The organism is Streptomyces buecherae, assembly GCF_014295035.1.
Taxonomy (GTDB): domain Bacteria; phylum Actinomycetota; class Actinomycetes; order Streptomycetales; family Streptomycetaceae; genus Streptomyces; species Streptomyces youssoufiensis.
Genome location: NZ_CP060404.1, coordinates 8,271,230 through 8,327,866 on the forward strand (window position 1 = coordinate 8,271,230; position 56,637 = coordinate 8,327,866).

The following is a 56,637-nucleotide window of genomic DNA, read 5'->3' on the forward strand; positions in this document are numbered from 1 at the left end:
TGCGGCTCACGGCCATCAACCTCGACTGCCCCGACCCGCTGGCGCTCGCCGCGTTCTACCAGCGGGCCACCGGGCTCACCCCGCACCCCGCGTCCAACGCGGACTTCGCCGGGCTCACGCGCGAGGACGGGCTGGTCATCGGATTCCAGCGCGTAGCCGACTACCGGCCCCCGCGCTGGCCGGACCCCGCCGCGCCGCAGCAGTTCCACCTCGACTTCGCGGTCGACGACCTCGACCGGGCCCGGAGCCGCCTGGTGGAGCTGGGCGCGCGCGAGCCGGCGCACCAGCCGGGCGGCGAGCGGTGGCGGGTGCTGGTCGACCCGGCCGGCCACCCCTTCTGCCTGGCCAGGAAGTGAGCCACCGGCGACCACCGCCGTCGGCCGGTCAGGAGGCGCCGAGCAGCGTGCCGGCGCCGGCCAGCGTCGCCGCGACGCGCTCCAGCGCCGCGTCGTCGCGCGGCACGGCCTCGTACGACGGACCGTCGGCCGTCGCCCAGCGCCGGGCCACGGCCACCGGGTCCTCGCCGAGCAGCAGCCCGGCGGCCTGCGCCGCCGCGCCCAGGGCCACCAGGTCCTGGGCGCGCGGCACGCGCACCGGGCGACCGCTCAGCCGCTGGATGGTGGTGCGCCACGCGGTGCCCCGCGCGCCGCCGCCGATCAACAGCAGCGGCGCCCGCGGGTCGGCGTCCGGGCCGAGCACCGTCTCCAACGCGGTGAGCAACGCGTACACCGCGCCGTCGTACGCCGCCTGGAGCACCTGGCCCGGGGAGGTGTCGTGGCGCAGGCCGTGCAGCATGCCGGTGGCCGCGGGCAGGTGCGGGGTGCGCTCCCCGTCGAGGAAGGGCAGCACGGTCACCGTGCCGCCGGGCTCCACGGCCTCGCGGTCGCGGCCGAGCAGGGCCGCGAACCGGTCCACGGCCAGGGTGCAGTTGAGCGTGCAGGCCAGCGGCAGCCAGGCGTCGCGCGCGTCGGCGAAGCCCGCGACCGTGCCGGTGGGGTCGGTGGGTCGCCGGTCGGAGACGGCGTAGACGGTGCCGGAGGTGCCGAGGCTGAGTACGGGCTGCCCGGCGCGCAACCCGAGGCCGAGCGCCGCCGCCATGTTGTCGCCCGTGCCGGTGGCCACCAGCGCGCCGGCGGGCAGCGGCAGCCCGGGCACCTGGCGCACCGTGCCCGCCGCCTCGCCGGGCCGCAACACCCTGGGCAGCATCTCCGGGGTCAGCCCCACGTGGTCGAGCACCCGCCGGTCGTACTCCTGGCGTTCGGTGCCCCACCAGCCGGTGCCCGACGCGTCCCCGCGGTCGGTGACGGCCTGGCCGGTGAGCCGCTCGGTGAGGTAGTCGTGCGGCAGTCGGACCGCCGCCGTCGCCCGGGCCGCCGCGGGTTCACGCTCGCGCAGCCAGGCCCACTTGGTCACCGTGAAGGCCGGCGGCGGCACGCTGCCCAGCCGCCCCGCCCACGCCCGCGGGCCGCCCAACTCGCTGATGAGTCGGTCGCGTTGGTCGGCCGAGCGCACGTCGTTCCACAGCAGCGCCGGGCGGATGGGCTCGCCGGCGGCGTCCAGGGTGACCAGGCCGTGCTGTTGCGCGCCGACGGAGACGGCGGCGGCCTGGCGGGCGTAGCCGCCGCACTGTTCAAGCGCCTCGCACAGCGCCGTCCACCACTGCCGGGGGTCGCTCTCCCTGGCCGGGCCCGGGCTGACGGTGTGCGCGGCCCGGCCGCGGGCGAGCACCGCGCCCGTCGCGGCGTCGACGGCGAGCACCTTGGTGGACTGGGTCGAACTGTCCACCCCGATGACGAGCGGTCCCTCGGGTACGGCGGCCACGGTCATGCGCTCTCCTCCAGCCTGGCGGTGCCTCGGCGTCCGCTACGGACGGTCGTGCATGGTATCCGCCGGGAGTGGGCGCGCGGCGGGTCAACGGTCCGGCGTGTGGCGACCGTTGGCCCGTGGCCCGCCGGGCGCGCTACCCCTCGGGGACCGCCTGGATGTCCAGCTCGACGCGAATGGTCGCCCCGACCACCGCGATGCCCCGCGAGAGCATGGTGCGCCAGTCGAGGGTGAAGTCCTCGCGGTGCAACTCGGCCGTCGCGCTGCACGCGGCCCGGGTCTCCCCGGCGATGCCGGTGCCAAGGCCCAGGTAGCGGGTGTCGAGCGCGACGCTGCGGCTGACGCCGTGCAGGTTCAGGGCGCCCTGGACGGACCAGCGGGACCCGCCTCGGTGCACGAAGCGCTCGCTGGCGAAGTACATGGAGGGGTAGGCGGCGACGTCGAGGAAATCCGCCGAGCGCAGGTGGTCGTCGCGCTGGCGCACGTTGGTGTCGATGCTCGCGGTGTCGATGGCGACCTCCAGGCGGGAGTCCTCCATGCGCTCCCCGACCATCAGGGTTCCCTCGAACTGGTTGAACCGGCCGTGTACCGCGGCGAGCCCGATGTGCCGCGCGACGAAGCGCACCGCGCTGTGGTCGGGGTCGATGCGCCACGCACCGGGCGTCGGCAGCGACGGCTGCGGGGCGAGGTCCATGGCCACCGAGTCGACGGTGGTGCGCACGCCGTCGATGGCCAGGCAGTCGCGGCGCACGGGCTGGTAGCCGTCGGAGGTGATGGAGAGGCCGTACGCGCCGGGCCGCACGGTCGTCGCGAAGCGGCCGTTGGGGTCGGTCTGGCCGCGTACGACCTCACGGCCCTCGGCGTCGCGAACGGAAACCTCGGCCCGGGGGAGCGGGAGTCGCACCGGGTCGAGCACCACGCATTCCAGCGACCCGGAGCCTGGTGGCAGGGGCATGGCCTCCCTCCCCGTAACGCGGTGACGACGGCGTAGCAGGGCAAATGCCATTCCCATGGCCTCTCTGGAGCAGTAGGTGGTTGAAGGTGCGACCACCGCATTGTGTCATCAGAAAGGACAAGGTCCCGCAAGACCCCCGTCGCCATCGCAAACGGGACGGGGCCATCGGCCGGCGGCTCGCCCCGTGGCGGGCCGCCCCCCAGGGGTGTCGCCAACGCCATCGCGGCGCGTCCCGGGTCGGCCGCCTACCGCCCGGGACGCGCCGCCGCGTACCGCTCCGGCTCGCGCGCCCCACGGGCCGCGTCCCCGGTTGGCAGGGTCCGACGCGGGGCGTACGAACGTGGCCGGTCCCGCCCGTACGCCGCGCGCCGCCGGTCGGTGGGTCAGTCGCCGCGGAGCGCGCCGGCCAGTGCCGTCGCGGGGTCGGTGGCCGCGGGCCCGGCCGGATACCACTGGCCGCCCTCCTCGCGGTACGGCCACCAGCGTCCGTCACGGCCGTAGCGGAGCTGGGCCCGGCCGTCGTGCGCCGTCCACCGGTTGCCCTCGGCGCGCAACCGGGGCCGGCCCGCCTCGTCCTCCCAGGCCCGGGCGAGCTGTGCGCCGGCGCGCGCCAGCGCCTCGGCGTCCGGCGTCCACCGCTCGTCGAGTACGGCCAGCGCGTCGCGCCCACCGTACTCCCAGGCCCGCACGGCGCGGTCGAGGTCGGCGCCGTCCCGGCCGCAGCCCGCCGCGAGCCGGGCCATGACGCGCGACCCCGGGGCGGACGCGGCCAGCCGCACCGCGTCCTGCCACTCGGTCAGTTCCACGGGCGCGGGCGCGTCGGCGTGACCCGGCGCGCACGCCTGCGTCAGCAGGTGCCGCGCGCGGACCGCGGCGTCGGCCGCCAGGAACTCCAGCGCCTCGGCGTCGGGGACGGGCACCCCGCCCGCCGGCGGGTCGGCCGGCGCCTCCTCGCCGCGCAACCGGGGCGGGCGGCCCGGCTCCGCCACCGGTGGCGGCGGCGCGGGCAGCGGGGCGACGGCCAGCGCCTCAGCGAACACCTCGCGCGCCGGGACCGTGCGCGGCGCCGGCGCGCTGCTCGCGCGCTGCGGAGCGTGTGCGGCGGCGCGCACGGCCGAGCGCGCCTGGAGGTCGTCGAGCAACTCCCGCTCGCCCCGCCCCCGCAGCAGCAGCAACACGAACGGGTCCTGGTCCAGCAACCGGGCGAGCTGGTAGCACAGCGCGGCCGTGTGCGGGCAGTGGTCCCACGCCTCGCAGCCGCACTCGGGCTCCAGGTCGCCGATGCCGGGGAGCAGTTCCACGCCCGCCGCTGCGGCGTCCTCCACCAGGTGCGGCGGCATGTCGCGGTCGAGGAGCGCGGCGATGTGCCCCGCCCGGTCGGCGACCATGTCGAGGAACCGGTCCCACTCGCCCGGCGTCAGCTCCCGCAGCAACACGTCCGAGCGGTACGGCGTGCGGTCCCTGCCCCGCACCACGGCGGTGATCCGACCGGGCCGGACGCTCACCGCGCCGACGGCGCCCTCCCTGGCCTGCTTGCGCCCCTTCTTGAGCTGCTGGTTGTCCAGCGCCGTGTCCTCCAGGGCCTTCAGCCACGCCAGGCCCCACCACGTCTGCGCGAAGCCCCGCCCGTGCGCGGGCGGCAGCGCCGCGAAGGTGCGCTCCACCGCCCCGCTCCCCGCCGACCGCTTCGGGCGCGTCCCGGCCTCGTCCCCGTAGGGGTCGTCCGTCGCCCCCTCGTACGCGTCCTCGCCAGCCCCGTCGTACAGCTCGTCCTCCTCGTGTCCGTCGTGTGCACCGTGGATCGCGCTCAGGTCGTCGGGGAACATCACATGGCCCCCCTCGTGCCCGCCGGGCGCAGCGCCACCAGCTCCGTCAACTCCGCGTCGGACAACTCGGTCAGCGCCGACTCGCCGGACCCGAGCACGGCGTCCGCCAACTCGCGCTTGCGCTCCAACATGGCCGCGATCCGGTCCTCCACCGTGCCCTCGGCGATGATGCGGTGCACCTGCACCGGCTGTGTCTGGCCGATGCGGTACGCGCGGTCGGTGGCCTGGGCCTCGACCGCCGGGTTCCACCACCGGTCGTAGTGCACGACGTGTTCGGCCCGGGTGAGGTTCAGGCCGGTGCCGGCGGCCTTGAGGGAGAGCAGGAAGACCGGTACCCGCCCGTCCTGGAAGCGGCGCACCATCTCCTCGCGGCGGGCCACCGGCGTGCCGCCGTGCAGGAGTTGGGTGGGCACACCCCGCGCGGCCAGGTGCCGTTCGAGGAGGCGAGCCATCACCACGTACTGCGTGAAGACCAGCACGCTGGCGCCCTCGGCCAGCACGGTGTCCAACAACTCGTCGAGCAGCTCCAGCTTGCCCGAGCGGCCCTCGATGACCGGGTCGTCCTCCCGCAGGAACTGCGCCGGGTGGTTGCACACCTGCTTGAGCGAGGTCAGCAGCTTGAGCACCAGGCCGCGGCGCGCGAGGGCGTCCGCGCCCGCGATCTCGGCCAACGTCTCGCGCACCACCGCCTCATAAAGCCCGGTCTGTTCCCTGGTCAGCGCCACGGCCCGGTCGGTCTCCGTCTTCGGCGGCAGCTCCGGCGCGATCCCGGGATCGGACTTGCGGCGGCGCAGCAGGAACGGGCGGATGAGCCTGCCGAGGCGCTCGGCCGCCGCCGGGTCCCCGCCCTCCACCGCCTGTCCGTAGCGGGTGCGAAAGCGCGCCAGCGGCCCGAGGAGGCCGGGCGTGGTCCAGTCGAGGATCGCCCACAGTTCGGAGAGGTTGTTCTCCACCGGGGTGCCGGACAGCGCCACCCGCGCCTTCGCGCCGATGGTCCGCAGTTCCCGCGCGGTCGCCGCGTACGGGTTCTTGACGTGCTGCGCCTCGTCGGCGACGACCATGCCCCAGCCCACCTCGGCGAGCCGCGCGGCGTCGCGTCGCATGGTGCCGTAGGTGGTGAGGACGAAGGCGCCGTCCGGTACCGCGTCCAGGTCGCGCGCGGAACCGTGGAAGCGGCGGACCGTGGTGCCGGGCGCGAAGGTGTTGATCTCCCGTTCCCAGTTGCCGAGCAGCGACGTCGGGCAGACCACGAGCGTGGGTCCGGCCGCCTCGGGCGCCGTCTGGCGGTGCAGGTGCAGGGCGATCAGCGTGATGGTCTTGCCGAGGCCCATGTCGTCGGCGAGGCAGCCGCCGAGCCCGAGCGAGGTCATCTGGTGCAACCAGGCCAACCCGCGCAACTGGTAGTCGCGGAGCGTGGCGGCGAGCGCGGCCGGCTGTGGCACCGGCTCGGCCAGCCCGTCGGCCGTCTCACCCTTCTCCCCGTGCGCGCTTGCCCCGAGCAGCCGGTCGCGCAGCGCCGCGAGCCAGCCCGTCGCCTCGACCTCCACCTCGGCGCCGGCGACCTCGGTCCGCCCGGTCAGCGCGGCGCCGAGCGCGGCGACCGGGGTGACCGTACGGTCCTTGCGCTCGCGGGCGCGGCGGACCACGGCCGGGTCGATGAGCACCCACTGGTCGCGCAGCCGCACCACCGGCCGGTTGGCCTCGGCGAGCCGGTCGAGTTCGGCGCGGGTCAGCTCCACGTCGCCGATCGCGAACCGCCAACTGAAGTCCAGCAGGGCGGACGCGGAGAGGAAGGTCGGCAGTCCGGAAGCGTCCCGCGCGTACGCGTCGTCGGGCGGGCCGACCACGGCGCGGGCGGTCAGCTCGCGGGCCAGCTCCCGTGGCCAGTGCACGCGCACGCCCTCCGCCTCCAGCGCGGCCGTCGCCGGGCCGAGCAGCTCGCTCACCTCCTCGTCGGCCAAGTCGAGCGCGTCCGGCACGGCCGCGGAGAGCAGCGGCGCCAGCGGCGCCCAGGCCCGGGCCGCCCGGCGCAGCGTGAGCAGCGCGTCCATCCGCGCCCGTGGCCCCAGTTCGGCGGCCAGCCGCGCGTCGCCGCCCCACACCTCGGCGGCGTCGGCCACCAGCGTGGGATCGGTGGCGCTGTGCAACTGGAGCACGGCGCGAAACCGCGCCCGAGCGCCGCTGTCGTCGGCAGCAGTGTCGGCGTCGCCGGCGGTCTCGGGCGCCAGTCCGTCCGAGACCGCGCGCGCCGTGAGCCCCAGGACCTCGACACGCAGCGAGAGCCGTACCCCCGCGTCGTGCCCGGCGGCGATGCTGGCGGCCCACGCGCGCTGCTCGGGCAGGCGCACGGGCTCGGGCGCGGCGAAGGCGGGGCTGCCCGCGGCGAGCGCGGCGGCGGGGGAGCGCGGCAGCCCGTCGGCGACCGCGTCGAGGAAGGAGCGCAACAGGTGCTCGGGCTCGGCCAGCAGCAGATCGCCCGGGTCCGCGTCGGCGTCGCCGGCGGTCTCGGGGGAGGGCCGCGGCGCCGCGTGGGCGGCCGGGGGCATGGCCGCGGCCAGTTCGCGCACGCGCAGCAGGTCCGCCTCGTCCAGCGGGCCGACCCGCCAGGCGTCGTGATCGGCGGCGCTGAGCCCGGGCAACAGCCGCCCGCGCGCGGCCAACTGGAGGGCCAACACCGCGGCGGCGCCCCAGAAGGCGGCCGCGGTGTCGGTCCGCGCGGCCCTGGCCCGGGTGAGCGCCGGCAGCGCGTCGCGTACGGGGAGCACCGTGGCGCGCACCGACAGGGCCGCCACCCCGGAGCCCTCCGCGACGAGGACGGTCAGCTCGTGGTCGGAGTCGGAGTCGGAGTCGGGCTCGGAGTCGGGGCCCAGGGGAGCGCGGGAGGGGTCGTCCGGCTGCCAGAAGGCGATCTGGCCGGTACGCGCCGGGTCGCCGGGAAGGAAGACGGCCGAGCAGCGGCCGAGCTGGGCGAGTTGCGGGAGCGGCAGGGAGCGGGCTGGGGCAGGTGGGGTCACAGGCTGCTGCATTCCTCAAATTTGACTAGTGAACGCCGATGGCGGCCGAGGATAGCGGACGCCGCACGCCCGCGGGCCGTCGCGCGCAGTGAGGAATCCCACGTCGCCCCGGCTCTCGTCCCGTGCCCCGCGAATGCGGCGCCGATTCCGCCCCGGCCTGCCGGGCGCACACCCCCTGGCGTGCGCCGATACCGACCTGCTGCCCCGTGGCGGGGTGCGAGGGGTGGTGCTAGCACCCCCTTGTGCTACGGGGCGTGGCCCCCGCACGGGCCGGGGGCGTCCGCCATGGCTATGTGCGGTTCGTAGCGCATACCTTCCTCAAGGTCAGACCCCGTACGGCATGCGGTCGCACGGGGATCGTCACAGTGCACCGGAGACGCCCATGCAACAGGCCACCGCCGAAGCCCCCCTCGCATCGCTCGGCGGTTCCCGCCCGCCCACCGCGGGCAGCGACTTCGCACCCCTGCTGCGCGAGGTGCGGGCGGCCGGCCTGCTGGAGCGGCGCACCGGCTGGTACGTGGTGGGAATAGGTCTCAACCTGCTGGCCCTGGCGGCCGTCGTGGCGGCGGTCGCGCTGGTGGGCGACTCGTGGTGGGTGGTGGCGCTCGCCGTGCCCGCGGCCGTCTTCTGGGCCCGCAGCGCCTTCGTCGGACACGACGCCGGACACGCCCAGATCACCACCGACCGCCGCGTCAGCGCGGTGATCGGCCTCGTCCACGGCAACCTGTTCCTCGGCATGAGCCGGGCCTGGTGGAACGACAAGCACAACCGGCACCACGCCAACCCCAACCACATCGACAAGGACCCCGACGTCGCCGTCGGCGCCCTCGTGTGGACCCGGCACCAGGCCGCGCTCCGACAGGGCTTCACCCGCTGGCTCACCCGCCACCAGGCACGGCTGTTCTTCCCGATGCTGCTGCTGGAAGGGCTCAACCTCAAGGTCTCCGGCCTGCGCGACCTACGCCGCCAGGCGCCGCGCGAGCGCGTCGTGGAGGCGTCACTGCTGGCCGCCCACTACCTCTGCTACGTCGGGTTCCTGCTGGCCGTGCTCTCCCCGGGCAAGGCAGCCGTCTTCGCCCTCGTGCACCACGCGCTCTTCGGCCTCTACCTGGGCATGGCCTTCGCCCCCGGCCACAAGGGCATGGACATGCCCGACCCGCAACACGACCGCTGGGGGCACCTCAAGCGCCAGGTCGTCACCTCGCGCAACATACGCGGCGGCCGGGCCACCGACTGGCTGCTCGGCGGCCTGAACTACCAGATCGAGCACCACCTCTTCCCCAGCATGGCCCGCCCCCACCTGCCGCTCGCCCAGCCCCTGGTCAGGGCGCACTGCGCACGGCTCGGCCTGCCGTACACCGAGACCGGCCTCGTCGCCTCCTACGCCTGGGCCCTACGCCACATGCACGACGTCGGCGCCCCGCTCCGCTGACCCGTGGAACGAGCCGCGCACCGAAACCGTTGACAGGATGGAGAGAGCGGCACACGCGCAGGAGGAGGCGGAGACGATGTCGAACCGTGCGAAGGTCGCCGTTGGCGGAGTGGTGACGGGAGTGGTGCTGCTGTGGCTGCTCCCGAACTGGTTGGCGTTCCTGGTCATGATCGGTGTTCCGGTCGGCGCCTACCTCCTGCTCGACTCCTCACAGCGGACCCGGCTGCGCCGCGCCTCGCGCAAGCAACTGGGCCGCTGACCAGCGTCGCAGCCCCCGAACCCAGCCAAGACGGCATGGTTTCACGGGGCAACGAATGTCAGAATGCCGGAGCGAGTCACGGCACGAGGAGAGGGGCGCCCCGGCATGGGTGCGACGGTCACAGCGGTGTGCAGTGACGACCGGCATGCGTTCAGCAAGCCGGTACGGGAGGAGATCACCCTGCTCGCCGGGCTGGGCGTGGAAGGCGACGCCCACCTCGGCGTCACGGTCCAGCACCGCTCCCGCGTCGCCCGGAATCCCACCCAGCCCAACCTGCGCCAGGTCCACCTGCTCCAGTCGGAACTGTTCTCCGATCTGGCGGCGGCCGGCTTCACCGTGCGCCCGGGCGACCTCGGCGAGAACGTCACCACGAGCGGCGTCGACCTCCTCGGCCTGCCGGTCGGCACCCTGCTGCGCCTCGGCGCGACGGCCGTCGTCGAGGTGACGGGGCTGCGCAACCCGTGCCGGCAGATCGACGGCTTCTCCGACGGACTGCTGGAGCGGGTCGTAGGCCGGGACGCGGACGGACGGGTCGTCCGCAAGGCCGGCGTCATGAGCATTGTCCGCGAGGGCGGAGCGGTCCGCCCGGGCGACGCCATCCGCGTGGAACTCCCGGTCGGCCCGCACCGCCCCCTGGAACGCGTGTAGCGCCCTGACCCGGGCGGCCCGCTCGGGCCGCCCCACACCCGGCCGGACGCCACGGCCCGGCGCCCACGGCGAGAGCGTGGCATGTTCCGGGGGACGGACGACAGCGCCCACGCTGGCCGCCTCCGACGCGCGGCACGCCAACGCCCGCCGGAGCGCCGCGCCCGCGCACCAGGGGCTGGCCGCGACGTGTGGCGCCCTACGCCGAACGCATGGCCAAGGCGTCCAACGCGGCCAACAGGCGGGGCAGCTCCGGGCCGCGCCCCACCGGAAGGACCTCGCCCGGTTCCTCGTCCAACAGGACGAACGCGATGTCGTCGGTCCTGGCCACCAGGCTCCACCCCGGCCCGTCGGCGCGCAGGGTGCGCGCCTCGCCCGACGCGTACGCCGAGCGCACTCGCCCCGGCGGCGGGGGAGTGCGGAGGTAGCCATGAGCCTCGCGCAACACCCGCCGCACTCCGGCGTGCCCCGGCGCGGTAACTCCGCTCTCCGCGCGCTCGGTGTGCGAAGCCGGGGTGGCGGACGCGGCATCGGCGTCATCCGGGGCCGCGTCCGCCACCCCGGCCGCGTCGGTGGTCGCGCCAGCATCAGCGCCGGGCTGGACGAACGTGACGTCGTCGCCGACCTGCTCCCGCCACTCCGCCCACCGCAGCGCGATCTCATCCGCGCCCAACCGCCGTTGCGCCGGCCCCCACCGCTCGCAGTCCGGTGGGCGAAGCGGCGAGCGGACCAGCCCGTCGGGGCCCGGCTCGGGCGCGGGGTCGTGCGGCTCCGGTACTCCCGGCGCCGCCACCGCGACCGCGAGCGGCCAGCCGGGCAGCGCGGTCACGACACCGCGCTCACCCGGCGTCAGGTCGTAGTCCATTCCGCAGTCCCAGGCCGCGAGCGCGCAGGCGACCAACGACACGTCATCGGTGACCACGGTCCAGCGCGCGCCCGCGCCGTCCTGGCCGAGCACCAGACCGTAGCCGTCGGGCCGGGGCGCGAGGCCGAGGGCCTGACACACCTGCGGATAGTCGTCCCCGAGAACGCCCGGGAACCGCGCCGGAGTGAGCAGCACCGCGGTCAGCACGTACAGCGCCTCGTCGCTCGCCTCGTCCGTCGTGACCACCGCAGCCTCCCTGCCCCGCCGTTGCCTTGCGGGCGCACCCTAACCAGCGAGTAACCACGGAGTCGATACCCCTGACGCGACCCGTACACAGCCCATCGCGGCCCGGCTCACCTACCGGCCACCGGAGAGCGCTCCCATCGCGGAGGGCGCCCCTCCACACCGCCCGCGTGGACCTCTCCGCCCACCGGCGATTCCGCCCCGTCCGCCGCATGGGCACCGCGCGTACCGCCGATCCGCCCGCATGGCGAGGCGCCCGGCTCACCGCGCTCAGCTATGCCACTCTCCGCCACGAAACGAACCTTCGGCGCGATCGACGGAACAATTCCGATCACCCACGCTCCTCGGCCGTACGGCTCTGCCGTATTCCTCCCAGCGCCCCTACAGTTGAAGCCCGGGCAGCCCGGACAGCACCCCTGTGGATCAGCGAAGGGAAGCCGGCGACATGCGGCGGTACGACTGGCTACGAGAGATCCAGCGCCTCGATCCGGAGCGGGACTTCCTCCGCATCTACCGCATCACCGCGACACACGAGTTTCCCTGGGACTTCACCAGGGCGCTCGAACTGGCCCTTTTCCGTACCTATGCGGTGCCGAGCGTCGGTGGCCTGCTGGCGCGGACCGGGGAATTCACCGAGCACACCCAGAAGCGCTACGACGACACGGCGCTGCTGCTCGACGCGGTGCTGGAACACGGATTCGCCGACGCCCGGGGGCGCACGGCCATCAGGCGCATGAACCAGATGCACGGCTCGTACGACATCACCAACGACGACATGCGTTACGTGCTCAGCACCTTTGTCGTCGTACCCAAACGCTGGCTGGACGCGTACGGCTGGCGGCGCCTGTGCGAACACGAGAAACAGGCGTCAGCGCGGTATTACCGCACCCTCGGCCGCCACATGGGCATCACGGGAATTCCCGCCACGTACGGGGAATTCGAGCGCTGTCTCGACCAGTACGAGGCGGCTCACTTCGGCTGGGACGAAGGCGGCAGAAGCGTGGCCGACGCCACCCGCGAACTCATGGCCTCCTGGTATCCGCGGCCACTCGCGCCCCTCGCGAGGGCGGCGAGCCTGGCCCTGCTCGACGCGCCGCTGCGACGCGCCTTCCGCTATCCGGACCCCAAGCCGCTGGCCACCGCGACCGTGCGGGGCGCCCTGCGGCTGCGCGGCAGAGCGGTCCGGCTCCTGCCGCCGCGCCGCGAACCGCACTACGCCCGGCAGAACCCCCAGGTCAAGGGCTACCCACTCGGCTACGTACTGGCCGCACTCGGCACCTTCCCCACTGGTCCCGGCACCCGCACGCCACGCTCCCGCACCGCGCGCCCCACCCTCACCCCCGGCTGCCCGGTGGGCCACGCGACGCCCCCACCCAGTGCGGACCCGCAGCGCGACTAGAGCGGCCCCACCATCGTGGCCGGGCCCGAGCCCGTACGTCAGCGGCAGGTCGACGCCGCCGCGCCCGGTCGCGCGTGCCACCCGATCCGCACCGCTTCGCGCGTGGCGCGAGAGCCGGCATCGGCGACGTCACCTCTCACTCTCAACTGTAGGGTGAGAGTTTCTCCTACGGCGCTGCCGTCCAGCCCTTCGCTCCAGCCGCTCGCGGCGTTGCCGCCTGGCGGACGCAGTCGGCCGTGCCTCTCACCCAGCGTGATACCCCACGCGACGCGAAGGCGGCGCCTCGCGGGCGGAGTGATGGGCGGTGGCGGCCGTGGCGAGGCAGATGCTCGTCCCGCTCTGAACGACCGGTCGCCCGAACACCCTGATCCCTGTTCTGACGGCAGGTCACCTACGGGGCCTCACGAGCGCGTCTTCGTCGCCGAGCGCCGCGGCGCGGGCCGGTGCGCGTGCCTGACGATGAGGGAGGCGTGCCACTGATCCGTCGCCATCTGCTCAACCGCGTCTTCATTGTGTGTCAGAGCGGGGACAGGGGCGGTCTAAAGCCAAGGCCGGGTTGCCGAGATGGCGGCGGTGAGCAAGGCTGGCACGGCAGTTACGGGGAATGCCGTACGGGGAGGCGAGGGCATGGCACTGACCAAGGGGCTCGACTGGCTGCTGGACGACCTGACCACGCGGATCGAGCACATCCGGCACGCCTTGGTACTGTCCAACGACGGTCTGGTGACCGGTGCGAGCGCGTCGCTCATCCGGGAGGACGCTGAGCACCTGGCCGCCGTGGCATCGGGTCTGCACAGTCTCGCCAAGGGCTCTGGCCATCATTTTCGGACAGGTCACGTCCGTCAGGTCATGGTCGAATTCGAGGAGGGCGTGCTGTTCGTGACGGCGGCCGGCGACGGCAGTTGTCTGTGCGTGCTCAGCCACGAAGAGGCCGACGTGGGGCAGATCGCCTACGAGATGGCCCTTCTCGTCAATCGTGTGGGTGAGCATCTCGGCGTCGAGGTACGCCAGCAAAGCGGCGCCCCGGGCGGCGCCTGACCTCCCCGCCGCCGATCTCACGGGGGTTATCCACAGGCCCGCCGCGCGCGGCCCCTCCAGCGCTATGGTCGTCACTGTCAGTGATCGATCGATGGGGGAGAGGCATCATGACCGCACGGGCATGGGAGACACGCACGACGGTGAGGGCGACCGTGTCGCTGGGCAGCGCGGCCAGAGAGCTGCGCTGCCCGCGGCGCGAGCTTGAGTTGGCCGTCCAGCTCGGTGTCATGCGCTCGGTGGGCCTCGGGGAGTTGGCGCCCTGGGGGCGGCCCGCTGTCAGCCGCGATCAGCGCGCCCCGGCCGTGCCGGGCGCCTCGTGGCAACGGCGCGTGATCCGCTCGGAGGTCGAAAGACTCGCGGCAGACCCCTGCGCGCTGCGGGCGCTGCGCGGGCGACTGCGACTGGTCGGCACGGCGCGGGCGGCCGAGCTGCTGGGTATCAGCCCAGGCCGGTTCACCCGGCTGGCGCGCGGCGGATGTGTCAGCCCCGCCCGTTTCTACGTCAACCGCTATCGGGCCGTCGTCTGGCTCTACCTGGCGGCGGAGCTGGCCGAGTTCGCGTCGGGTGAGCCCGAGTTGAGCGCGACACGCGTCCCCGAGCGACTGCGGGCCATGATGCGGACGGAGGCCGACTGGCGCGGGCGGAACTGGCGCGCGCGGCGGGTGAGGCAACTCCTCGCGCACAGCTCCGACCCGTGGAGCCGGGCCGCCGTCTCGGCCGCCGTGCTGAGTACCGACGCGCTGGCCGAGGTGGTGCCCGACCCCACCGAGCGGGCGTGTCTGCGGGAGCTCGACCCTCCGCTGAGCCCGGTGCGTGCGGTGGCTCCGGCGGTGTGCGCGGTGGTGGACGAGGTGGTGACGGCGGACGACCGCGAAGAGGTGATCTGGCATCAGATCGGCCTGGCCACGGCGCTGGAGGACGCTCGCCCGACCTCGCCGGCAGCGCTACCCGCGACCGGCGAGGCAGCGGTCCTGGCCTCGGCGTCGGAGAGGCGAGCGCTGTCCGCGGCGCGCCCGGCCCTGGCGAGCATGCGGGCCAGCGGGGACCGTCGCAGCGATGTCTGCCGAGCCGCCCCGTCGGGCCCCGCGACGCCCGCGGGGCCGCCCCCGGCGCGGCCGGGGACGGCGTGGGAGTTCCTGGCGCGCGCGGCTGCGGCCCGACGTGCCCGGGAGGCCGAGAGCCCTCGGCGGGTGACGTCGCCGGCGGCGCGCGCGGCCGTCGGCACCCGGGAGCGGACGCCCGGCCCCCGTGGCCCGGTTGCGGCCCGGCGACGCCCCGGGGGCGCTGACCTCAGCTCTCGGAGGCCGACCGGCGGTGCGGGCGGAAGAGTCCCTCCTGCATGACCGACACCAACAGCGCGCCGCCGCGATGGAAGATCTGACCGCGGGCCAGGCCACGCCCACCCGTCGCGATGGGCGACTCCTGCTGGTACAGGAACCACTCGTCCGCGCGGAAGGGCTGGTGGAACCACATCGCGTGATCCAGCGACGCCATGTCGAAACCCCGCGGTCCCCACAGCGGCTCCACGGGAATGCGCACCGCGTCCAGCAGCGTCATGTCGCTCGCATACGTGAGGGCGCAGGTGTGCACCAGCGGGTCGTCCCCCAGCGGCCCCATCGCCCGCATCCACACCCCGCTGCGCGGCTCCGCACCGGCAAGCTCCTCGGCGGTCCAGCGCAGCGGCTCGACATAGCGGATGTCGAACGCCTGCCGCTGTTCCATGCGCCGTAGCGCTTCGGGCAGCTCACCCAGGCGCTCGCGGATGGCGTCACCGAGCCTGGGCAGCGACTCCGGCTCGGGCACGTCCGGCATCGGCACCTGATGTTCGAACCCCGGCTCCGGCTGATGGAAGGAGGCCGTCAAGTTGAAGATCGTCCGCCCCTGCTGGACGGCTACTACCCGACGCGTCGTGAAGGACCGACCGTCGCGTACGCGCTCCACCTGGTACACGATGGGCACCCCGGGCGTGCCGGGCCGCAGGAAGTACGCGTGCAGCGAGTGCACCGGGCGCTTGCCGTCCGTGGTCCGCCCCGCCGCCACCAGGGCCTGGCCGGCGACCTGCCCGCCGAACACCCGCTGCAGCGACTCGTCGGGGCTGCGTCCCCGGAAGATGTTGGTCTCGATCCGCTCCAGATCGAGTAGGTCGACCAGCCGCTCGGCGGGGTTGGGCATCGGTGGTGCTCCTTTGCTGGCATGCCGCGAGACGCCGCCCGGCCACGACCTGGCGCGGGCGGCGTCTGGGAGGCTACAGCGCCCCCACGTCGGTCACGCGGATCACGGCGCGGCCCTCCTCGTCGGACGCCGCCAGGTCCACCTCGGCGGAGATGCCCCAGTCGTGGTCGCCACCGGGGTCGGCGAAGGTCTGCCGCACCCGCCACAACCCGTGCTCCGGCTGCTCCTCGATGCTCAGCAACTTCGGCCCGCGCGCGTCGGGCCCGGTGCCGATCTCCTCGTACTCGTCCCAGTACGCGTCGAGGGCCCGGCCCCAGGCTTCCGCGTCCCAGCCCGACTCCCCGTCGAGCTCGCCCAACTCCTCGACCTTGTCCAACGCGGCCAGCTCCACGCGGCGGAACAGGGCGTTGCGCACCAACACCCGGAAGGCGCGGGAGTTCGCGGTGACGGGCCTGACCTGCTCCGCCCGCTCCTGTGCCTCCTCCGCCGACTCCACCTCCGGGTTGGCGAGCTGTTCCCACTCGTCCAGCAGGCTGGAGTCGACCTGTCGCACCATCTCGCCGAGCCAGGCGATGAGGTCCTCGAAGTCGTCCGACTTCAGATCGTCCGGGACGGTGTGGTCCAGCGCCTTGTACGCGCTGGCCAGGTAGCGCAGCACGATGCCCTCGGTGCGTGCCAGGTCGTAGTACGACGTGAACTCGGTGAACGTCATCGCCCGCTCGTACATGTCGCGGATCACCGACTTGGGCGACAGCGGGTGGTCACCCACCCACGGGTGGCTCTTGCGGTACAGGTCGTAGGCGTGCGACAGCAGTTCGTCCAGCGGGCGCGGGTAGGTGACGTCCTGGAGCAGTTCCATCCGCTCCTCGTACTCGATGCCGTCCGCCTTCATCTGCGAGACGGCCTCGCCCCTGGCCTTGTTCTGCTGCGCCGCCAGGATCTGCCGCGGGTCGTCGAGCGTCGACTCCACCACGGAGACCATGTCCAGCGCGTACGAGGGGGACTCGGGGTCCAGCAGCTCGAAGGAGGCCAGGGCGAACGTGGACAGCGGCTGGTTGAGCGCGAAGTCCGCCTGCAGGTCGACGGTGAGCCGCACCACGCGGCCCTCGGAGTCCGGCTCGGGCAACTGCTCGACCACGCCACCGTCCAGCAGGGAGCGGTAGATGGCGAGAGCGCGGCGGATGTGCCGCAACTGGTTCTTGCGCGGCTCGTGGTTGTCCTCGAGCAGCCGCCGCATCGCCTCGAACGCGTTGCCCGGACGCGCGATGATCGCCAGCAGCATGGTGTGGGTGACCCGGAACCGGGAGGTGAGCGGCTCCGGCTCGGAGGCGATGAGCTTCTCGAAGGTGTTCTGCCCCCAGTTGACGAACCCCTCGGGCGCCTTCTTACGCACCACCTTGCGGCGCTTCTTCGGGTCGTCGCCCGCCTTCGCCAGCGCCTTCTCGTTCTCCACCACGTGCTCGGGAGCCTGCGCCACCACGAACCCGGCGGTGTCGAAGCCGGCCCGCCCGGCCCGGCCGGCGATCTGGTGGAACTCGCGGGCCCGCAGCGTGCGCACCCGCTGCCCGTCGTACTTGGTGAGCGCCGTGAACAGCACGGTCCTGATGGGCACGTTGACGCCGACGCCGAGCGTGTCCGTACCGCAGATGACCTTGAGCAACCCGGCCTGCGCGAGTCGTTCCACCAGCCGCCGGTACTTGGGCAGCATCCCCGCGTGGTGCACGCCGATCCCGTGGCGTACGTAGCGCGAGAGGTTGCGGCCGAACTTGGTGGTGAACCGGAAGTTCCCGATCAGCGCGGCGATCTCGTCCTTCTCGGCGCGCGAGCACATGTTGATGCTCATCAGCGCCTGCGCCCGCTCCACCGCCGCCGCCTGCGTGAAGTGCACGATGTAGACGGGCGCCTGGCGCGTCTCCAGCAGTTCCGTGAGCGTCTCGGTCAACGGCGTCGTCCGGTACTCGTAGCTGAGCGGGACCGGTCGGGTGGCCGAGCGCACCACGGCGGTCGGCCGCCCGGTGCGGCGGGTCAGATCCTCTTCGAACCGGGAGACGTCGCCCAGCGTGGCAGACATGAGGATGAACTGCGCCTGGGGCAGCTCAAGGATCGGGATCTGCCAGGCCCAGCCCCGGTCCGGCTCGGCGTAGAAGTGGAACTCGTCCATCACCACCTGCCCGACGTCGGCGTCCTTGCCGTCCCGCAGGGCGATGGAGGCCAGCACCTCGGCGGTGCAGCAGATGATCGGCGCGTCGGCGTTGACGGACGCGTCGCCGGTGAGCATGCCGACGTTCTCGGTCCCGAAGAGCTTGCACAGCTCGAAGAACTTCTCCGACACCAGCGCCTTGATCGGAGCGGTGTAGAAGGTGACCTCATCGCGCGCCAGCGCCGAGAAGTGCGCCCCGGCGGCCACCAGGCTCTTGCCCGAGCCGGTGGGGGTGGACAGGATGACGTTCGCGCCGGAGACCACCTCGATCAGTGCCTCTTCCTGGGCCGGATAGAGCGAGATACCACGCTCCTCCACCCAGGACGAGAACGTCTCGAAGAGGGCATCGGGGTCGGCGTCGCTCGGCATCTGATCGATAAGAGTCACGCCCCCATACTGCCTGCTCTCGGGCCCCGGGCGGGAACCGACTGCGTTAACGAAGATCATTCGTGGATAGGCTGTGCCGGGCCGATGAGAACACCACCCGCCGGGGAGCGGGCACGAGCAGGGGCGGGGAACGACGATGATGGGACCGGCGCATTCGCTGTCCGGAGCGGCAGCCTGGCTGGGGGTGGGGGCGGCGGCCGCGGCCGCCGGGCACCCCATGCCCTGGCCGGTGCTCGTCGTCGGCGCGCTGATCTGCGCCGGAGCCGCGCTCGCCCCGGACCTCGACCACAAGTCGGCGACGATATCCCGCGCCTTCGGTCCCCTCTCGCGCGCCCTGTGCGGGGTGATCGACAGCCTCTCCCACGCCGTCTACCAGGCCACCAGGAAGACGGGCGACCCGCGGCGCGCGGGTGGGCACCGGACGCTCACCCATACGTGGGTCTGGGCCGTGCTGATCGGCGCCGGCGCCTCGGTGCTCGCCGTCAACGGTGGCCGTTGGGCCGTCCTGGGTCTGCTCTTCGTGCACATGGTGCTCGCGGTCGAAGGACTGTTGTGGCGGATGGCCCGGGTCTCAAGCGACGTGCTGGTGTGGCTCCTGGGCGCGACCAGCGCCTGGATTCTCGCCGAGATACTCAACAAGCCGGGCAACGGATCGGACTGGCTGTTCACCGGGGACGGTCAGGAGTACCTGTGGCTGGGGCTGCCGATCGTGCTCGGCGCGTTGGTGCACGACATCGGCGACGCCCTGACGGTCTCTGGCTGCCCGATCCTGTGGCCCATACCGATAGGCCGCAAGCGCTGGTACCCGATCGGTCCGCCGAGGATCATGCGGTTCCGGGCCGGGAGCTGGGTGGAGCTCAAGGTGCTGATGCCCGCCTTCATGCTGCTGGGCGGCGCGGGCGGCCTCGGAGCCCTCGGCTTCCTGTAGTCGCGCCGCTCGCGGGGCCTCCGCCCAGGGCGACACGGCGGGTGGGGCGTCGATCGGGTACCGGACCGCGAGCGGTCCGCCCCGTGGGTCCTGGCGCCCGCGCGGCGGACCACCGGGCCGTCGGCTTCCTCGGCGCCTTACGAGGCCGCGGGAGGGGGTGCGACCATGGACCGCATGCGGATGTCGGGCGTGCTGCGGGGGGTGGCAGCGGTCGTGCTGGCCGCCGGCCTTCTGGTGGGCTGCGAGGGCGGCGAGCGAGGGACCGGGAGCGACGGGAGCGATTCGGCGGCGTCCAACGGGTCACGTACCACTGACAAGCGGCGCATCCCGGACGTGGGGGAGAAGTGGGCGGCGCGCATACCCCGCTCGGCCCGCCAGGTGGTGGCCGTCTACGGCGAGGGCAGGAACTCGGCTGACGCCACCGTCGTGCTGTACACCAAGGACGGCGATGCCTGGCAGCGGGACCGTTCGTGGTCGGCGCACAACGGGAGGCGGGGCTGGACGACCAACCACCGCGAGAACGACAAGCGCAGCCCGGTCGGCGTCTTCACGCTCAGCGACGCGGGCGGAGTGCTGGCCGACCCCGGCGCGAAGCTGCCGTACCACCACACCGCCGCCTTCGCCGCGCCGCACTACTGGCCCAGGACGCACTGGCACGACTTCGACTACGTGATAGCGATCGACTACAACCGCGTCAAGGGCACGACGCCCCTCGACCCGACCCGCCCCCAGGGCACCCGCAAGGGCGGCAGCATCTGGCTGCACCTCGACCACGGGAGCGGCACGTCGGGATGCGTGAGCCTGCCCAAGGCGGGGATGGCGTACCTGCTGAAAACGCTCGACCCGGCGCGACACCCCGTCGTGGTGATGGGGGACGAACGGGAACTGGCCGCCTGAGGCGATCGGGCACGGCCCGCCAGGTGGGGACGGGCCGTGCGCCGCGGATCAGTCGCCGGCGGGCTTGGGCGAGTCGATACCGGAACGGGGCTTCTTCCACAGCCCGCGGGTGAAGTCGGGTATCTCCTGGGGCGCGCCGTTGGCCTTGATGGACGCGTGACTCAGGGGGAGAGGCGCGGTCCAGGTGGCCGCGTCGTAGACGTCGAAGTCGGGGACGAGACCCAGGCGCATGCACTGCATCAGGCGGAACAGCATGATGTAGTCCATGCCGCCGTGCCCGCCCGGCGGGTTGGCGTGCTCCTTCCAGAGCCAGTGGTCCCAGTCCGCGTAGTCCGCGAAGTCGCCCCACTGGTGGTCGTTCCTGTCCGGTTCGAGATAGACGCGTGGTGGATAGTCCTCGAAGACGCCCTTGGTGCCGCCGAGGATGTTGAGCCGGCTGTAGGGGTGGGGGTTGGAGACGTTGTGCTCCAGCCGGATGACGCGCCCCTTGGCCGTTTGCACGAGGCTGATCGACATGTCGCTCTCGATGTACGACTCCTTCCAACTCGGGTCGCCCGGCGGCATGTGTTCCTCGCGGTAGGCGGCGAGGCCGAGGGAGGGTGAGCCGAACGTCGTGATCCGCACGGCTCGGTCGCCCCGATTGACGTCCATGTAGTTGGCGACCGGGGCGAACCCGTGGTTCGGGTAGAGGTCGCCACGGAGCCTGGTGTGCCACCGCCGACGCCACGGCCCCTCGTAGTAGGTGGGCGAGAACATCAGCGCCCGTAGGTCGTGGATGTACGCGCCGGCGCCGTGCAGCAGTTCACCGAAGAGGCCCGCGTGCGCCATGCGCAGCACCCGCATCTCGTTCCTGCCGTACGCGCAGTTCTCCAACTGCACGCAGTGCCGGCGCGTGCGCTCGGAGACGTCCACCAGCTCCCACAGCTGGCTGAGCTCCATGGCCGCGGGGCATTCCACGCCGACGTGCTTGCCCTGGAGCATGGCCGCCCTGGCCATGGCGAAGTGGGTGTCCCAGGGCGTGGCGACGTAGACGAAGTCGAGGTCGGAACGTTGACACAGCCGCTCGAAGTCCTGGTCGTCCTTGGTGTAGAGAGCCGGTGCCGGCTGCCCCGCCGCCGTGACCTTGCGGGCGGCCCGCTCGGCCTTCGCGCGCACCACGTCGCACAGCGCGACGACACGGACGCCCGGCAGTGCGAGAAACAAGTCGATCATGCTGCCACCGCGCTGGCCGAGGCCGACGATGCCCACCCGTACGGTGCCGCGCCCCTCGAACGGCACCCCGATCATGGTCGCGGCACGACGCGAAGTGGGCGCCGCCCCGGTGGTCTCCGTCGCCCCCGTCGCTCGCGCGTCGGCAGCCGCTGCCTGCTGGCCCCCGAGTGCGCCGATGCCGAGCCCGGCCGCTCCGGCGGTCCACAGCACGGAGCGACGGCTGGGGGCGGGGGATTCGTCCCCCCGCGGGCCGCTGGACGTGTTCTGGTCGTGCGGTGTTGCCTCGTTCACCGAGCCTCCTGGAAAGCTGATGGCGCGTGGCGTGCTACATCGCGTCAGACCTTGGCGGGCGTGAGGCACGTGGCACAAGAAGCGGAACGAGGCTTTCTTGGCTGGAAGGACAGCAGGGGATGGCACAGGGGTCGTGCGGTCGGGCGGCTTGGGCAGGTCGTCCGTGCACGTGACCTCGGGAACAGGCGTGGGCGCACTGCCCCGGTCGGCGCGTCGAGCCCGGGTCAGCGACCGTCGACGCAGTCGCGCGGGCTGCCCGCGAGGGTGTTGAGGAGGCTGCCCAGCAGCTCTCGCTCCCGCGCGTCCAGCGGCTCCAGGATGTCCTCGGCCGCGGAGCGGCGAGCCTGGCGCAGCGCGCGGAGCGTGGCCCGGCCGGCGTCCGTCAGCTCGATGCGTATCACGCGCCGGTTCGACGGGTCGGGGACGCGGCGCACCACGCCGTTCGCCTCCAACGCGTCCACCAGCGTCGTCACCGCGCGGGGCACCACCTCAAGCCGGGCGGCCAGGTCGGCCATGCGCGGAGGCTCGGCGTCGTACAGCGCCACGGTGCGCAGCAGCCGGGCCTGGGCCGGGGTGATGCCGAGGGGCTCCAGATAGCGCTTGTGCGCGCGGTGCAGCCTACGGGTGAGGCGCAGCAACTGCTCGGCGAGCTGACCGGAGGCGTCGGAGGCGGGCATGTGGGGAGCCTAGCAGGACTGAGTACATTGTGAGCTTAGGTAACAGTGAGCTATGCTCGGCAAGGCCGCCGCCAGCCGGCCCGCAGATCCCCGCGTATCCCGGAAGGAGTCCATGCGCGATCACGAACCACGGTGGGAGCCACCCGCTGCCGACCGGGATGAACCAGCCCAAGTACGACGCATTCTGCGCCTCTTCCGCCCCTACCGAGGCCGACTCGCCCTGGTCGGGCTGCTGGTGGCCGCTTCCTCGCTGGTCACGGTGGCCTCGCCGTTCATGCTGCGCGAAGTGCTCGACACCGCCATTCCCCAGGGTCGGACGGGGCTGCTGACGCTGCTGGTCTGCGGCATGATCGTCGCGGCCGTGGTCAACAGCATCTTCGGTGTCCTACAGACCCTGATCTCCACCACTGTCGGCCAGCGGGTCATGCACGATCTGCGCACCGCCGTCTACGACCGCCTCCAGCGCATGTCGTTGGCGTTCTTCACGCGCACCCGCACCGGCGAGGTGCAGTCGCGCATCGCCAACGACATCGGCGGCATGCAGGCCACCGTGACGTCCACGGCCACGTCCCTGGTCTCGAACCTGACCAGCGTGATAGCGAGCATCGTGGCCATGCTGGCGCTGGACTGGCGGCTGACGGCGGTCTCGCTCTGCCTGCTCCCGGTCTTCGTCTGGATCAGCCGTCGGGTCGGCAGGGAGCGCAAGCGGATCACCTCGCAGCGGCAGAAGCAGATGGCGGCGATGGCCGCGCTCGTCACCGAGTCGCTGTCGGTCAGCGGCATCCTGCTCGGCCGCACCATGGGGCGCTCGGACTCGCTCACCGCCGATTTCACCCGCGAGTCCGAGCGGTTGGTGGACCTGGAGGTGCGCTCCAGCATGGCCGGCCGCTGGCGCATGGCGACCATCGGCATCGTTATGGCGGCCATGCCCGCGGTCATCTACTGGACGGCCGGCATGGCGCTCCAAGGCGGCGGCTCCGGCGTGAGCATCGGCACCCTGGTCGCCTTCGTCTCGCTGCAACAGGGCCTGTTCCGGCCGACGGTGAGCCTGCTCTCCACCGGAGTGCAGATGCAGACCTCGCTGGCGCTCTTCCACCGCATCTTCGAGTACCTCGACCTGCCGGTGGGCATCGCCGAGCCGGACCAGCCGGTGCGCCTGGGCACGGTGCGCGGGGACGTTCGCTTCGAGGACGTCAGCTTCGCCTACGACCCCGACGCGGCCGAACCCGCCCTGCGGGGCATCGACGTGACGGTCCCCGCCGGCGGCAGCCTCGCCGTCGTCGGCCCCACGGGCTCGGGAAAGAGCACCCTGAGCTACCTCGTGCCCCGGTTGTACGACGTGACCGCCGGACGCGTGCTCATCGATGGCGTGGACGTGCGCGACCTCAGCTTCGACACGCTCGCCAACGCCGTCGGAGTGGTCTCCCAGGAGACGTACCTCTTCCACGCGTCCGTGGCGGACAACCTGCGCTTCGCCAAGCCCGACGCGACCGACGAGGAACTGCGGGCCGCGGCCGAGGCGGCACAGATCCACGAACACATCGCGTCGCTGCCCGACGGCTACGACACGCTCGTTGGCGAGCGGGGATACCGGTTCTCGGGTGGCGAGAAGCAGCGGCTGGCGATAGCGCGGACGATCCTGCGCGATCCGCCCGTCCTCATTCTCGACGAGGCCACCAGCGCGCTCGACACCCGCACCGAGTACGCCGTACAGCGCGCCATCGACGCCCTCGCCGCCAACCGCACCACGATCACGATCGCCCACCGGCTGTCCACCGTGCGGGATGCCGACCAGATCGTCGTCCTGGCCGACGGCCACATCGTCGAGCGCGGCACGCACGAGGAACTCATGCTCAAGCAGGGCCGGTACGCGGCACTCATACGCGGAGACGACGAGGCGTCGGTGGCCATGCCGGCCGGCTGACGAGCGGCCCGAGCACACCCCACACGAGCCGGCCGCCGCGCCCACCGGCAGCGGCGGCCAGGCTCGGCGCGGCCCATGCCTCTCGTGCCGACCGTCCCGCCGGCCCCGTCTGTGCGGCGCGCTCCGCCGCGCCCATCTGCTCCTGCCGGGAGTAGCGCGCCGACGGGTTCCCCGGACCGCGCCCGGCGCCCTGGGGCCGCTCGGCCCACGCCCGAAGCCCACGGCGGCGCCCCGGAACCAGCCGCATCGCGGGCCCGCCAGGCGCCAGCAACCCGCGCCCCCAACGCTGCCGGTGCCTGGCCCGGCGCTCGGCCCGGCGCTCGGGTTCGGTGGGAGGCGCGAACGCGGCCCTCGGGGCCGGCCCCGCGCGTCCGCGCATCGAACCAGGCGTACGCCTCGCACCCGACCAACCCGACCAACCCCACCAATCGGCACGCGCGGGCGGGTGGCGGTGGTCGTGTGACGCGTCGCAGCTCGGAGTGTGTCCGTACAGGCCGTCGCTGCCATGCGAGCCCCCTTCTCCAGATCTGAGAGTTGACTCTCACAATATTTGAGAGGAAGCTCTCACGTTATGGATTCCGAGAATCGACTGGGTGACATCGAGATCACCGACCCGCAGGCGATGCGGGCACTGGCCCACCCGGTGCGGCTGGCCATCCTTGACCGCCTCCAGCGGCACGGCCCGGCCACGGCCACCCAACTCGCGCCCCACGTGGGCGCCACACCGTCGGTGACCAGTTGGCACCTACGGCACCTGGCGGGCTTCGGGTTGGTCCGGGATGCCGAAGCCGGGCCGGACCGTCGGCAGCGGCGATGGCAGGCGGCGGCGCGTGGGTTCCGGTTCCAGACGCCGAAGGACGGGGAGGGTGGCTCGGCCGCGCGGGCGCTGTCCCGGGAGATGTTCGCGCGCTACGGGGATCTGCCGAGCAGGTGGTTGACCGAGGTCGAGCCCCACCTCGAACCGGCCTGGCAACAGGCCGCTGGTCTGGCCAACACCCGGGTGGTCGTCTCGGCGGAGGAACTCGCGGCGATTCAGGACGGCATCGAGCGAGTGCTGGCCCCGTACGTGACGCGCGATGCCGCCGAGCGGCCGACCGGCAGTCGCGGCGTCCGACTGATGCGCTACGTCCTGCCGGAACGGGACCAGGAGTCGGCGGATGAGACGCCATGAGCACTGCGAAGATCGATGCCCCGGTGTCCCTGTGGCGTGATCGGCGGTTCCGACGGTTCTGGGCCGGGCAGTCCGTTTCGGAGTTCGGTGACCGCATATCCGAACTGGCCCTGCCGCTGATCGCCGTCACCGCGTTGAGCGCCTCGGCCAACCAGGTGGCGTGGCTGACCGCGCTCATCTGGACACCGAATCTGTTGGCGATTCTCCTGGGGGCGTGGGTCGACCGTCGGGTGCGTAAGCGCCGCCTGATGGTCCTGGCTGACCTGGTGCGCGGCGCGGTGTTGCTGAGCCTCCCCGTGGCCTACCTGCTCGATGCCGTGAGCCTTGGCCAGCTCTATGTCGTCGCACTGCTGACCGGCACCGCGGCGGTGTTGTTCAACACCGCTTATCCACCGTTCTTCGCACAGCTCGTGCCCCGTGCGTCCTACGTGGAGGCGAACAGCAAACTCAGCGCCAGCCGGTCGATGTCGCACGTGGTCGGACCGGCAGCCGGCGGCGGCCTCATTCAGGCGTTGACCGCGCCCGTCGCCGTGATCGTGGATGCCCTGTCGTATCTGGCATCGGCATTCCTGGTAGGGCGCATACCGCTCGACGAGTCGCCCGGTGGCGTGGACGCGGGAACGGGGCCTTCGCTGCTCCGACGTGCCCGGGAAGGGATGACCTACGTCGCTCGGCACCCGGTGCTGCGCGCTGGGCTCGGCTGCGCGGCGACGGTCAACTTCTTCACCTTCGTCGCGGGCAGCGGACTGGTGGTGCTGTTCGCCAACCGTGATCTGGACCTGTCCGCCGGGGCCATCGGACTGGTTCTGGGAATCGGCTCGACCGGCGCCCTCCTGGGCGCCGTCATCGCCCCACGGGTGTCGCGGCGGATCGGCGTCGGGCGCAGCATTCTCGTCGGGGCCGTGCTCTTTCCGGCGCCCATCGCCATCGCGGCCAGCGCGGGCGGACCGCTGTGGGCGCGAGTGGGCGCGCTGGCCGCCGCGGAGTTCCTCTCCGGGGTCGGCGTGATGCTCTTCGACGTGAATCTCAACTCCCTGCAGACCAGCGTGATCCCCGATGCCATGCGCAGTCGCGTGGCGGGCGCCTTCAGCACCGTCAACTACGGCATGCGGCCCATCGGAGCCGTCGTCGGCGGATTGCTGGCCACGGGATGGGGCCTGCGGGCGACACTGCTCGTCGGCGCCGCTGGGGGAGTGTTGTCGCTGTTTTGGCTGCTGTCCTCACCGATACCGCGCATTCGTTCACTGGACCCGGAAAACGCGACCGTTCCGTGCGCCGACGCCGATGCGGACAACGGCCTCACGCTTGACCGGCCTCAGGCTTGATCGGGCTCAGGGTTGACGCCGCTGGCGGTCGCTGGCCATGCCACCGCCAGCGAGCGTGCCGGGTCGGTTCGACAGGCGCGGTGAGGCCGGAACAGCCACGCCCCGGGCTCGGCGGTACGCAGCCGCCGCGCGGCCGGCCGGAGGCGCGGCGCGTGGCGGCTGCCTGCGGTACGAGGGCGCCGACCGCACCGCACCGCACCGCACCGCTTAGCTCAGCTCGCGCGGACGCTGCGCAAGCTCTCCAACCTCGCCTGGATGGCCCGCAGCGCGCCGGGTCTGCGCCCCGGTACGCGGGTGCGCAGGGCCATCAGTTCGGTGGCCAACGAGCGGGCTCGCAGCAGGTCGTTGACGTGCTGCCACTGGTGGTGCGCCCGGTCCACCGCGCCCTCCACGTCGGGCTGGTCCGCTGCCTGCCCCGCGCTCAGGCGTGTGGTGGCGGCGGCCATCCACAGCTCGCAGGCGCGGGCCGGGTCTCCGGCGAGCCGGGCCAGGTCGGCGCGTACCTCAAGCCAGTGGAGCGCCTGCGGCGAGTCGGGACCCGCGGAACGGAACGCCTCCTGCTCCCAGGCCGCGGCCATCGCCGCGGCCTCGCTGTGCCGCCCCGCGTGCGCCGCCTCCAGTATCGCGCCGTGCGGATCGTGGGCCACCTCGCCGCCGCCGTACCCCGGCGCGTACGCGGGCGGCGGGCCGGGATCGTACGGCCGTCGCGGGGCCGCCTCGGCGTCCCCGACGGCTGCGCGGTCCGCGACCGAAGCCGGCTCGTCCTCCCCGCCCTGCCCGGAGTGGCGGTCCAGGGTCGGCGCGGCCTCATCCGCCGAGGCCGTATGCGGTTCGCCGGAGTGAGTGCCGGAGGCCGACAGCGAGGGCTTGTCGGAGTGAGCGGCCGACGCCCGCGGCGGGGGTGGCACCGCCGCGCGCTGAGACGGCCCCTCGCCAGCGGGCTCGACCGGCCTCGCCTCGCCCGCCGGACGGGCCGCCGCGTCCGTTGGCTCGTCCGCCGCGTCGCCTGCCTCCGGCGCGCGGGGAGCGGCGGACGCCGCCGGTGGCGCAACGGGCGGGCTCGACTGCGGGGTTGTAGCTGGTGCGGCTGGTGCGGCTGGTGCGGCTGGTGTGGTGCTCGGTGTCACGGACGGGGCGGGCTCCGATGCCGTGACCGCCGGGTCCGGGCCCGGGTCTGGGTCCGGACCCGCCGACGGCGTGGGCGTCGCGTCGACGGGGGGCCACTGAGGCTGGTCGGGCGTCGGGTTGGGTTGCGGGCTCGTGGGCCCGACCGCCGGCTCGAAGCCCGGGACCAGCGGGAGACCGGCCCCCGGTGGCGGTGAGGCCGGCGGCGCCCAGGCGTTCGCCGCGCCCGTCGGCGCCGGTCCGAGGGCCGGGTCGGCCGGGCCCGTGGGGGGCGTGTGCGGCACGCCGAGCGGTAGCATGCCGCCCCCGCCGGCGGGGTGGGGCGCGCCTCCCGTGGACGCCACGAGCAGGGCGGTCCCCTGGTCGAGCCCCGACTGCTCGACGGCGTGCTGGTGCAACTGCGGCAGCGGTGGGCGGGTGCCCACCGAGCGGAGGGCCGCGGCCAGGGCCCGGGTGTAGTGCGGGGTGTTGAGCTGGCGGCGGCGCGGCGGGGGAACGACGCACCCGTACAGCGCGAGCCCGATCGTCAGCTGCTCGGCGGTGAGCTTGGGCCAGGCCGTCTCGTCGGCCGCCAGGTCGGCGAAGACGGTGGTGGTGCCGGCGGGCCGGTGGCCCAGCTCCGAGAGCAGCCAGTGCCAGGGCAACGCGGTGTACCGAGCCGTCTTCGGCGTCGTGCGCGCCAGTGCCAGATGTGGCAGGTGTTGCTTGGTGTCCAGCGTCAACTGGCCGACGAGGTAGACCAGGACGGGCCCCGGGTGGGCGGCTGCCGTGCGCAGGTGGGTCAGCACGGTGTGCGGCTCGTCGGGATCGACGAGTTGCACCACCTGTGCGCCGCCCGCCGTGCCCAGTAGCACCGACGGTGCGACGGCCGCCAGCGACGGCAGTGCGGCGGCCGTGTCCATCGCCCGCTGCTTGCCCGTCGGTCCTGCCGCGATGAGCAGGGCGTATCCCGACTCGTTCGCCGCTCCTGCCCCGTTGTTTGCCATGGCAGCACCGTATCCGTTCCGGCCGTCGTCCCGGTGCCCGGCGGCGGAGCGTACGCACGTTCCGTGGCGGAGCGTGGAAGCGCCGTAGCGGGCGGTGGCAAGGGCGCCACTTAAACCAACCGGGCGGGAACCGGTCAGGTTGTTGCCCGTAGGCGGGCAGCGGTGACCTGTGTTTCCCTTCCGTAAGATGTCGCTGACCTGGGGGTTGCCTGGACATTAAGCGGGCAGAGACGGTCAGGAGAGATCTGGTGCCTGGCCTGGTCACAGCACAACTCCCCTTGTAGAAATCTGATCAGGAAGTGCCCGAACGGGCAGTGCGGTACGTGATGGGGAGTCACTGTGGACGCAGAGGAACGCCGGCGCACGGTCCTCGAACTGGCCCGCCACACCGGCTCCGTCGTCGTGACGGAGTTGGCGGAGAAGCTCGGGGTGTCGAAGGAGACCGTTCGGCGTGACCTGCACGCGATGGAGAACCGGGGCCTGCTGCGGCGTACCCACGGCGGGGCCTATCCCGTGGAGAGCGCGGGGTACGAGACGACGCTCGCTTTCCGCACCACCATGCACGTCGCGGAGAAGTCCCGGATCGCCGCCGCGGCCGGCGAACTCGTCGGCGACGCGGAGACCGTCTACGTGGACGAGGGCTTCACGCCACAACTCATCGCCCAAGCGCTGCCCCGCGAACGACCGTTGACCGTCATCACCTCGTCCCTCGCCACCGCCAGCGGCCTCGCCGTCAGTGACCGGATCACCGTGCTCTTACTCGGTGGCCGGGTCCGGGGCAGCACGCTGGCCTCCGTGGGCCACTGGGCCACCCACATGCTCCAGGGATTCGTGATCGACCTGGCGTTCATCGGCGCCAACGGCATCTCCCGGCAGTACGGCCTGACCACTCCCGACCCGGCCGTCAGCGAGGTCAAGGCGCAGGTGATGCGGGTCGCCAGGCGCCGCATCTTCGCCGGCGTGCACACCAAGTTCGGCGCCGTGAGCTTCTGTCGCTTCGCCGAGGCCCAGGAGTTCGAGGTCATCATCACCGACACCGGCCTGCCGCTGGCCGAGGCCCACCGCTACGCCCTGCTCGGGCCCCAGGTGCTGCGCGTGTGACCGCCCCCGCCCCACGCCGCCGGCGCCGCGCCGCCGGCACCCGCGCGGGGCCCGCACCGCGCCCCGCCAACGGCGCCCCGACCAGTCGCCCGGGCCGGCTCCCACCACACAGCGCCGGGGCGACCGGCACCCACCGACCTCGTACGCGAGTACGCGACCCCATCGGAGCAACCTGGCCCACCCTCAGCCCGTGCCGCCCCAGCTCGCGCCGCCCGCCGACGCCCCCAACCGCCGTACCAGCACCACCTCACCCGCGCGCCCCAACCCGCCTCGGCCGCCCAGCCCGGGGCCCCGCCCGGGGCGAGCGGTGGGCCCGGTACGCGTCGCGCGCCTCGGCCACCCGACCACGGCCCGGCGCGCCCCCCAGCCACCCAGTGATATCGATCCACGGGGAGAACCCATGTCCATCCACACCCGACGCGGCGCTCGCGCGCTGGTCGCCGCCGCCTCGGCGGGGGCGCTCGTCGCGGCGTGCACCGCATGCGAGGGGTACGTCGGTGCCGGCGGCTCCTCGCTCTTCGGGGGTGACGCCATCAACGTCCTGATGGTCAACAACCCACAGATGGTGGAGTTACAGAAGCTGACCAAGCGACACTTCACCAAGGACACCGGCATCAAGGTCAATTTCACCGTGTTGCCCGAGAACGACGTCCGCGACAAAATCAGTCAGGACTTCTCCAACCAGGCCGGCCAGTACGACGTCGCCACCATCAGCAATTTCGAAGTCCCCTTCTTCTCCGAACACGGCTGGCTACGCGACCTGGGGCCCTTTCTCGCCAAGGACCGCGCCTTCGACCAGCAGGACATCCTCGCCCCGGTACGGCAGTCGCTGACCGCCGACGACGGCAAGGTCTACGCCGAGCCGTTCTACGGCGAATCCTCCTTCCTGATGTACCGCAAGGACGTCCTCGCCGAGCGCGGCCTGACCATGCCCGCCGAGCCCACCTGGCAACAGGTGGCCGACATCGCCGCGAAAACCGACGGCGCACGCCCCGGGATGAAGGGCATCTGCCTGCGGGGACTGCCCGGTTGGGGCGAGTTGACCGCGCCGCTGACCACGGTGGTCAACACCTTCGGCGGCACCTGGTTCACCAAGGACTGGAAAGCCCGTCTGACGTCACCGGAGTTCGTCGAGGCCACCCAGTTCTACGTCGACCTGGTGCGTGAACACGGGCAGGCGGGCGCCGCGCAGTCGGGATACGCGGAATGCCTTTACAACATGTCGCAGGGCAAAAGCGCGATGTGGTACGACGCCACCGCGGCGGCCGGCACGCTGGAGGACGCGAAGTCCCCCGTCAAGGGCAAGATCGGCTATGTGAAGGCGCCGGTGAACAAGACCTCGGATTCCGGCTGGCTCTACACCTGGGCCTGGGGCATGCAGAAGGCGTCCGAGAAGTCCGACGACGCCTGGAAGTTCATCTCCTGGGCCTCCAGCAAGGAATACGAGGCCCTGGTGGGACGGGAGAGCGGCTGGGCCAACGTACCGGCCGGCAAACGCGCCTCGACGTACGCCCGACCGGAATACCGGTCCGCGGCGAGCGCGTTCGCCGACGTCACGCACCGCTCCATCGCCGCCACCAAGCCGCGTGACCCGGGCGTCCAGCCGAGGCCCACCGCCGGCATCCAGTTCGTCGGCATCCCCGAGTTCACCGACCTCGGCACCAGGGTCTCCCAGGAGATCAGCGCGGCCATCGCCGGCCGCCAGCCGGTGCGCGAGGCGCTGCGCGCCTCCCAGAAGATGGCCGAGCGGGTCGGCGAGGAGTACCAGGACTGATGACCGCGCCAACCACCGGGCCGCGCGCCCCCGTCACACCCACTACGGTCAGGCCGTCGCAGCCGCCCAACCGCCTCAAGGTGTGGGCCACGCGCGCCCCGCTGCTGCCCGCCCTGGTCTTCCTGATCGCCGTCACCCAACTGCCGTTCGTGGCGACCCTGGTGATCTCGCTCTTCGACTGGAACTCCCTGGACCCGGACGACCGGCACTTCACCGGCCTGAGCAACTACCGCCACGCCGCCGAGGACGAGGCGCTGCGCGAGTCGGTGCTCACCACCGCCGTCCTGACGGCCACCGTCGTCCTGGCCACCGTCGTCCTCGGGCTGTTGCTCGCCCTCCTGCTCGACCGCGAGTTCCGGGGCCGCGGGGTGGTGCGTACGCTGCTCATCGCCCCGTTCCTGGTCGTCCCGGTCGCCGCCGCGCTGCTGTGGAAGCACGTCCTCTACAACCCGGACTACGGCCTCTTCAACGGCGCCCTGACCTGGGTGGCCGCCCGCTTCGGCGACGACAGCCCGCCCCAGCCGGACTGGGTGTCCGACATGCCGCTGCTGGCCGTGGAGGCATCGCTGATCTGGCAGTGGACACCGTTCATGATGCTGATCCTGCTGGCCGGGTTGCAGAGCCGTCCGATGGACATGATCGAGGCCGCGCGCATCGACGGCGCCGGCAACTGGCAGATCTTCCGCTACCTCACCCTGCCGCACCTGCGCCGCTACCTGGAGCTCGGCGTGCTGCTCGGCTCGGTGTACATCGTGCAGAACTTCGACGCGGTCTTCACCATCACCGCGGGCGGCCTGGACACGGCCAACCTGCCCTACACCATCTACCAGACCTTCTACCAGGCCCACGAGTACGGCCAGGCGTCGGCGGCCGGCGTGCTCGTCGTCATCGGCTCGATCATCATCGCGACCTTCGCGCTGCGGGTGGTCTCGTCGTTGTTCACCGAGGAGGCGTCCCGTTCATGACCGCCACCGCAGACGCGCCCACGGGCGCCGCGACCTCCCGGCCAGCCGCCCGCCGGCGCCCACTGGCCGGCCCGCGGCGCGGGGCACGGCGTCGGGGGGCCGCCCTCGGGCTGCTCGCCTGGCTGGTCGGGCTCCTCTTCTTCCTCCCCGTGGCCTGGATGGTGCTGACCTCCCTGCACTCGGAGCAGGACGCCGCGACCAACCCGCCCTCCCTCGGCGCCTCGCTGACCTGGGACGGCTACCGCACCTTCTTCGGCGCCGACGGCGGCGCCAGCCCCTGGCCGTCGCTGATCAACTCCCTGACCGCCAGCGTCTGCTCCACCCTGCTCGTGCTGGTGCTCGCGCTGCCCGCCGCGTACGCGCTGTCCCTGCGCCCCGTGCGCAAGTGGACGGACGTGCTGTTCTTCTTCCTGTCCACCAAGATGCTGCCGGTCGTCGCCGGGCTGCTGCCGATCTACCTGTTCGCCAAGAACGTCGACATGCTCGACAACATCTGGCTGCTGGTCATCCTCTACACGTCGATGAACCTGCCGATCGCGGTATGGATGATGCAGTCCTTCCTCGCCGACATCCCGGTGGCGATCATCGAGGCGGCGCAGATCGACGGTGCCCCGCTGCGCACCATCCTGGCCCGCGTGGTGGCCCCCGTCGCCGGCCCCGGCATCGCCGCCACCTCGCTGATCTGCTTCATCTTCAGTTGGAACGAGATGCTCTTCGCCCGTGTGCTGACCGGCGTCAGGGCGCAGACCGCGCCGGTCTTCCTCACCAGCTTCATCACCAGCCAGGGCCTGTTCCTGGCCAAGGTCTGCGCAGCGTCCGTCGTGATCTCCCTCCCGGTGCTCGCCGCCGGGTTCGCCGCCCAGGACAAGCTCGTCCAGGGCCTGTCGCTAGGAGCAGTGAAATGAGAACCGCGCTCATCGAGGCCGTCGGCAAGGTCACCGTGACGACCGTCCCCGACCCCACGCCCGGCCCGCGCGAGGTGGTCGTGGACGTGGCCGCCTGCGGCCTGTGCGGAACGGACCTGCACATCCTGGAGGGAGAGTTCGCGCCGACCCTGCCCGTCGTGCCGGGCCACGAGTTCGCCGGCGAGATCGTCGGCATCGGCAGCGAGGTGAGCGAGCTGGCCGTCGGCGACCGGGTGGCCGTCGACCCGTCCCTGTACTGCCAGGCGTGCCGCTACTGCCGGGCCGGTCGGGGCAACCTGTGCGACAACTGGAACGCCATCGGCGTCTCCGTGGCCGGCGGCGCCGCCGAGTACGCCCTGGCACCGGTGGGCAACTGCGTGAAGCTGCCCGACCACGTCTCCCTCCAGGACGCCGCGCTCATCGAGCCGCTCTCGTGCGCCGTGCGCGGATACGACGTGCTCAACAACCACCTCGGCGCCGAGGTGCTGATCTACGGCAGCGGCACCATGGGGCTCATGATGCTCGAACTGGCCAAGCGCACCGGCGCCGCCAGCGTCGACGTGCTCGACCTCAACCCCGACCGGCTGGCCACCGCCCGCGCCCTGGGCTGCTCGCGTACGGCGGCCACCGCACAGGAACTGGACCAGCCCCGGGGCTGGGACGTCGTCATCGACGCCACCGGCCACTCGGCGGCCATCCAGGACGGCCTGCGACGGGTCGCGAAGGCCGGAACCTTTCTGCAGTTCGGCGTCGCCGACTACGCCACCACCGCGACGATCGAGCCGTACCGCATCTACAACCAGGAGATCACCATCACCGGCTCGATGGCCGTGCTGCACAGCTACGAGCGGGCGGCGAACCTCTTCGCCACCGGCGTGCTCGACCCCGCCGTCTTCATCAGCGACCGGTTGCCGCTGGCGCAGTACCCGCAGGCCCTCGAACAGTTCCGCGCGGGCGTGGGCCGCAAGATCGTGGTGGTGCCCTAACCCGTCCCACGCCGCCCGCGCCCCGGCGAGCCCCCGGCGACCGCCCCGGGCGCGCCGGGGCACTCACCCGGCGGCGCGCCTGCCCTGTCCCGGCCCGCGCCCGCCGGGTTCGGGACGCCGCCCCCGGTAGTCACGTAGCCGACCGCGCCGCGAACCGTGGCCGGCTGGGGGAGGTGGCCGCGGGCTCAGGCGTGCTTGCGCCGGGCCGGCTGCCGCTCCGCGCTCTTCGACTGGGTGGACTTCGCGGTCTTCGTCATACGTCCGGACTTCGGCGTGGCGCTCTTCTTCGCCGCGGTCTTGGTCGTGCGGCGACCGGTGGAACCGGTGTCCTCCTTGGCGGCGGTGGTCTTCTTGGCCGTGCTCTTCTTCGCTCCCGACTTGGCGGCCCCCTTGGCGCGGGGTCGGCCGCCCTCGCCCTCGCGCGCGTCGATCGACGCCTGGAGCGCGGACATCAGGTCCACGACGTTGTCGGGCGCCGGCTCGGCCCCCGCGCCCGACGGCGGGGCCTTGCCCTCGAGCCGGGCGGTCACCAGCTCGTCGAGCGCGGCCTGGTAGTCGTCGTGCAGCGAGTCCAGGTCGAAGTCCTCGGAGAGCGTGTCCATCAGGGAAGTCGCCATCTTCAGCTCCTGGGGCCGCACGGTCACCTTGTCCGACGGCGCGAGCCCGCCGGCGGCGCGGACCTCGTCGGGCCAGTGCATGGTGTGCAGCACCAGCACGTCCTCGTGCACCCGCAGGAGGGCCAGCGACTCCCGGGTGCGCAGCGCGACCTTGGAGACCGCCACCCGGCCGCTGTCGGCCAGCGCCTCCCGCAGCAGCACGTACGGCTTGGCCGCCGCCGCCGAGTCGGCGCCCACGTAGTAGGCGCGCGAGAGCCGCAGCGGATCGATCTCGTCCGCGTCGACGAACGCGATGACGTCGATGAGCTGCTTGCTCGGCAGCGGCAACTGGGTCAGGTCGTCCTCGGTGAGCACGGCCGTGCGGCCGTCGACGTCCTCGTACCCCTTGGCGATGTCCGCGTAGTCGATCTGCTTCCCGCACTGCTCGCACACGCGCTTCATGCGGATGCGCCCGCCGTCGGCGGCGTGTACCTGGTGCAGCTTGACGCCGCGTTCCTCGGTGGCCGGATAGAGCTTGACCTGGATGGACACCAGACCGAAGCCGATGGCCCCTTTCCACATCGAGCGCATGGTGCTGGCCCTTCTGGTGAGGTGTCCACCCTATGTCGCAGATCGTCCGGCGGCAGTGCGAGCGGGCGGCTTGCGGGTACGGGTCCAGTCGGTGAGCTGGCGCGCGGTCCAGGTGTTGATCAATCGTTCGGCCGGTACGCCGCACTCGGCCGCGCGGGCGCAGCCGTAGTCCAGCCAGTCCAACTGGCCGGGGGCGTGCGCGTCGGTGTCGATCGAGAACAGCACTCCGGCCGCGACCGCCTCGCGCAGCAGCGGGCGCGGCGGGTCCAGCCGGTCCGGGCGGCAGTTGATCTCCACCGCGGTGCCGGCCTCGGCGCAGGCGGCGAACACCGCCTCGGCGTCGAACGCGGACGGCGGCCGGCCCCGCCCCGCCACCAGCCGCCCCGTGCAGTGCCCGAGCACGTCGACCAGCGGGTCGCGCACCGCGGTCACCATGCGCCGCGTCATGGCGGCGGCGTCCATGCGCAGCTTGGAGTGGACGGAGGCCACCACCACGTCCAGCTGGTCGAGCAGCTCACGGTCCTGGTCGAGCGAGCCGTCGTCGAGGATGTCGCACTCGATGCCCGTCAGCAGCCGGAACGGTGCCAGGCTGGCACGCAGCTCGGCCACTACCGCGAGCTGTTCGCGCAGCCGCTCAGGGCTCAGGCCGCGGGCGATGGTCAGCCGGGGCGAGTGGTCGGTCAGCACCGCCCACGCGTGCCCCAGCCCGGCCGCCGCGCGGGCCATGTCCTCGATCGGGCTGCCGCCGTCCGACCAGTCGGAGTGCAGATGGCAGTCGCCGCGCAGCGCGGCTCGCAGCCGCTCGCCCCCCGTGGCCAGTGGGCGCTCGGCCTCGGTCTCCAGCTTGCGCAGGTAGCTGGGCACCTCGCCGGACACCGCCTGTTCGACGACCGCGGCCGTCTTGGGCCCGAGCCCCTTGACGGCCCGCAGCGTCCCCGCTGCCGCCCGTCGCCGCACCTCGTCGTCGCCCAGTTGGGTGAGCGCCGCCGCGGCCGTACGGAAGGCACGCACGCGGTACGTCTCGGCATCCGCGCGCTCCAGCAGGAACGCGATCCGCTCCAGCGCCGCCACCGGCTCCACGGATCTCGCCTCCTTCCCGTCCCTGTGGCCCCCGCCGCCCCGCCCGGCCCGCTCCGACGCGGTGCCCGCCGAGGGGGACCGCCCGTTCAGTGCTTGGCCCGACTGGGTTGCACCCGCTTCGGCTCGCCCGCCATCTTGGGGTGGTCCGGCGGGTACGGCAGGTCGCCGAGCCCGTGCTCGCGCTCGTCGCGGGCCGCCAGCTCCAGGGCCGCGTCCAGCCGGAAGGCGTGCGTGTCCAGGTCCGCGTGCACGTCGCCCACCTCGGCGAAGCGGGCGGGCATGGTCGCCACGTCGAAGTCGCGCGGCCGGGCGTCGGTCACCTCCGACCAGCGCAGCGGGGCCGAGACGGGGGCGTGCGGCCGAGGACGCACCGAGTACGCGCTGGCGATGGTCCGGTCCCGGGCGGTCTGGTTGTAGTCCACGAAGATCTTCGCCCCCCGCTCCTCCTTCCACCACGACGTCGTCACCCGCCGTGGCGCCCGCCGCTCCAGCTCCCGGGCGATGGCGATGGCGCTCCGCCTGACCTGGACGAACGTCCACTCCGGCGCGAGGGGTACATACACGTGCAGCCCCCGGCCGCCGGAGGTCTTGGGCCAGCCGCGCAGGCCGAGACCGTCCAGCACGTCGCGCAGCTCCTCGGCCGCCCGCACCGCGTCCTCGTAGTCCGTGCCGGGCTGCGGGTCGAGGTCGATACGCAGCTCGTCGGGGTGATCGGTCCGCGCGCGGCGCACCGGCCAGGGGTGGAAGGTCAGGGTGCCCAGGTTGGCCGCCCACGCCACAGCCGCCAGCTCCGTGGGGCAGATCTCGTCCGCGTACCGCCCGCTGGGGAAGGTGATGCGGCTGGTCGGAATCCACTCCGGCAGGTTGCGCGGCGCCCGTTTCTGGAAGAACGACTCCCCGGCTACCCCTTCCGGGTAGCGCTCCAGCGTCGTCGGCCGGTCCCGCAGCGCGCGCAGCACCCCCGCGCCGACGGCGAGGTAGTAGCGCACCACGTCCTCCTTGGTGAACCCCCGCTCCGGGAAGTACACCTTGTCGGGATGCGATACCCGCACCGTGCGCTCACCGACCGTGAGCTCCAGGGCCTTGGCCATGCCGCCACGCTAGGCCGGTCCCCGCCGGCGCGCCTGTCGGCACCGGGAGGAGCGAAGCCGGGGTGGTCCGCTCGCTCGACGGGCGGGCGGCGACGGGCCGCCGCACAATCCAGACATGGACCTACCGGTGATGCCGCCCGTACGGCCGATGCTGGCCAAGCCCGCGGCGCAGCTCCCGCCCGGCATGAGCTACGAGGCCAAGTGGGACGGCTTCCGGGCCATCGTCTTTCGCGACGGGGACGAGGTCGAACTCGGCAGCCGCACCGGCAAGCCGCTCACCCGGTACTTCCCCGAACTGGTCGAGGCGCTGCGGGCCAACCTGCCCGAGCGCTGCGTCCTGGACGGCGAGATCGTCGTCGTCCAGGGCGACCGGCTCGACTTCGAGACGCTGCTCAGCCGCATCCACCCGGCCGCCTCCCGGGTCAGGATGCTCGCCGAGACGGTCCCCGCCAGCCTGGTCGCCTTCGACCTGTTGGCGCTCGACGACCGATCCCTCCTGGACGCCCCGCTCGCCGAGCGCCGCACGGCGCTCACGAGCGCCTTGCGCACCGCGACGCCCCCGGTGCACGTGGCGCCCGCCACCACCGACCTGGACCTCGCCCGCGAGTGGTTCGACCAGTTCGAGGGCGCCGGGCTCGATGGCGTGATCGCGAAACGGCCTGATCTTCCCTATCGACCGGGCGAACGGGTCATGGTCAAGGTCAAGCACGAGCGCACCGCGGACTGCGTGGTGGCGGGGCTGCGCCCGCACAAGAGCGGCCCCGTCGTCGGCTCGCTGCTGCTCGGCCTCTACGACGACACCGGCCGGCTCCAACACGTGGGCGTGTGCGCGTCCTTCCCGATGCGCCGACGCGAGGCCCTGATGGCGGAGCTGGCGCCGCTGCGCATGGCGAGCGCCCGGGGCCATCCCTGGGCCGACTGGGGCGAGGAGAGCGCGCACGCCCAGAACCGGATGCCCGGCGCGCCGAGCCGCTGGACCGGCGGCAAGGACCTGTCATGGGTGCCGCTGCGCCCCGAGCGGGTCTGCGAGGTGGCGTACGACCACATGGAGGGGGACCGCTTCCGGCACACCACGCAGTTCCGGCGTTGGCGCCCCGACCGCTCGCCCGAGAGCTGTGGCTACGCCCAGTTGGAGGAGCCGGTCAGCTACGACCTGGACCGGGTGCTCGGCGCCTGAGCCCACCACCGTGGCCCGGGGCGGGGCCAGGGCGCGGCGTCAGGCGGTGTGGGCCGGGAGCGCCGCCCACACCGTTCGCCCCTGACCCCGTTCCCCGAGGACCACGCCCCAGGTGTCGGCGAGGCTCTCCACCAGGAGCAGGCCGCGCCCGCACTCGTCACCGGCCGCCGCGTCGCGCGGCGTGGGCCGGGTGGCGCTCCCGCCCTGGTCACGCACTTCTATGCGCAACTGCCCGGGTATCGCCTGCAGGACGCAGGCTATGGAACTGCTGTCGGTGTGCACGACGGCGTTGGTGAACAGTTCGGAGATGACCAACTGGGCCATGTCGCGGGCGTCTTCGGACACCTGCTGGCAGGTGAGCCAACTGCGGACGCGACGGCGGGCGTCGGAGACCGCCGCGCGTTCGGCCGGCAGGCGGAACACTTCGTGACAGGGTGCGCCCACGGTGCTGGGCGACACGGGGAAGGGCGTCATTTCAGGAGCGATCACGGCCGTTCGCCTTCCAGGTGCCTGCGGGGGGTGGGGGCGCGGTGGGGGAGGAGCACAGGCGCGCGGGTCTCGGTAGGGTCGCCGAGCCACGACCGTCATGAGAGGGGTTGACCACGTACCTATGATCGCTGCCTCACCCAGTCAGCAAGGGGCATTATGCGAAATGCAGAATAGCGAGCGCAGTCTGTTGATGTCAGCCGAACCGTGGCACACTGCTGCGAACAAGCCATGTGCGGAGGTGGGATGTGGGTGAGGCGCGATCTGCCCCAACGGTTGGGCAGATAGTCCTCGGCATGCGGCTGCGGGACCTCCGGGAGAAGGCCGAGGTCTCGTACGAGCAGGCGGCGAAGGCGCTGCACGTCAACCAGACCACCGTGCGGCGCATGGAGAAGGCCGAAGTCGGGCTGAAGCTGCCGTACGTGGAGAAGCTGCTGCGTACCTACGGCATCCCGGACGAAGAGGTCAGCTCCTTCCTGCGGTTGGCCGAGGAGGCCAACCGGCCCGGCTGGTGGCACCGCTTCCGCGACGTGCTGCCGGACTGGTTCAGCCTCTACGTCAGCCTGGAGGGCGCGGCCAGCCTCATCCGCGCCTACGAACCGCACTTCGTCCCGGGCCTGTTGCAGACCCCCGATTACGCGCGAGCGCTGCTGCGCGTCGGCTTCCCGCACGCCGACGACGAGGAGATCGAACGCCGGGTGGCGCTGCGGATGGAACGCCAGCAACTCCTCACGAACCCCGAAGCGCCGCGGCTTTGGGCCATCGTGGACGAGACGGTGCTGCGCCGCCCGGTGGGGGACGCCGAGGTGATGCGCGGTCAGGTCGACCGGCTGGTCGAGTCGTTGGAACTGCCGAACGTGACGCTCCAGGTCGTGCCGTTCAGCGCCGGGCCGCACCCGGGGATGTTCGGCCCCTTCCAGTTGTTCAGGTTCCGGGTGCCGGAACTGCCCGACGTCGTCTACAGCGAGGGCCTGACCAGCGCCTCGTACCTCGACGAACGCGCCGACGTGGCGGCCTACCTCGAAGCCCTCGACCGCATGGGCACCCAGGCCGTCCCAGCACCACGCACCGAGGCCCTCCTCGGTGACCTTCGCAAGGAGCTTTGACCGTGAACAAATCCGTGGCAGACACCGACCATGTCTACAACGGCATGCCCGCCAGCGCTCTCGGCAGCGAGGGCTGGCGCAAGCCGTGGAGCGGCCCCAACGGCGGCAGTTGCGTCGAAGTCATGAAGCTCGCCGACGGGCGGGTGGCCCTGCGCCAGTCGACCGACCCCGACGGCCCCGCACTGATCTACACCGTGCGCGAGATAGAACAGTTCCTGCACGGCGCCAAGGGCGGCCAGGCGGACTTCCTTCTCGCCTGACGGCGAACCCGGCACCACCCCGCACCACCCGCACGCGAGCCCCTACCACCGCGGCCCAGCCCTCGACCACCCGCGGTGGCGACAGCACCAGGAACCGGAGGAACAGATGGCCGAACTCGGTCGCGCAGCGAGCCGGATCGACACGAGCAAGCCGCATCCGGCGCGCATGTACGACTACTACCTCGGTGGCAAGGACCACTACGAGGTGGATCAGCAGGCCGCCGAGAAGGTCGTGGAGATCAATCCCGGGATCAAGGTCTGCGCGGGCACCAACCGCCGCTTCATGCACCGGGCCACCCGCTACCTGGCCGCGGCCGGCGTACGGCAGTTCCTCGACATCGGCACGGGCATCCCCACCGAGCCCAACCTGCACCAGGTCGCCCAGAGCGTGGCCCCCGAGGCGCGGGTCGTCTACGCGGACAACGACCCGATCGTGCTCACCCACGCCCAGGCGCTGCTGCGCAGCACCCGCGAGGGGCGTACCGCCTACATCCACGCGGACGTGCGCGAGCCCGAGAAGATCCTCGCCGCCCAGGAGCTGCGCGAGACCCTGGACATGAGCCAGCCCGTCGCGCTGTCGCTCAACGCGCTGCTGCACTTCGTGCCCGACGAGTTCCACGCCTACGACCTGGTGGAGCGCCTGGTCGCGGCGCTGGCCCCGGGCAGCTACCTGGTCCTGTCACACGTCACCTCGGACTTCGCGCCCGACGTGTGGGCTCGCGTGGTGGACATCTACCACCGTGGCGGCATCCCCGCCCAGACCCGCTCGCGCGCCGAGGTCGAACGGTTCTTCACCGGCCTGGAACTGGTCGAGCCCGGCGTCGAGGTGCCGCACCGGTGGCGGCCCGACGCCGAGACGGACGCGAACGTCACGGACGCTGACGTGTCGCTGTACGGCGCGGTGGCGCGCAAGCCCTAGCACCGCCACCACATCGGGAGCGCGCCGCGCTCCCACACGGACGAGGACGCCCGCCTCGGGGGTGGCGGGCGTCCTCTTGGCGTACGCGGGCAGCGGCGGTCAGCGCGGGGCGGGCGCGCCGGCGGTCAGCGTGGGGCGGGCGCGCCGGCGGTCAGCGTGGGGCGTCGCGGCGGGGGAGGGCGCAGGCGGGGGTGCCGCCCGGCATCCGGTGGCGGTTGTCGGCCACCACGCGGTAGACGACGTGGCCGATCCAGCGCAGCGGCGGCAGGTTCACCAGCGCGCCCAGCGGGGCCCAGCCGCGACCCGCGCTGAGCAGGAGCTTGGCGACCGCCCTGATCCCGCCGTACACGGTGCCGCTCGGCGTGACCCACAGCACCTCGTGCTCGGCCCTGTCCCGCGTGGTGCCGAGTTCCCCCAGGTCGGCGAACTGCCAGGCGGTCACCTCGCAGCGGGGCCGGATGCGGCGCTCGGCGAAGGCCACGCAACTGGTGCAGAACGCGCAGTCGCCGTCGTAGATCAACACAGGTCGGGTCCGCATGCCCCCATCATGCCCCGCCCGTTCTGGGCGCCGCCCCCGGGTCTGCTCCACGTGGCCGGGCGCAGGGGCGGCCCCGGTGGGCGCGTCGTGTGGCGGAGCGGGCGCGTCCGTACAACCCCCGACGCCCGCGGGCGGTCACCCCAGGTGATCGGCGGCTCAACCCGACCCCACGGAGCGGCGAACCAGAGCTGAACCCGCGACGCCAGCCGTCCCCCACCCACCGGAGGACCCCGTGCACCCACGCTCCCGCACGCTCGCCGCGGCCCTGTCCGCCCTCGCGGCGACCACCGCCCTCACCCTGCCCACCGCGCACGCCGCCCCGCAGCGCGAGGCGCCGCCGTACGACCTGAACGGCGACGGCTTCCCGGAGGTGGTGGTCGGCGTGGCGAACGGCACCGTCGACGGCCACCAGCAGGCCGGCTACGTCGCCGTGGTGCCCGGCTCGGCTACCGGGCCCGCGACCGCGGAGCGCTGGACGGTCAGCCAGGCCAGCACCGGGGTACCCGGCGCACCCGAGCCCTTCGACCAGTTCGGCGCCCACCACACGAGCGCCGACCTCGACCGCGACGGCTACGCGGACCTCCTCGTCGCCGTGCCCGGCGAGGACGGGTCGACCGAGGACGCCGGCCGCGTCGTCATCCTCTGGGGCGCGACCGACGGCCTCGGCGGGACCACCAGCGTGCCCGGCCGCGCGGCCTACGGCCGGGTCGGTGGCCACGGCCTGGCCGTCGCCGACGTCGACGGCGACGGGGCGCGGGACATCGTCACCGCCGACGACGGCGAGGAGTTGGCCACCCTCTCGCTCGCCCGCGGCCCCTTCGCGCCGGGACGGACCCCCGCCCCGCTCACCCGCGTGACGGACACCGGGATCACGCACTTCAGCAGCGTGGTCGCCCTCGCCGTCGGGGACCTCGACGGCGACGGCCGCGACGACGTGGTGGCCCCCTGGCGCGGCCTGGAGGGCGACGGCACCGCCATGCTGCGCGGCACGCCAGACGGCCTCGCCCGCGAACGCGCCTGGCACCACGAGACCGGCGGTCAGTCGATCGCGGCCGGCGACTTCGACCGCGACGGCTACGCCGACCTGGCCGTGGGCGGCGCCCGCAGCGTCGGCCCCGACGACCCGGGCTGGGAGCCGCGGTACCCGGTCGCGAGCGGCGTCGGCGGCACGGTACGCGTGCTCTACGGCGGGCCCGAGGGCCCGGCCGGCAGCCGGGAGCCCGCCGACTTCAGCCAGGAGACGCCGGGCGTACCGGGCACCGGCGCGGGCGAGAGCGAGCGCGGCGACGACTTCGGGTTCGCGGTCTCGGCCGCCGACGCCGACGCGGACGGACACGCCGACCTGGCGGTCGGCGCGCCGGGCGAGGCCGCCGGGCCCAGGGCCGGTGCCGGCCGCGTCACGCTGCTGTACGGCTCGCCCACCGGCCTGCGTGCCGACCGCTCGCACGGCGTCCACCAGGACGCGCCCGGCGTGCCGGGCAGCAGCGAGGCCCGGGACGCCTTTGGCGCGAAGGTGGTGCTGCGTGACGCCGACGGTGACCGGCGGGCCGACCTGCACACCGCGGCGACGGGTGAGGACGGTGGGGACGGCCGCGTCTGGTCACTGCTCCGGGCGGCCGACGACGGCGCCGTCACCGGGGTGGGTTACAGCGCGGCCGGCCTGCACTTGCCGGCGCCGACCCGTGGCCTGGAGTTCGGGCGCGGTCTGGGCAACTGACCGCCGGCCGGCGCCACCTGGGACCGCGACGGCCCACTGGGCGCGAAGCGGGGCCGGGGTGAGTCAGGGCGCGGGCCTGGCGGCCGGGCTCGCGGTGGTCAAGGCGCCCTGGCACAGGGCGCGCTCCGGGGCGCAGTTCGGACAGGGGCGGGTGCCGGGCGTGGCCAGGAGCGCCAGCGCGGCCTCGGTCGTGACCAGGTCCGCGCAGTCGGAGGCGGCCCGACACGTGTCGCGGTGCAACACCAGCCAGTTGCCGCCGGCCGCGCTCGGCGCGGACTCGTGGACCCGCCACCAGCCCGCTCCGACGTCCTCCTCGACGTGCATGGGTAGGCCCCTCCCGGTCAGACGGCTCGTTGACATCGGCGCGTGAGAGCGATGCTTCGCATGAGAGCGATGCTTGTCGCTGCGGGGAGGTGGATCAAGTACCTACAAAAAAGTGCGTGCGGTGGCATCGGGTGATTCGGCCAGTCACGGCCTGGCGTGCGCCCGCAGTTGGGCCACGGCGTAGGCCCGGCCGCCCAGGGTCAGCGCCCGCGCGGCGTAGGCCGCCACGCGCTGCGTCGGGTTGAGGCGCTCCATCACGCCGTGCTCGCGCACCAGCGACCAGCCGGGGGCGTGCTGAGCCAGCCGGGCGCCGTTGCGGACGCCGAAGAGGAAGCGAGCCCCGGTGGCCTTCACGATCGGGTGGCGGTCGCTGTGGGCGAGCTTGGGGTGGAAGTAGTCGGCGGCCAACTCCGTGCCGGGGCCGAACGTGGCGCGGATGGCGTCGAGGCAGGTCCGCACGCCGTCCGGGGCGAGGTACATCAACACCCCCTCGGCCAGCACCAGCACGGGACCGTCGGCGCCCGGCAGGCCCCGCGCCCAGTCGGGTTCGGTGATCGAGGCGGCCCGCAGGGTGATGTCCTCGTCCGGGAGCAGCCGCCGCCGCAGCGCGATGACCTCGGCGGTGTCCACGCCGACCCAGCGCACACCCGGGGCGCCCTCGGCGAGCCGGTGGTTGCGGGTGCACAGGCCGATACCGGCGGAGACCACCGTGGCGGTGGGATGGTCGGCCACGAACGCCTCGGTCAGCGCGTCGAACACCATGCCTCGGTGCAGCCCGCCCAGCATGTTCGGCCGGTCGCGGATCACCTCGGGGTCGGCGTACCCGGTGCGGGCGAGGAGGTCGGCGGCGAGGGGGTCGCGGAAGGACGACTCGGGTACGAACCGCGCCGCGTGCGCGCGGGCGTACAGGGGCGTTAACAGGGTGCGCGCCACGCCGTCGAGGCCGTGCGCGGTGGGGTAATCCGCCATATCCGTAGGCTCACCCCGGCGCGCGGGCCCGTCAAGGCCCTGACCGGCCACGCATCGCGCGCAGCGACCGAGTGGCCGCGCAGGGTGTCGGCGGCCGAGCGGTCGCGGCCGGCGCGGAACCGGGCCCGCGACCGGGGCGCACACCCCTCCACCGCGCGGGCCGGAAACGGGCCGAACGGGCTGACGGGCCTCCCGGCGACGGCCCCCGGCGCGCCCCCTCGTACGGTGAGACCCGCGCGGGGTGGTCGGGCGAGGCCGCCCGTCCCGGTCGGGCGCGCGACATCGGAAGGCACGGGAGTCCGCGCCTTCGCACGGGCCCGGTTGGCCCGCCCCGGAAGGAGTCCCACATCGTGCGCCCCTCACCCACCTGTGTGCTCAGCGGCGACGGTCCGGCGCGTGTCCGTCACGGACACGACCCCGACCGGTACGTGGAGATCGGTTCCCTGACCAAGGTCCTCACCGGCACCGCCCTGACGCGTCTGGCGGAGGCCGGGGTGCTGGGCCTGGAGGACCCGGTGGAGCGGTGGTTGCCGGTGCCGCCGGGTACCGGCATCACCCTGCGACACCTGGCCGAGCACACCTCCGGCCTGCCCCGGTTGCCCCCCGGCCTCGGCGGCCGGGACCCGTACGCCTCCTTCGACGACGCCGCGCTGCGCGCCCTGTCGACCAGGCTGGACGCGCTGGCCGTGGGCGAGCCCGGGGCGCGGGAGGAGTACTCCAACCTCGGCTACGCCGTGCTCGGCGCCGCGCTGGTCGCCGCGACGGGCCAACCGTACGAGCGGGTCGTACGGGACCACGTGCTGGACCCGCTCGGCATCGAAGCGATGGCCGCACACCCGCCGGCGGGTCAGGCCCTGCGCGCCACGGGGCTCTTCGGCCGCCCGCGCGCGTCGTGGACCATGGACGGCGCGATCCTGCCAGCCGGCGGGATGTGGGCAACCCCGCGCGCCGCGGCCCGCCTGCTCACGGGGTTGCTCGTGGACCGTGAACTCGGGGCCCCGGCGCTGACGTGGCGCCACGCCAAGGGCGTGACCTGGCACAACGGCGCCACGCGCGACGCCTCGGTGTTCGCCGGCGCGCTACCCGACGGGCGGTGGGTCCTCGTGCATCGCCTCGGTGGCTCGCACGCGGACACCGACGCGGAGGGCATGCGCCACCTGGCCCGGTCCGCGACGCGGTGACCTGGGCGACGCGCGCCGGGCCCGCCACGGCCGATAGCCGCGACGGGCCGGGCGTGGACGCGCGTCACACCGGGCAGCCGCGGGCCGGAGCGGGAACGCGGCAGGCGCCCCTGCTAGCAGATCGGCACGCCGGGCAACTGGGCCGCCGGGTGGTCGACGTAGATGTTGGAGATGAAGCCGCCCTGGTCGCGGAGCTTGCTCCACCAGTTGTTGGTGTGACCCTCGGCGGTGACGGTGCTGCCCTGCTTCTGGCAGACGACCGTCACGTTGGTCGGCCCGGGCAGGACGCCCACCACCGGCGAGTTGAGGTAGGCGTCGGCGCGCACCCGGATGTCCGACCCCCAGGTACGGAAGTTGCCGCCGCCGCCACCGCAGCCGTTGTCGCTGGTCAGGTACGACTGGTGGTACTGCGACGGGTAGGGCAGGCCCGCTCCGCCTATGACGATGTTCTGGCCCACGCCGTTGAGCAACTGCTCGTAGTGGATGTGCGCGCCCGAGGAGTGCCCGGTGCTGCCGGTCACGCCGATCTGCTGGCCCTGGCTCACGGCGGCGCCGCTGGGCACGGAGTAGGAGGCCAGGTGGAAGTAGTACGTCTTCCAGCCACCACCGTGGTCGATCACGATGTAGTTGCCGGCACCGCTCGGCTGTGACATGCGGGTGGCCGTCCCGGACGCGGACGCCAGCACGGGCGTGCCCGCCGTCGAACCGCCGTCCGCGCGCACGAAGTCGAGCGCGCGCCGCACCTCGGCGGAGTGGTGGCTGTAGGTCCACTTCTGGCCACAGGGGAACGGGGCCCGGAAGTTCGGCGCCGCCGCGAGCCGTGCGCCGTCGCCGGACGCCGACGTGGCGTGCGCGGGGGCGGTCAGCAGTGCGCCGATCGTGGCCACGACGGCCACCAGCAGCGACACCGTGCGCGAGCGTCTGTAGTGCATCGAGATGACTCCTTCGTCGAACCGGGGGAGGCGGGTCGGCACCGCCGGGCCCGGCGGCCCGGCCGGCGTCGATCACGTGTACCACCGCCGCGCCGCGCCGCACACCCCGCGCGGTGGCCTCGACTCCACCTCGCCCGCTGCCTGCCGCCTCCGGTTTCGACCCCGTTCGCCGGGACGGGCGCGCGCAGCGCGGCGGACCGTGCGGCGAGCGGGTGACGGAAGCGGGCCGTCCGCAGCCCGCCGGGAGACGGACCCCGACGGGGAGCCGTCGCATAGGGGGACGCACCGGGCGCGTATCCCGACTCCTCATCGCCCTCGGCGACTGATCCCCTACGATGCGCACCGAGCCTGACGGGCAGTCAGCGCGACGAGCCACCCGTGCCACACGAGGAGACCCGCATGAACCGAAGGGGCGCCATCGCCAGCGCGCTGAGCACCGCCGTCATCGTGGTGGCCATGCCCGCCGCGAGCGCGGCGCAGCCGGCACCGGAGCGGCCCGCGGAGCGCCGCTCCGTCGCGCCGGCCGGTGCCGGCGCACAGTGGCGGGAGCCGTGCACCGGCGCCTACCAGGGGGACGCCCGGCTGGGGCCGCAGCGGCTGCCGCGGCTGTTGCGGTTCCCCGTGGGCCCGCTGGTGTTCGGCTACCAGCGCACCGGCAGGCTCTCCCCGGACGCCTTCCTCAGGAAGTACTGGGAGGGCCCGGCCGACAAGGGTGGCTGGAAGTACCCGCCCAACGACGGGTTCGCCGAGGTCAACGGCAAGGTCGACAAGCGGCGCGCCCAACTGCGGCCGGGCCAGCGGCTCGACCGGTTCGGCTCCGAGTACGGCGGCTACCTCGCGCCCGCGGGCGACCACTACGCCAAGCGCGCGCTGCCGCCGCAGAACCTCAACACGCGCGACGCCGCCTTCCCCTGCGACTACCACGTGTACGAGGTCACCAGGAAGTTCACCGTCTGGCAGGGCGGGATCGCGCCCTGGTTCGAGCAGCCGGGCGGCGGCCAGCAGATCAAGCTCGACCCGGCCCTCCTCAACCCGGGCCAGGGACAGCGGCTGAACGTGAAGTGGCTGCTCGACAACGGCTATCTCGCCGCGGCCAGGCGGTAGCCGACCGTGGATCGTCGCGCGTTGCGCGAGGCCCTGCACGCGGCGCGGGTGAGCGATGACTACTACTGGATCGAGGGTGTGCACGAGCCCCGGCCCACCCCCGTGGACTATCTCTTCCTGCGCGCGAACGAGGGCGGCGGCTGGCAGGTCGGCGCGTACGAGCGCGGCGCGGGCGAGGTCATCGCCGTGCACGGTGACGAGGAGACGGCCTGCGCCCACCTGTTGGCGCTGCTGACCTGAGCCGTGCGCGCTCCGGGGCGCCCCGACCGGTGCCGTGGCCGGTCGGGGCGCGGGCCGGTCGCGGCTCGGTGAGGCGGTGCGCCCGGGGGGCTTCAGAGGATGTCGACCGACGCGCTCGGCTCCAGCCGGCGACGGCAGTCGAGGACGTAGGGCGCGTGCCGGGGGATGGCGGCGTAGTCGAACGCGTCGTGGTCGGTCAGCAGCACCACCGCGTCCGCCGCGGACAGTTCGGCCGGACCGAAGTCCACCCGGCGCACGCTGCTGTCCACCGTCACCGACTCCACCACGTGCGGATCGGCCGCGCGCACCTCGGCGCCGAGACCGATCAGCAGCTCCGCGACCTTGAGCGCCGGAGACTCGCGGGCGTCACCGGTGTTGGCCTTGTACGCCAGGCCGAGCAGCAGCACGCGGGCCCCGTTCAGCGAGCGACGGCGCGCGTTGAAGGCGAGCAGCAGCCGCTGCACCACGTGGTCCGGCATGTGGCCGTTGATGTGGTTGGCCAGCTCCACGAAGCGGAACCGGCGGCCGAGCGTGCGGTGCACCCGCCAGGACAGGTACTCCGGATCGACCGGCAGGCAGTGCCCGCCCACCCCGGGCCCGGGCGTGAACCGCATGAAGCCGAACGGCTTGGACGCCGCCGCGTCCAGCGCCTCCCACACGTCGATGCCCAACTCGTGCGCGTACATGGCGATCTCGTTGACCAGCGCGATGTTCACGTGCCGGAAGGTGTTCTCCACCAGCTTCGACAGCTCGGCGACCTCGGGCGTGCGCACCGGCACCGTCGTCTCGGTGATCGAGTCGTAGAAGGTTCGCACCGCCGCCAACGACGCCTCGTTGACGCCCGAGACCACCTTCGGTGTGTTGCCCAGGTGCCAGGTGGGGTTCCCCGGGTCGATGCGCTCGGGGCTGTACCCGAGGAAGAAACCCTCGCCGGCCACCAGTCCCGAGTCCTCCTCCAGGATCGGGCCCACCAACTCGGCGGTCGTGCCCGGGTACGTGGTGGATTCCAGCACGACCGTGACGCCGGGCCGCAGCCGGCTGGCGAGCAGCCGCGCGGCGTCCTCGACGTGCGACAGATGGGGGACCCCGTCCTTGAGCGGCGTCGGTACGGTGATGACGGCGATGTCGAATCCGTCGAGCTCGGCCGGGTCGGCCGTCGGCAGGTAGCTGCCGGCCTCCAGCAGCGCGGTCAACTCGGCGCTGGGCACGTCCTCGACGTAGGACTCGCCGGCCACCAGCCGCTTCACCCGCTCACCGTCGATGTCGTAACCGACGACCCGGTGCCCGGCGCGGGCTGCCCGCACGGCCAGCGGCAGGCCGACGTAGCCCTGGCCCAGTATCGCGATCTTGCTGCTCACGGATCGATCCTCCTGTGGACGGCGGTGCGTGCGGGCGGGCTGCGGTCAGCGGAAGAAGGCGGCCACGGCGTCCGCGATGCGGCTCACCTGGGCCTGGTCGAGCTGGGGGTGCAGGGGCAGGGCCAGGTGCCCCGCGCTGGCCTGCTCGGCGCCGGGCCAGCGCGCCCCGGGCGGGGCGTACGGCGCGAAGGCGGGGAGGCGGGGGAGGGGCAGCGGGTAGTAGACCCGGGTGCCGATGCCGTGGGCCGCGAGGTGGCGGGCCAGCGCGTCGCGGCGCCGCGTCTGCACGGCGTAGACGTAGTGGCACTGCTCGGCGTCCGGAGCCGGCGCGCTCAGCCCGTGCGCACGCAACGGCGCGAACCGCTGGCTGTAGTACGCGCTGATCCGCGCCCGGCGCGCGATGCGCGCGTCCTGGGTCGCCAGCCGGGCGAGTTGGAAGCCGGCCTGTATCTCGTCGAAGCCGCTGTGCGGGCCGATCTCGTGGTGTACGGAGCGGCGCTCGCCCCCTGGGCCGTGGTCGCGCAGCGCGCGCACGGTGCGGGCGAGTTCCGGGTCGTCGCTCAGGACGGCGGCGCCCTCGCCCGGCATCCCGAACGGCTTGGCCGGAAAGAACGAGTACAGGCCGAGCTGGCCCCAGGTGCCCGCGGCGCGCCCGGCCAGCGTCGCGTCCTGCGCGATGGCCGCGTCCTCGATGACGGTCAGCCCGTGGGTCGCGGCCAGCCGCGTCACCTCGGGCATGTCGGCCATGGTGGTGAAGGTGTGCGCCGGCACGACCGCCCGGGTGCGGGCGGTGAGCCGGCGCGCGATGTCGGCCACGTCGATGACCATCGTCAGCGGGTCGACGTCGGCGAAGACCGGCACGGCACCCACACCGAGGACGGTGCTCGCCAGCGGCTCGGCGCCGAACGCGGGCACGATCACCTCGTCCCCGGGGCCGAGCCGTGCCGCCCGCAGCGCGAGGCCCAGCGCCGAGGTGCCGCTCGCACAGGCGATCACGTCACCCGTGCCGACGCGCTGGCGCAGCCGGCGTTCCAACTCGGCCGTGCGGCGGCCGAGGACGAAGCGTTGGTCGGGATCGGTGGCCACCTCCCGCACGGTGTCGAGCAGGAGTTCGCGGGCGCCGGAGTCGAGGAGCGAGCCGCTGTAGGGCACCGGGGCCGCGTCGACCGCGGGGGCCGAGTCCACCACACTCATCACAGGGCACCTTCCGGAGCGAAGGAACGGACGGCGGCACACACGTCCGCCACCTGACGCGCGGTCAGGTCCGGGTAGAGCGGCAGCGCGAGCACGTGTTCGGCGGCCTCCTCGGCGTTCGGGAAGTCACCCTCCCGGTGGCCGAGGTCCGCGAAGCAGGGCTGGAGGTGCGACGGGCGCGGGTACGCCTCGGTGCTGATCCCGGCCCGCGCGAGGTGGTCCACCAGCCCGTCCCGGTCGTCCACCTCGATGGCGTACACCGAGAAGACCGGATCGACACGGGCCCGCGAGCCCCGCACGACCTCGGGCAGCCGGCGCACGCCGGGCGCGCCGCGCAGGTGCCGGGTGTACGCGGCGGCCAGCTCCGCGCGGCGGGCGATGTCCGCCTCGACGCCGGCGAGCTTGCCGAGCAGCACCGCGGCCTGGACGTCGTCCATCTTGGCGTTGGTGCCCAGAAGTTCGCCCTGCCGGGCCACCTCGGCGGCGGCTGCCCGCCGGCTCGCCGTGCCCTGGCTCACCGCCGCCGACGGGGCCGTGCGGCCGTGGTCGCGCAGCGCCCGCACGCGCGCGGCGAGCCCGTCGTCCCGGGTGAGCACCAGGCCCGCGTCGCCGAGCGCGCCGAGCGTCGTGGTGGGGCACAGGGAGACCGCGCCGCCCGCGCCGATCAGCCCCGTGTGCACGCCCGCCCAGCGCATCCCCAGGCTCCGCGCGCCGTCCTCGAGCACCAGCAGTCCGTGGCGTGCGGCGACGTCCGTCACCCCGGCCAGGTCGGCCGGCTGGCAGAACACGTGCGCCGGCAGTACGGCCCTGGTCCGCGCGGTGATCGCCTTCTCGACCGATGCGGGGTCGATGCCGTAGGTGAGGGGGTCGACATCGGCGAAGACCGGGCGGGCACCCACCAGCGCCACCGACGCGGCCGGCGCGGCGGACGCGAAGGCCGGCACCACCACCTCGTCGCCGGGCCCGATCCCCGCCGCGCGCAGCAACAACACGAGGGCGTCGGTGCCGTCGCCCACCGCGATGGCGTGCCGAGCACCGGTGTAGGTACGCAACGCGGCCTCGAGCTCGGCGGTCTTGGGTCCGTTCGAGTAGACCCCGGAGTCGAGTACGTCTTCGATCTGTCGGCGTACGGAAGGCCACAGCCGTTCGAACGAGGCCGCCTGGGTGAAGAACGGGACTCCGGTCGGGGCCGCTGTCCCGGGGCTTCCGGGAATGCTTTCCGTCACTCTCCTGCCCATGTCTCTCCATTCGTAGTACCCACTTTCGAAAATAGGCGGCACGCGAGTTGTCAGGGATAGCAATCCGCAGGCAATGACATGGCAGATTCAGTGCCTCACATGTCACTCTCGGACAGAGTTCTGTGTCTTTTCGACCCCTCAATTGCTGTCTGGACAGGCCGTCTTGACCGGCGTGTTGTCCACCGTCGATGGTGGATAACGTTGACGACTTCCAGGCCGGGGGGGCGCTTTCCCATATGGACACCCGCAGAAGATTCGGCTTTGCCGGGCCATGGGATTCTCACCGGCCGTCCAGTCGAGGAGTGGCGCGGACAAAACGGCGGTGGCCGCCCGCCGTGCCCGCTTCCGCCGCCCGCCGCGCGCCCCTTTCGCCGCCGGTCCGTCGTGCGCCGCGGCATGCTCGCCGCTGACCCGTCGGCCGGGCGAGGCGGGCGCGTCCCCGCGCGCGCGAGCGCCCCCGGGCGCCCCGGCCCGCGCGCGCCCCCCCCGCCAGCCGCCGCCCCGCTGTTCGAGGCGTCCGGACGGACACGCCGCCCCGCCCGTGCGCGCGAGGCGTGCCGCCGGTCGGCCACACCGGTGATCGCAGAGAGGAACCCCAAACATGACCGTGTCACCGATGGCACCCGTGGCCACCCCTACCGGCCGAGGCGCTGAGGCCAGGGCCCGGATTCTCGCCCGTACCGAAACCCGCCTCGACGCCCTGCTCGCCGCCGAGCGCGCGCAGTGGGCCGGCGTGGACGCGCGCGCCATCGCTCCCGTCGAGAGCGTCGGCCAACTCGTGCGCGCGGGTGGCAAGCGACTGCGACCGGCGTTCTGCGCGGCCGGTTTCCTGGCCGCCGGCGGCGAGGAGGCCGACACCCGGGTGGTGGAGGCAGCCGCCGCCGTCGAGCTGCTGCACGCCTTCGCCCTCATCCACGACGACGTCATCGACGACTCGCCGCTGCGCCGTGGCGAACCCACCGCCCACGTCCGCGCCATTGAACAACACCGTGCCCTCGGCTGGCACGGCGAGGCGCGCCGCTACGGCGAGGGCGTCGCCGTGCTCGCCGGCGACCTCGCGCTCTCCTACGCGATGCGGCTCGCCCAGGAGCTGCCGGCCCCGGCGCGCGGGGTCTGGGGAGAGCTGGTCACCGAGATGATCGTGGGCCAGCACCTGGACGTGGCCGTGGCCGCCGAGGGGGTCGCCGACACGCGGCTGTCCGAGTACATCGCCAACGCCAAGTCCGGGCGCTACAGCATCCGCCGCCCGCTCGAACTCGGCGCCGCCATCACCGGGAACACCACCCTGGCCGCGACGTTCGAGGCGTACGGCACCGCGCTCGGCGAGGCGTTCCAGCTCCGCGACGACCTGATCGACGCCTTCGGCGACGCGGACGTGGCGGGCAAGCCGGTGGGCGCCGACGCCGAGAACAACAAGATGACCCTGCTGATGAGCCTGGCCGTGGGGCGCAGCGAGCGGGTGCGGGACCTGGTCTCGGCCGGCGGCCGGGACGAGACGGCACTCCGTGCGGAGATCGCGGCCATCGACGTACGCGCCGAGGTGGAGCGGCGCATCGACACGCTGGTGGACCAGGCCCGCGAGGCCCTGGCGGACGCGCCGCTGCCCCAGGAGTGGCGCGAGGAACTGGCGGGCATGGCGGTCGCCGTCGCCTACCGCGACAAGTAGCCGCCGCGCGCGTGGCAGCGGGGCCCGGCAGCACACCTCCCGAGCCCCGTTTCCACCCACGGACGGACCCGTGCCACCGACATCTCGGCGGCGCCGACGCTTCCGCGTCCTCGCCCCGTGCGCGCCACGGCCTTCCTGCACGGCGTCGAGGGGGCGGCCCGCCGGCGCGGGCTTTGATCCGGCCGGCGTCCCGCCCCGTGTCGGCGCGGCGCGGGTGCGTCAGACCACGCGCGGCAGCCCGCTCGCCGCGCCGAGATCACCGTCGGCCGTGGCGCGTGCGCTGAGCACCCGGTTGGCCACCTGGACCCGCGAGGTGCAGTCGAGCTTGCGCATCACCTTGCGCAGGATGTTCACGGCCGTCCACTCGGCGGTCCCAAGGCGCCGCGCCACCTCGCGGTTGGTGAGTCCCTCCGCGACCAGCGCCGCCACCTCCTGCTCGCGCCGGGTGAGGGTGTCCGCCGCGGGCGGGGCCTGGGGCGCGGAGGGCGGCGGGGCCAGCGGGGTCAGCGCCAGCGCCACCGCCTCGTGCGCGCTCAGCCGCGCGCCGGTCCGGCTGTGCTCGTCGAACGCGGCCTCGCCCAGGCGCTGTCCGGCCTGCGACAGCAGCCCCTGGCGGGCGGACTCCGGCAGCCGCACCGGCAACCCGCCGGCACCTTCCTCCAACACGCCCGCCGCGGCGAGGAGTTGGGCCGCCCGCTCCCAGGCGCCGGTGGCCCGACCGTGCCGGCGCACCAGCAGGTCGGCCGAGACGTGCAGCGCGCAGGCGAGGGCCGGCAGGTCACCGAGGTCGCGCAGGACCAGCAGCGCCTGCCGCGCCATCCGGTCGGCGCTCGCCGGCACCTCGCCCTCGGCCAGCATCCCGGCGAGCACCAGCTTGCCGAGCGCCGCCCGCCGCGCGTCGCCGATCTCCTCGAAGCGCAACACCGCGTCCTGCCCGTACTGCACCGCCTCGGGCGTGTCGCCCAGATCCCGACAGACCTCGGCCAGGCGCCCGGTCGCCGAGGCCACGCCGTGCGCGTCGGACAGCTCCCGGTATTCCGCCACCACGTCGCCCAGCAGGGCCCGGGCGCCGGTGAGGTCGCCCTGCGCGTGGGCGAGGCGCGCCAGCAGCTCCCGGACGGCGACCGCGCCGGCCCGGTCGCCGTCCGCCTGGTACTGGACCAGCGCCGCCCGCAGGTCCTCCCGCGCCTCCAGGTACCGTCCGCCCAGCAGGCGCGTCTCGCCGAGCGCCGCCCGCAGCGCGGCCCGCACGCGGCCGGTGGTCACCCCGGCGGCGCACGCCGCGCTCAGCCTGGCCGCGGCCTCCCGCACCTCGCCGCGGATCAGCCAGTACGGCAGCGTTGTCGCGGCCAACTCGCCCGCGCCGTCGCCGTCCCCCACGTGCACCAGGTGGCCCAGGGCCGCCAGCGTGTCGTGGTGCCCGAGCGCCAGCCTGGCCAGCGTCGCGGCCTGCCCAGGCCCGCTCAGTCGCGGCAGCGTGGCCCGGGCGCGGCGCAGCACGTGCGCGGCGTGCCGGTTCCTGATCGACTCCAGGGCGCCCTCGTCCGCGAGCTGTTCCACGGCGTACGCGCGCGAGGTGCGCAGCATCCGGAACCTGATGCTGCCGTCGGGCTGTTCCTGCGGCAGCAGCAGGCTGCGGTCGACGAACTCCTCAAGCGCCGACCGCGCCTCGTACACCGACAGGCCCAGCACCTCGGCGGCCTGCGCTCCGTCGAAGGAGGAGGCGAAGACCGCCAGTCGGCGCAGGAGCGCGCGGCGGTCCGGGTCGAGCACCGCCCAACTGTGCTCGACCGCCTCGTAGACGCTCAGGTGCCGCGACATGGTGTCGGCCGCGGTACCGCGCAGCGCGCCGCACGAGCGGTCGAGTTCCTCGAGGAGCGCGCGGGGCGAGGAGACCTTGAGGCGGGCCGCGGCGAGTTCGAGCGCCAGCGGCAGCCCGTCCAGCCGCACGCACAACTGGGCGACCGCGTCCCGGTTCTCCTCGGTCAGCTTGAAGCCGGGCCGTACGGCGCGGGTGCGCTGCACGAGCAGGCGCACCGAGGCCACCTCCGCGAGCGGGCCCGTGGCCCCGGCGGAGCCCGGTACGGCCAGCGGGTCGAGCTGGACGCGCCGCTCGCCGTAGACCCCGAGCACCTGGGTCGCGACGGTCAGCACGCACAGCCGGGGCGCGCGGCCGGCGAGGTCGGCCACCAACTCGGCCACCTCTCGGGTCGGCCGTGAGCCGCAGTCGAGTACGAGCAGGAAGTCGAGGTCGGTCAGGGTCGGGTCGCCGTCGGCGGCCGGGCCGTCACCGCACAGCGCGGCCCGCACCGCGCCGGCCAGGTCCTGGCGCTGGTCCTCCAGG

At 73.3% G+C, this 56,637-nt stretch carries 48 protein-coding genes (2 of these 48 only partly in view); 26 read left to right on the forward strand and 22 right to left on the reverse strand.

The annotated features are described in order from the left end of the window. Positions 1-356: the 3' portion of a VOC family protein gene (locus H7H31_RS32800; protein WP_232110208.1), read on the forward strand. It extends 19 nt beyond the left edge of the window; only the last 356 of its 375 coding nucleotides appear in the window; its start codon lies beyond the left edge, outside the window; the stop codon is at positions 354-356. A gap of 28 nt (positions 357-384) precedes the next feature. On the opposite strand, the gene xylB is transcribed toward H7H31_RS32800, so the two are convergent. From xylB to H7H31_RS32820, 4 genes are all read right to left on the reverse strand, one after another. Further along, positions 385-1,827 carry a xylulokinase gene (xylB, locus tag H7H31_RS32805; RefSeq protein WP_187064740.1) on the reverse strand — a complete coding sequence of 481 codons (1,443 nt, stop codon included), beginning with the start codon at positions 1,825-1,827 and terminating at the stop codon, positions 385-387. A 133-nt stretch (positions 1,828-1,960) separates the two neighbouring features. Then, the gene (locus tag H7H31_RS32810) at positions 1,961-2,830 is read right to left on the reverse strand and encodes a YceI family protein (protein WP_187064741.1); all 870 of its coding nucleotides are present in this window, start codon (positions 2,828-2,830) and stop codon (positions 1,961-1,963) included. A 332-nt stretch (positions 2,831-3,162) separates the two neighbouring features. Further along, positions 3,163-4,605 (reverse strand): SWF or SNF family helicase, encoded by a 1,443-nt coding sequence (locus tag H7H31_RS32815; protein WP_232110210.1) that lies wholly within the window; start codon positions 4,603-4,605, stop codon positions 3,163-3,165. Next, positions 4,605-7,631 carry a DEAD/DEAH box helicase gene (locus H7H31_RS32820; RefSeq protein ID WP_187064742.1) on the reverse strand — a complete coding sequence of 1,009 codons (3,027 nt, stop codon included), beginning with the start codon at positions 7,629-7,631 and terminating at the stop codon, positions 4,605-4,607. Before H7H31_RS32820 ends, H7H31_RS32815 begins: the two co-directional genes overlap by 1 nt. A gap of 370 nt (positions 7,632-8,001) precedes the next feature. On the opposite strand from H7H31_RS32820, the gene H7H31_RS32825 reads away from it, so the two are divergent. The 3 genes from H7H31_RS32825 (at position 8,002) to H7H31_RS32835 (ending at position 9,958) form a co-directional block, all read left to right on the forward strand. Then, the gene (locus tag H7H31_RS32825) at positions 8,002-9,051 is read left to right on the forward strand and encodes an acyl-CoA desaturase (protein ID WP_187064743.1); all 1,050 of its coding nucleotides are present in this window, start codon (positions 8,002-8,004) and stop codon (positions 9,049-9,051) included. Between the two features lie 76 nt (positions 9,052-9,127). After that, the gene (locus tag H7H31_RS32830) at positions 9,128-9,310 is read left to right on the forward strand and encodes a hypothetical protein (RefSeq protein ID WP_187064778.1); all 183 of its coding nucleotides are present in this window, start codon (positions 9,128-9,130) and stop codon (positions 9,308-9,310) included. Between the two features lie 105 nt (positions 9,311-9,415). Beyond that, positions 9,416-9,958 (forward strand): MOSC domain-containing protein, encoded by a 543-nt coding sequence (locus H7H31_RS32835; RefSeq protein WP_187064744.1) that lies wholly within the window; start codon positions 9,416-9,418, stop codon positions 9,956-9,958. 196 nt (positions 9,959-10,154) lie between these two features. Here the strand turns inward: H7H31_RS32835 and H7H31_RS32840 are convergent, their stop codons facing one another. Next, positions 10,155-11,066, reverse strand: coding sequence for a hypothetical protein (locus H7H31_RS32840; protein ID WP_187064745.1), 912 nt, complete (start codon positions 11,064-11,066; stop codon positions 10,155-10,157). A 442-nt stretch (positions 11,067-11,508) separates the two neighbouring features. Here H7H31_RS32840 and H7H31_RS32845 point away from each other — a divergent pair, with 442 nt between their 5' ends. The 3 genes from H7H31_RS32845 (at position 11,509) to H7H31_RS32855 (ending at position 14,843) form a co-directional block, all read left to right on the forward strand. Then, the gene (locus tag H7H31_RS32845; protein WP_187064746.1) at positions 11,509-12,462 is read left to right on the forward strand and encodes an oxygenase MpaB family protein; all 954 of its coding nucleotides are present in this window, start codon (positions 11,509-11,511) and stop codon (positions 12,460-12,462) included. 627 nt (positions 12,463-13,089) lie between these two features. Further along, entirely contained in the window at positions 13,090-13,500 is a 411-nt protein-coding gene (locus H7H31_RS32850; RefSeq protein WP_176160077.1) for a roadblock/LC7 domain-containing protein, read from the forward strand. 107 nt (positions 13,501-13,607) lie between these two features. After that, positions 13,608-14,843 carry a DUF6397 family protein gene (locus H7H31_RS32855; RefSeq protein WP_187064747.1) on the forward strand — a complete coding sequence of 412 codons (1,236 nt, stop codon included), beginning with the start codon at positions 13,608-13,610 and terminating at the stop codon, positions 14,841-14,843. Here the strand turns inward: H7H31_RS32855 and H7H31_RS32860 are convergent. Both H7H31_RS32860 and H7H31_RS32865 read right to left on the reverse strand, forming a co-directional pair. Continuing rightward, positions 14,791-15,672, reverse strand: a complete 882-nt coding sequence (locus tag H7H31_RS32860; RefSeq protein WP_187064748.1) for an acyl-CoA thioesterase — start codon at positions 15,670-15,672, stop codon at positions 14,791-14,793. The two genes, H7H31_RS32855 and H7H31_RS32860, sit on opposite strands and share 53 nt — an antisense overlap. A gap of 73 nt (positions 15,673-15,745) precedes the next feature. After that, the gene (locus H7H31_RS32865) at positions 15,746-18,259 is read right to left on the reverse strand and encodes a DEAD/DEAH box helicase (RefSeq protein ID WP_187064749.1); all 2,514 of its coding nucleotides are present in this window, start codon (positions 18,257-18,259) and stop codon (positions 15,746-15,748) included. A gap of 136 nt (positions 18,260-18,395) precedes the next feature. Between H7H31_RS32865 and H7H31_RS32870 the strand changes: the two genes are divergently transcribed. Together H7H31_RS32870 and H7H31_RS32875 are read left to right on the forward strand one after the other, a co-directional pair. Next, positions 18,396-19,187 (forward strand): metal-dependent hydrolase, encoded by a 792-nt coding sequence (locus H7H31_RS32870; protein ID WP_187064750.1) that lies wholly within the window; start codon positions 18,396-18,398, stop codon positions 19,185-19,187. A 174-nt stretch (positions 19,188-19,361) separates the two neighbouring features. Then, positions 19,362-20,084: a L,D-transpeptidase family protein gene (locus H7H31_RS32875; protein WP_187064751.1), complete on the forward strand. Its 723-nt coding sequence runs from the start codon at positions 19,362-19,364 to the stop codon at positions 20,082-20,084. A gap of 48 nt (positions 20,085-20,132) precedes the next feature. On the opposite strand, the gene H7H31_RS32880 is transcribed toward H7H31_RS32875, so the two are convergent. Together H7H31_RS32880 and H7H31_RS32885 are read right to left on the reverse strand one after the other, a co-directional pair. Then, positions 20,133-21,506, reverse strand: coding sequence for a Gfo/Idh/MocA family protein (locus tag H7H31_RS32880; protein ID WP_232110403.1), 1,374 nt, complete (start codon positions 21,504-21,506; stop codon positions 20,133-20,135). Positions 21,507-21,811: 305 nt separating this feature from the next. Then, positions 21,812-22,264, reverse strand: coding sequence for a MarR family winged helix-turn-helix transcriptional regulator (locus H7H31_RS32885; protein WP_187064753.1), 453 nt, complete (start codon positions 22,262-22,264; stop codon positions 21,812-21,814). 112 nt (positions 22,265-22,376) lie between these two features. Here H7H31_RS32885 and H7H31_RS32890 point away from each other — a divergent pair, with 112 nt between their 5' ends. The 3 genes from H7H31_RS32890 to H7H31_RS32900 all read left to right on the forward strand — a co-directional run bounded on the left by H7H31_RS32890 (position 22,377) and on the right by H7H31_RS32900 (position 26,684). Then, entirely contained in the window at positions 22,377-24,188 is a 1,812-nt protein-coding gene (locus H7H31_RS32890) for an ABC transporter ATP-binding protein (RefSeq protein ID WP_187064754.1), read from the forward strand. Between the two features lie 571 nt (positions 24,189-24,759). After that, positions 24,760-25,359, forward strand: a complete 600-nt coding sequence (locus H7H31_RS32895) for an ArsR/SmtB family transcription factor (RefSeq protein ID WP_187064755.1) — start codon at positions 24,760-24,762, stop codon at positions 25,357-25,359. Next, positions 25,356-26,684 carry an MFS transporter gene (locus H7H31_RS32900; RefSeq protein ID WP_187064757.1) on the forward strand — a complete coding sequence of 443 codons (1,329 nt, stop codon included), beginning with the start codon at positions 25,356-25,358 and terminating at the stop codon, positions 26,682-26,684. The genes H7H31_RS32895 and H7H31_RS32900 overlap by 4 nt, the downstream gene beginning before the upstream one ends. Positions 26,685-26,896: 212 nt before the next feature. Here the strand turns inward: H7H31_RS32900 and H7H31_RS32905 are convergent, their stop codons facing one another. Next, positions 26,897-28,795: a hypothetical protein gene (locus H7H31_RS32905; RefSeq protein ID WP_187064759.1), complete on the reverse strand. Its 1,899-nt coding sequence runs from the start codon at positions 28,793-28,795 to the stop codon at positions 26,897-26,899. 339 nt (positions 28,796-29,134) lie between these two features. Here H7H31_RS32905 and H7H31_RS32910 point away from each other — a divergent pair, with 339 nt between their 5' ends. The 5 genes from H7H31_RS32910 to H7H31_RS32930 all read left to right on the forward strand — a co-directional run bounded on the left by H7H31_RS32910 (position 29,135) and on the right by H7H31_RS32930 (position 34,526). After that, a complete protein-coding gene (locus H7H31_RS32910) occupies positions 29,135-29,896 on the forward strand; it encodes a DeoR/GlpR family DNA-binding transcription regulator (RefSeq protein WP_176160066.1) in 762 nt (253 codons plus the stop codon). Between the two features lie 400 nt (positions 29,897-30,296). Continuing rightward, positions 30,297-31,670 (forward strand): ABC transporter substrate-binding protein, encoded by a 1,374-nt coding sequence (locus H7H31_RS32915; RefSeq protein WP_187064760.1) that lies wholly within the window; start codon positions 30,297-30,299, stop codon positions 31,668-31,670. Then, positions 31,670-32,635, forward strand: a complete 966-nt coding sequence (locus H7H31_RS32920; protein ID WP_187064762.1) for a carbohydrate ABC transporter permease — start codon at positions 31,670-31,672, stop codon at positions 32,633-32,635. The genes H7H31_RS32915 and H7H31_RS32920 overlap by 1 nt, the downstream gene beginning before the upstream one ends. After that, complete coding sequence (locus H7H31_RS32925; RefSeq protein ID WP_187064764.1) at positions 32,632-33,540, forward strand: carbohydrate ABC transporter permease; 909 nt, start codon at positions 32,632-32,634, stop codon at positions 33,538-33,540. Before H7H31_RS32920 ends, H7H31_RS32925 begins: the two co-directional genes overlap by 4 nt. Next, entirely contained in the window at positions 33,537-34,526 is a 990-nt protein-coding gene (locus tag H7H31_RS32930) for a zinc-dependent alcohol dehydrogenase family protein (RefSeq protein WP_187064766.1), read from the forward strand. The genes H7H31_RS32925 and H7H31_RS32930 overlap by 4 nt, the downstream gene beginning before the upstream one ends. 185 nt (positions 34,527-34,711) lie before the next feature. Here H7H31_RS32930 and ku read toward each other — a convergent pair whose 3' ends face one another. The 3 genes from ku to ligD form a co-directional block, all read right to left on the reverse strand. Then, positions 34,712-35,704: a non-homologous end joining protein Ku gene (ku, locus tag H7H31_RS32935; protein ID WP_372455990.1), complete on the reverse strand. Its 993-nt coding sequence runs from the start codon at positions 35,702-35,704 to the stop codon at positions 34,712-34,714. Between the two features lie 39 nt (positions 35,705-35,743). Next, on the reverse strand, positions 35,744-36,793 hold the full coding sequence (locus tag H7H31_RS32940) for a PHP domain-containing protein (protein ID WP_187064769.1): 1,050 nt from the start codon (positions 36,791-36,793) through the stop codon (positions 35,744-35,746). Positions 36,794-36,879: 86 nt separating this feature from the next. After that, positions 36,880-37,884, reverse strand: a complete 1,005-nt coding sequence (ligD, locus tag H7H31_RS32945) for a non-homologous end-joining DNA ligase (RefSeq protein WP_187064771.1) — start codon at positions 37,882-37,884, stop codon at positions 36,880-36,882. A 115-nt stretch (positions 37,885-37,999) separates the two neighbouring features. Between ligD and H7H31_RS32950 the strand changes: the two genes are divergently transcribed. Continuing rightward, positions 38,000-39,061, forward strand: a complete 1,062-nt coding sequence (locus H7H31_RS32950; protein WP_187064773.1) for an ATP-dependent DNA ligase — start codon at positions 38,000-38,002, stop codon at positions 39,059-39,061. A gap of 39 nt (positions 39,062-39,100) precedes the next feature. Here H7H31_RS32950 and H7H31_RS32955 read toward each other — a convergent pair whose 3' ends face one another. Beyond that, positions 39,101-39,550, reverse strand: coding sequence for an ATP-binding protein (locus H7H31_RS32955; protein ID WP_232110211.1), 450 nt, complete (start codon positions 39,548-39,550; stop codon positions 39,101-39,103). Positions 39,551-39,795: 245 nt separating this feature from the next. On the opposite strand from H7H31_RS32955, the gene H7H31_RS32960 reads away from it, so the two are divergent. From H7H31_RS32960 to H7H31_RS32970, 3 genes are all read left to right on the forward strand, one after another. Beyond that, the gene (locus H7H31_RS32960) at positions 39,796-40,653 is read left to right on the forward strand and encodes a helix-turn-helix domain-containing protein (RefSeq protein WP_187059746.1); all 858 of its coding nucleotides are present in this window, start codon (positions 39,796-39,798) and stop codon (positions 40,651-40,653) included. 44 nt (positions 40,654-40,697) lie between these two features. Then, a complete protein-coding gene (locus H7H31_RS32965) occupies positions 40,698-40,913 on the forward strand; it encodes a DUF397 domain-containing protein (RefSeq protein ID WP_176165787.1) in 216 nt (71 codons plus the stop codon). Positions 40,914-41,019: 106 nt separating this feature from the next. Continuing rightward, positions 41,020-41,832, forward strand: a complete 813-nt coding sequence (locus H7H31_RS32970) for an SAM-dependent methyltransferase (protein ID WP_187059747.1) — start codon at positions 41,020-41,022, stop codon at positions 41,830-41,832. Positions 41,833-41,983: 151 nt separating this feature from the next. Here H7H31_RS32970 and H7H31_RS32975 read toward each other — a convergent pair whose 3' ends face one another. Beyond that, entirely contained in the window at positions 41,984-42,370 is a 387-nt protein-coding gene (locus H7H31_RS32975; protein WP_187118194.1) for a thiol-disulfide oxidoreductase DCC family protein, read from the reverse strand. 232 nt (positions 42,371-42,602) lie between these two features. Between H7H31_RS32975 and H7H31_RS32980 the strand changes: the two genes are divergently transcribed. Continuing rightward, entirely contained in the window at positions 42,603-44,087 is a 1,485-nt protein-coding gene (locus tag H7H31_RS32980; protein WP_187061088.1) for an FG-GAP and VCBS repeat-containing protein, read from the forward strand. A 63-nt stretch (positions 44,088-44,150) separates the two neighbouring features. On the opposite strand, the gene H7H31_RS32985 is transcribed toward H7H31_RS32980, so the two are convergent. Together H7H31_RS32985 and H7H31_RS32990 are read right to left on the reverse strand one after the other, a co-directional pair. Then, positions 44,151-44,411, reverse strand: a complete 261-nt coding sequence (locus tag H7H31_RS32985; protein ID WP_187061089.1) for a DUF6233 domain-containing protein — start codon at positions 44,409-44,411, stop codon at positions 44,151-44,153. A gap of 144 nt (positions 44,412-44,555) precedes the next feature. Continuing rightward, complete coding sequence (locus H7H31_RS32990) at positions 44,556-45,380, reverse strand: class I SAM-dependent methyltransferase (protein ID WP_187061090.1); 825 nt, start codon at positions 45,378-45,380, stop codon at positions 44,556-44,558. A gap of 350 nt (positions 45,381-45,730) precedes the next feature. On the opposite strand from H7H31_RS32990, the gene H7H31_RS32995 reads away from it, so the two are divergent. Then, on the forward strand, positions 45,731-46,561 hold the full coding sequence (locus tag H7H31_RS32995; RefSeq protein WP_187061091.1) for a serine hydrolase domain-containing protein: 831 nt from the start codon (positions 45,731-45,733) through the stop codon (positions 46,559-46,561). Between the two features lie 113 nt (positions 46,562-46,674). On the opposite strand, the gene H7H31_RS33000 is transcribed toward H7H31_RS32995, so the two are convergent. Further along, entirely contained in the window at positions 46,675-47,493 is an 819-nt protein-coding gene (locus H7H31_RS33000) for a M23 family metallopeptidase (protein ID WP_187061092.1), read from the reverse strand. A 399-nt stretch (positions 47,494-47,892) separates the two neighbouring features. Between H7H31_RS33000 and H7H31_RS33005 the strand changes: the two genes are divergently transcribed. Further along, positions 47,893-48,597 (forward strand): TNT domain-containing protein, encoded by a 705-nt coding sequence (locus H7H31_RS33005; RefSeq protein WP_187061093.1) that lies wholly within the window; start codon positions 47,893-47,895, stop codon positions 48,595-48,597. Positions 48,598-48,603: 6 nt separating this feature from the next. Beyond that, positions 48,604-48,837: a hypothetical protein gene (locus tag H7H31_RS33010; protein WP_187061094.1), complete on the forward strand. Its 234-nt coding sequence runs from the start codon at positions 48,604-48,606 to the stop codon at positions 48,835-48,837. 92 nt (positions 48,838-48,929) lie between these two features. Here H7H31_RS33010 and H7H31_RS33015 read toward each other — a convergent pair whose 3' ends face one another. Genes H7H31_RS33015 through H7H31_RS33025 form a run of 3 tightly spaced genes read right to left on the reverse strand, consistent with a single transcriptional unit; the run spans position 48,930 to position 52,627 of the window. Then, positions 48,930-50,195 (reverse strand): nucleotide sugar dehydrogenase, encoded by a 1,266-nt coding sequence (locus tag H7H31_RS33015; RefSeq protein WP_187061095.1) that lies wholly within the window; start codon positions 50,193-50,195, stop codon positions 48,930-48,932. Between the two features lie 45 nt (positions 50,196-50,240). After that, a complete protein-coding gene (locus H7H31_RS33020; RefSeq protein ID WP_187118195.1) occupies positions 50,241-51,389 on the reverse strand; it encodes a DegT/DnrJ/EryC1/StrS family aminotransferase in 1,149 nt (382 codons plus the stop codon). Continuing rightward, entirely contained in the window at positions 51,389-52,627 is a 1,239-nt protein-coding gene (locus H7H31_RS33025; RefSeq protein WP_187059801.1) for a DegT/DnrJ/EryC1/StrS family aminotransferase, read from the reverse strand. The genes H7H31_RS33020 and H7H31_RS33025 overlap by 1 nt, the downstream gene beginning before the upstream one ends. Before the next feature lie 601 nt (positions 52,628-53,228). On the opposite strand from H7H31_RS33025, the gene H7H31_RS33030 reads away from it, so the two are divergent. Continuing rightward, positions 53,229-54,293: a polyprenyl synthetase family protein gene (locus H7H31_RS33030; protein ID WP_232110212.1), complete on the forward strand. Its 1,065-nt coding sequence runs from the start codon at positions 53,229-53,231 to the stop codon at positions 54,291-54,293. A gap of 219 nt (positions 54,294-54,512) precedes the next feature. Here H7H31_RS33030 and H7H31_RS33035 read toward each other — a convergent pair whose 3' ends face one another. Then, a protein-coding gene (locus H7H31_RS33035; protein WP_187062522.1) for an ATP-binding protein crosses the window boundary here: on the reverse strand, positions 54,513-56,637 show its 3' portion. 254 nt of this gene lie beyond the right edge of the window; 2,125 of the gene's 2,379 nt are visible here — the last part of the coding sequence; its start codon lies beyond the right edge, outside the window; its stop codon occupies positions 54,513-54,515.

Coding starts and splice junctions, on each gene's coding strand:
- H7H31_RS33025 (WP_187059801.1), bottom strand. CDS start 52,627: ATGGGCAGGAGAGTGACGGAAAGCATTCCCGGAAGCCCCGGGACAGCG.
- H7H31_RS32830 (WP_187064778.1), top strand. CDS start 9,128: ATGTCGAACCGTGCGAAGGTCGCCGTTGGCGGAGTGGTGACGGGAGTG.
- H7H31_RS32925 (WP_187064764.1), top strand. CDS start 32,632: ATGACCGCCACCGCAGACGCGCCCACGGGCGCCGCGACCTCCCGGCCA.
- H7H31_RS32850 (WP_176160077.1), top strand. CDS start 13,090: ATGGCACTGACCAAGGGGCTCGACTGGCTGCTGGACGACCTGACCACG.
- H7H31_RS32965 (WP_176165787.1), top strand. CDS start 40,698: ATGCCCGCCAGCGCTCTCGGCAGCGAGGGCTGGCGCAAGCCGTGGAGC.
- H7H31_RS32990 (WP_187061090.1), bottom strand. CDS start 45,380: ATGGCGGATTACCCCACCGCGCACGGCCTCGACGGCGTGGCGCGCACC.
- H7H31_RS32920 (WP_187064762.1), top strand. CDS start 31,670: ATGACCGCGCCAACCACCGGGCCGCGCGCCCCCGTCACACCCACTACG.
- H7H31_RS33005 (WP_187061093.1), top strand. CDS start 47,893: ATGAACCGAAGGGGCGCCATCGCCAGCGCGCTGAGCACCGCCGTCATC.
- H7H31_RS32985 (WP_187061089.1), bottom strand. CDS start 44,411: ATGCACGTCGAGGAGGACGTCGGAGCGGGCTGGTGGCGGGTCCACGAG.
- xylB (WP_187064740.1), bottom strand. CDS start 1,827: ATGACCGTGGCCGCCGTACCCGAGGGACCGCTCGTCATCGGGGTGGAC.
- H7H31_RS32905 (WP_187064759.1), bottom strand. CDS start 28,795: ATGGCAAACAACGGGGCAGGAGCGGCGAACGAGTCGGGATACGCCCTG.
- H7H31_RS32970 (WP_187059747.1), top strand. CDS start 41,020: ATGGCCGAACTCGGTCGCGCAGCGAGCCGGATCGACACGAGCAAGCCG.
- H7H31_RS32885 (WP_187064753.1), bottom strand. CDS start 22,264: ATGCCCGCCTCCGACGCCTCCGGTCAGCTCGCCGAGCAGTTGCTGCGC.
- H7H31_RS32900 (WP_187064757.1), top strand. CDS start 25,356: ATGAGCACTGCGAAGATCGATGCCCCGGTGTCCCTGTGGCGTGATCGG.
- H7H31_RS33020 (WP_187118195.1), bottom strand. CDS start 51,389: ATGAGTGTGGTGGACTCGGCCCCCGCGGTCGACGCGGCCCCGGTGCCC.
- H7H31_RS32820 (WP_187064742.1), bottom strand. CDS start 7,631: ATGCAGCAGCCTGTGACCCCACCTGCCCCAGCCCGCTCCCTGCCGCTC.
- H7H31_RS32835 (WP_187064744.1), top strand. CDS start 9,416: ATGGGTGCGACGGTCACAGCGGTGTGCAGTGACGACCGGCATGCGTTC.
- H7H31_RS32845 (WP_187064746.1), top strand. CDS start 11,509: ATGCGGCGGTACGACTGGCTACGAGAGATCCAGCGCCTCGATCCGGAG.
- H7H31_RS32860 (WP_187064748.1), bottom strand. CDS start 15,672: ATGCCCAACCCCGCCGAGCGGCTGGTCGACCTACTCGATCTGGAGCGG.
- H7H31_RS32875 (WP_187064751.1), top strand. CDS start 19,362: ATGCGGATGTCGGGCGTGCTGCGGGGGGTGGCAGCGGTCGTGCTGGCC.
- H7H31_RS32915 (WP_187064760.1), top strand. CDS start 30,297: ATGTCCATCCACACCCGACGCGGCGCTCGCGCGCTGGTCGCCGCCGCC.
- H7H31_RS32950 (WP_187064773.1), top strand. CDS start 38,000: ATGGACCTACCGGTGATGCCGCCCGTACGGCCGATGCTGGCCAAGCCC.
- H7H31_RS32930 (WP_187064766.1), top strand. CDS start 33,537: ATGAGAACCGCGCTCATCGAGGCCGTCGGCAAGGTCACCGTGACGACC.
- H7H31_RS32810 (WP_187064741.1), bottom strand. CDS start 2,830: ATGGCATTTGCCCTGCTACGCCGTCGTCACCGCGTTACGGGGAGGGAG.
- H7H31_RS32890 (WP_187064754.1), top strand. CDS start 22,377: ATGCGCGATCACGAACCACGGTGGGAGCCACCCGCTGCCGACCGGGAT.
- ku (WP_372455990.1), bottom strand. CDS start 35,704: ATGTGGAAAGGGGCCATCGGCTTCGGTCTGGTGTCCATCCAGGTCAAG.
- H7H31_RS32975 (WP_187118194.1), bottom strand. CDS start 42,370: ATGCGGACCCGACCTGTGTTGATCTACGACGGCGACTGCGCGTTCTGC.
- H7H31_RS33030 (WP_232110212.1), top strand. CDS start 53,229: ATGACCGTGTCACCGATGGCACCCGTGGCCACCCCTACCGGCCGAGGC.
- H7H31_RS32855 (WP_187064747.1), top strand. CDS start 13,608: ATGACCGCACGGGCATGGGAGACACGCACGACGGTGAGGGCGACCGTG.
- H7H31_RS32815 (WP_232110210.1), bottom strand. CDS start 4,605: ATGTTCCCCGACGACCTGAGCGCGATCCACGGTGCACACGACGGACAC.
- H7H31_RS32825 (WP_187064743.1), top strand. CDS start 8,002: ATGCAACAGGCCACCGCCGAAGCCCCCCTCGCATCGCTCGGCGGTTCC.
- H7H31_RS32870 (WP_187064750.1), top strand. CDS start 18,396: ATGATGGGACCGGCGCATTCGCTGTCCGGAGCGGCAGCCTGGCTGGGG.
- ligD (WP_187064771.1), bottom strand. CDS start 37,884: ATGGCCAAGGCCCTGGAGCTCACGGTCGGTGAGCGCACGGTGCGGGTA.
- H7H31_RS32895 (WP_187064755.1), top strand. CDS start 24,760: ATGGATTCCGAGAATCGACTGGGTGACATCGAGATCACCGACCCGCAG.
- H7H31_RS33000 (WP_187061092.1), bottom strand. CDS start 47,493: ATGCACTACAGACGCTCGCGCACGGTGTCGCTGCTGGTGGCCGTCGTG.